The 56,212-nt window shown below is 63.4% G+C and carries 52 protein-coding genes and 1 tRNA gene (2 of these 53 only partly in view); 26 read left to right on the top strand and 27 right to left on the bottom strand.

Translation table 11 applies throughout. From position 1 onward, the window contains the following. The 11 genes from F0P96_RS10655 to F0P96_RS10695 form a co-directional block, all read left to right on the top strand. Positions 1–304: the end of a hypothetical protein gene (locus F0P96_RS10655; protein WP_151078842.1), read on the top strand. 377 nt of this gene lie to the left of the window's left edge; the window shows 304 of its 681 coding nt (coding positions 378–681); the start codon falls outside the window, past its left edge; its stop codon occupies positions 302–304. 3 nt (positions 305–307) lie between these two features. Next, the gene (locus tag F0P96_RS20970) at positions 308–454 is read left to right on the top strand and encodes a hypothetical protein (protein ID WP_160620204.1); all 147 of its coding nucleotides are present in this window, start codon (positions 308–310) and stop codon (positions 452–454) included. Next, a complete protein-coding gene (locus F0P96_RS10660; RefSeq protein ID WP_151078843.1) occupies positions 451–990 on the top strand; it encodes a TIGR02594 family protein in 540 nt (179 codons plus the stop codon). Before F0P96_RS20970 ends, F0P96_RS10660 begins: the two co-directional genes overlap by 4 nt. Before the next feature lie 27 nt (positions 991–1,017). Continuing rightward, entirely contained in the window at positions 1,018–1,236 is a 219-nt protein-coding gene (locus F0P96_RS10665; RefSeq protein WP_151078844.1) for a DUF4175 domain-containing protein, read from the top strand. 106 nt (positions 1,237–1,342) lie between these two features. Then, on the top strand, positions 1,343–1,873 hold the full coding sequence (locus tag F0P96_RS10670; protein ID WP_151078845.1) for a hypothetical protein: 531 nt from the start codon (positions 1,343–1,345) through the stop codon (positions 1,871–1,873). Between the two features lie 43 nt (positions 1,874–1,916). Next, entirely contained in the window at positions 1,917–2,183 is a 267-nt protein-coding gene (locus F0P96_RS10675) for a hypothetical protein (protein ID WP_151078846.1), read from the top strand. A gap of 167 nt (positions 2,184–2,350) precedes the next feature. After that, complete coding sequence (locus F0P96_RS10680) at positions 2,351–2,878, top strand: helix-turn-helix domain-containing protein (protein WP_151078847.1); 528 nt, start codon at positions 2,351–2,353, stop codon at positions 2,876–2,878. Positions 2,879–2,882: 4 nt separating this feature from the next. Then, a complete protein-coding gene (locus tag F0P96_RS10685) occupies positions 2,883–3,215 on the top strand; it encodes a hypothetical protein (protein WP_151078848.1) in 333 nt (110 codons plus the stop codon). Continuing rightward, the gene (locus F0P96_RS20975) at positions 3,212–3,367 is read left to right on the top strand and encodes a hypothetical protein (protein WP_160620202.1); all 156 of its coding nucleotides are present in this window, start codon (positions 3,212–3,214) and stop codon (positions 3,365–3,367) included. Before F0P96_RS10685 ends, F0P96_RS20975 begins: the two co-directional genes overlap by 4 nt. Positions 3,368–3,392: 25 nt before the next feature. Then, positions 3,393–3,758 carry a hypothetical protein gene (locus tag F0P96_RS10690; protein WP_151078849.1) on the top strand — a complete coding sequence of 122 codons (366 nt, stop codon included), beginning with the start codon at positions 3,393–3,395 and terminating at the stop codon, positions 3,756–3,758. A gap of 24 nt (positions 3,759–3,782) precedes the next feature. Beyond that, positions 3,783–3,980, top strand: coding sequence for a hypothetical protein (locus F0P96_RS10695; protein ID WP_151078850.1), 198 nt, complete (start codon positions 3,783–3,785; stop codon positions 3,978–3,980). A 231-nt stretch (positions 3,981–4,211) separates the two neighbouring features. On the opposite strand, the gene F0P96_RS20980 is transcribed toward F0P96_RS10695, so the two are convergent. The 4 genes from F0P96_RS20980 to F0P96_RS10710 form a co-directional block, all read right to left on the bottom strand. After that, positions 4,212–4,385, bottom strand: a complete 174-nt coding sequence (locus F0P96_RS20980) for a hypothetical protein (RefSeq protein WP_160620200.1) — start codon at positions 4,383–4,385, stop codon at positions 4,212–4,214. A 17-nt stretch (positions 4,386–4,402) separates the two neighbouring features. Continuing rightward, complete coding sequence (locus F0P96_RS10700; RefSeq protein ID WP_151078851.1) at positions 4,403–4,594, bottom strand: hypothetical protein; 192 nt, start codon at positions 4,592–4,594, stop codon at positions 4,403–4,405. A 124-nt stretch (positions 4,595–4,718) separates the two neighbouring features. Continuing rightward, the gene (locus F0P96_RS10705; RefSeq protein ID WP_160620198.1) at positions 4,719–6,206 is read right to left on the bottom strand and encodes a phage integrase SAM-like domain-containing protein; all 1,488 of its coding nucleotides are present in this window, start codon (positions 6,204–6,206) and stop codon (positions 4,719–4,721) included. 367 nt (positions 6,207–6,573) lie between these two features. After that, positions 6,574–6,645 (bottom strand) — tRNA-Arg (locus tag F0P96_RS10710). Positions 6,646–6,759: 114 nt separating this feature from the next. On the opposite strand from F0P96_RS10710, the gene F0P96_RS10715 reads away from it, so the two are divergent. Next, positions 6,760–7,941, top strand: a complete 1,182-nt coding sequence (locus tag F0P96_RS10715; RefSeq protein WP_151078853.1) for a DUF2652 domain-containing protein — start codon at positions 6,760–6,762, stop codon at positions 7,939–7,941. A 54-nt stretch (positions 7,942–7,995) separates the two neighbouring features. Here F0P96_RS10715 and F0P96_RS10720 read toward each other — a convergent pair whose 3' ends face one another. Further along, the gene (locus F0P96_RS10720) at positions 7,996–9,225 is read right to left on the bottom strand and encodes a Pycsar system effector family protein (protein WP_151078854.1); all 1,230 of its coding nucleotides are present in this window, start codon (positions 9,223–9,225) and stop codon (positions 7,996–7,998) included. A 235-nt stretch (positions 9,226–9,460) separates the two neighbouring features. Between F0P96_RS10720 and F0P96_RS10725 the strand changes: the two genes are divergently transcribed. Next, positions 9,461–13,384, top strand: coding sequence for a metallophosphoesterase (locus F0P96_RS10725; protein ID WP_151078855.1), 3,924 nt, complete (start codon positions 9,461–9,463; stop codon positions 13,382–13,384). Positions 13,385–13,473: 89 nt separating this feature from the next. Here the strand turns inward: F0P96_RS10725 and F0P96_RS10730 are convergent, their stop codons facing one another. Next, positions 13,474–14,184, bottom strand: a complete 711-nt coding sequence (locus F0P96_RS10730; RefSeq protein ID WP_151078856.1) for a hypothetical protein — start codon at positions 14,182–14,184, stop codon at positions 13,474–13,476. A 289-nt stretch (positions 14,185–14,473) separates the two neighbouring features. On the opposite strand from F0P96_RS10730, the gene F0P96_RS10735 reads away from it, so the two are divergent. Beyond that, on the top strand, positions 14,474–15,616 hold the full coding sequence (locus F0P96_RS10735; protein WP_151078857.1) for a DUF6268 family outer membrane beta-barrel protein: 1,143 nt from the start codon (positions 14,474–14,476) through the stop codon (positions 15,614–15,616). 77 nt (positions 15,617–15,693) lie between these two features. Here the strand turns inward: F0P96_RS10735 and ppk1 are convergent, their stop codons facing one another. The 6 genes from ppk1 to F0P96_RS10765 form a co-directional block, all read right to left on the bottom strand. Beyond that, positions 15,694–17,820 carry a polyphosphate kinase 1 gene (ppk1, locus tag F0P96_RS10740; protein ID WP_151078858.1) on the bottom strand — a complete coding sequence of 709 codons (2,127 nt, stop codon included), beginning with the start codon at positions 17,818–17,820 and terminating at the stop codon, positions 15,694–15,696. A 110-nt stretch (positions 17,821–17,930) separates the two neighbouring features. Then, positions 17,931–18,428, bottom strand: a complete 498-nt coding sequence (locus F0P96_RS10745; RefSeq protein ID WP_151078859.1) for a SixA phosphatase family protein — start codon at positions 18,426–18,428, stop codon at positions 17,931–17,933. Between the two features lie 187 nt (positions 18,429–18,615). Then, positions 18,616–20,205, bottom strand: a complete 1,590-nt coding sequence (locus tag F0P96_RS10750) for a GEVED domain-containing protein (RefSeq protein WP_201743841.1) — start codon at positions 20,203–20,205, stop codon at positions 18,616–18,618. A 340-nt stretch (positions 20,206–20,545) separates the two neighbouring features. Then, entirely contained in the window at positions 20,546–21,808 is a 1,263-nt protein-coding gene (locus tag F0P96_RS10755; RefSeq protein ID WP_151078861.1) for a M43 family zinc metalloprotease, read from the bottom strand. A gap of 235 nt (positions 21,809–22,043) precedes the next feature. Continuing rightward, entirely contained in the window at positions 22,044–23,429 is a 1,386-nt protein-coding gene (gene hflX / locus F0P96_RS10760) for a GTPase HflX (RefSeq protein WP_151078862.1), read from the bottom strand. Between the two features lie 128 nt (positions 23,430–23,557). Continuing rightward, positions 23,558–24,463: a GNAT family N-acetyltransferase gene (locus tag F0P96_RS10765; protein ID WP_151078863.1), complete on the bottom strand. Its 906-nt coding sequence runs from the start codon at positions 24,461–24,463 to the stop codon at positions 23,558–23,560. Positions 24,464–24,937: 474 nt separating this feature from the next. Between F0P96_RS10765 and F0P96_RS10770 the strand changes: the two genes are divergently transcribed. Further along, a complete protein-coding gene (locus F0P96_RS10770; RefSeq protein WP_151078864.1) occupies positions 24,938–26,080 on the top strand; it encodes a glycosyltransferase family 4 protein in 1,143 nt (380 codons plus the stop codon). Positions 26,081–26,138: 58 nt separating this feature from the next. Continuing rightward, positions 26,139–26,684, top strand: coding sequence for a dTDP-4-dehydrorhamnose 3,5-epimerase (gene rfbC / locus F0P96_RS10775; RefSeq protein ID WP_151078865.1), 546 nt, complete (start codon positions 26,139–26,141; stop codon positions 26,682–26,684). 83 nt (positions 26,685–26,767) lie between these two features. Here rfbC and F0P96_RS10780 read toward each other — a convergent pair whose 3' ends face one another. Beyond that, complete coding sequence (locus F0P96_RS10780) at positions 26,768–28,069, bottom strand: UDP-N-acetylmuramoyl-tripeptide--D-alanyl-D-alanine ligase (RefSeq protein WP_151078866.1); 1,302 nt, start codon at positions 28,067–28,069, stop codon at positions 26,768–26,770. 137 nt (positions 28,070–28,206) lie between these two features. Between F0P96_RS10780 and F0P96_RS10785 the strand changes: the two genes are divergently transcribed. Further along, positions 28,207–30,483: a T9SS type A sorting domain-containing protein gene (locus F0P96_RS10785; RefSeq protein WP_151078867.1), complete on the top strand. Its 2,277-nt coding sequence runs from the start codon at positions 28,207–28,209 to the stop codon at positions 30,481–30,483. Between the two features lie 53 nt (positions 30,484–30,536). On the opposite strand, the gene F0P96_RS10790 is transcribed toward F0P96_RS10785, so the two are convergent. From F0P96_RS10790 to F0P96_RS10800, 3 genes are all read right to left on the bottom strand, one after another. After that, complete coding sequence (locus tag F0P96_RS10790) at positions 30,537–31,340, bottom strand: amidohydrolase (RefSeq protein WP_151078868.1); 804 nt, start codon at positions 31,338–31,340, stop codon at positions 30,537–30,539. Between the two features lie 191 nt (positions 31,341–31,531). Continuing rightward, positions 31,532–32,677, bottom strand: a complete 1,146-nt coding sequence (locus tag F0P96_RS10795) for a methionine aminotransferase (RefSeq protein ID WP_151078869.1) — start codon at positions 32,675–32,677, stop codon at positions 31,532–31,534. A 30-nt stretch (positions 32,678–32,707) separates the two neighbouring features. Next, positions 32,708–36,577, bottom strand: coding sequence for a PAS domain-containing protein (locus F0P96_RS10800; protein WP_151078870.1), 3,870 nt, complete (start codon positions 36,575–36,577; stop codon positions 32,708–32,710). Positions 36,578–36,756: 179 nt separating this feature from the next. On the opposite strand from F0P96_RS10800, the gene F0P96_RS10805 reads away from it, so the two are divergent. The 3 genes from F0P96_RS10805 to F0P96_RS10815 all read left to right on the top strand — a co-directional run bounded on the left by F0P96_RS10805 (position 36,757) and on the right by F0P96_RS10815 (position 38,391). Continuing rightward, positions 36,757–37,197, top strand: coding sequence for a hypothetical protein (locus tag F0P96_RS10805; RefSeq protein ID WP_151078871.1), 441 nt, complete (start codon positions 36,757–36,759; stop codon positions 37,195–37,197). A 56-nt stretch (positions 37,198–37,253) separates the two neighbouring features. Beyond that, positions 37,254–37,649 carry a hypothetical protein gene (locus F0P96_RS10810; protein ID WP_151078872.1) on the top strand — a complete coding sequence of 132 codons (396 nt, stop codon included), beginning with the start codon at positions 37,254–37,256 and terminating at the stop codon, positions 37,647–37,649. Between the two features lie 142 nt (positions 37,650–37,791). Further along, the gene (locus F0P96_RS10815; protein WP_160620196.1) at positions 37,792–38,391 is read left to right on the top strand and encodes a DUF4136 domain-containing protein; all 600 of its coding nucleotides are present in this window, start codon (positions 37,792–37,794) and stop codon (positions 38,389–38,391) included. A gap of 487 nt (positions 38,392–38,878) precedes the next feature. On the opposite strand, the gene F0P96_RS10820 is transcribed toward F0P96_RS10815, so the two are convergent. Next, positions 38,879–40,207, bottom strand: coding sequence for an MFS transporter (locus tag F0P96_RS10820; RefSeq protein WP_151078874.1), 1,329 nt, complete (start codon positions 40,205–40,207; stop codon positions 38,879–38,881). A 207-nt stretch (positions 40,208–40,414) separates the two neighbouring features. On the opposite strand from F0P96_RS10820, the gene F0P96_RS10825 reads away from it, so the two are divergent. Next, positions 40,415–40,993, top strand: a complete 579-nt coding sequence (locus F0P96_RS10825) for a fasciclin domain-containing protein (RefSeq protein ID WP_151078875.1) — start codon at positions 40,415–40,417, stop codon at positions 40,991–40,993. Positions 40,994–41,285: 292 nt separating this feature from the next. Continuing rightward, on the top strand, positions 41,286–44,165 hold the full coding sequence (locus tag F0P96_RS10830; protein ID WP_151078876.1) for a TolB family protein: 2,880 nt from the start codon (positions 41,286–41,288) through the stop codon (positions 44,163–44,165). 105 nt (positions 44,166–44,270) lie between these two features. Here the strand turns inward: F0P96_RS10830 and msrA are convergent, their stop codons facing one another. The 4 genes from msrA to F0P96_RS10850 all read right to left on the bottom strand — a co-directional run bounded on the left by msrA (position 44,271) and on the right by F0P96_RS10850 (position 47,157). Further along, positions 44,271–44,951 carry a peptide-methionine (S)-S-oxide reductase MsrA gene (msrA, locus tag F0P96_RS10835; RefSeq protein ID WP_420840953.1) on the bottom strand — a complete coding sequence of 227 codons (681 nt, stop codon included), beginning with the start codon at positions 44,949–44,951 and terminating at the stop codon, positions 44,271–44,273. Between the two features lie 55 nt (positions 44,952–45,006). Beyond that, positions 45,007–46,086 carry a ferredoxin--NADP reductase gene (locus tag F0P96_RS10840; protein WP_151078877.1) on the bottom strand — a complete coding sequence of 360 codons (1,080 nt, stop codon included), beginning with the start codon at positions 46,084–46,086 and terminating at the stop codon, positions 45,007–45,009. A gap of 116 nt (positions 46,087–46,202) precedes the next feature. Further along, positions 46,203–46,616, bottom strand: a complete 414-nt coding sequence (locus F0P96_RS10845; protein ID WP_338074391.1) for an SDR family NAD(P)-dependent oxidoreductase — start codon at positions 46,614–46,616, stop codon at positions 46,203–46,205. 1 nt (position 46,617) lies between these two features. Further along, on the bottom strand, positions 46,618–47,157 hold the full coding sequence (locus F0P96_RS10850; protein WP_151078879.1) for a YdeI/OmpD-associated family protein: 540 nt from the start codon (positions 47,155–47,157) through the stop codon (positions 46,618–46,620). Between the two features lie 214 nt (positions 47,158–47,371). On the opposite strand from F0P96_RS10850, the gene F0P96_RS10855 reads away from it, so the two are divergent. Then, on the top strand, positions 47,372–48,076 hold the full coding sequence (locus tag F0P96_RS10855) for a DsbA family oxidoreductase (protein ID WP_151078880.1): 705 nt from the start codon (positions 47,372–47,374) through the stop codon (positions 48,074–48,076). 153 nt (positions 48,077–48,229) lie between these two features. Here the strand turns inward: F0P96_RS10855 and F0P96_RS10860 are convergent, their stop codons facing one another. From F0P96_RS10860 to F0P96_RS10870, 3 genes are all read right to left on the bottom strand, one after another. Beyond that, positions 48,230–48,808: a hypothetical protein gene (locus F0P96_RS10860; RefSeq protein WP_151078881.1), complete on the bottom strand. Its 579-nt coding sequence runs from the start codon at positions 48,806–48,808 to the stop codon at positions 48,230–48,232. A gap of 242 nt (positions 48,809–49,050) precedes the next feature. Beyond that, the gene (locus F0P96_RS10865) at positions 49,051–49,416 is read right to left on the bottom strand and encodes a hypothetical protein (RefSeq protein ID WP_151078882.1); all 366 of its coding nucleotides are present in this window, start codon (positions 49,414–49,416) and stop codon (positions 49,051–49,053) included. 159 nt (positions 49,417–49,575) lie between these two features. Further along, on the bottom strand, positions 49,576–50,280 hold the full coding sequence (locus tag F0P96_RS10870; protein WP_160620194.1) for an START domain-containing protein: 705 nt from the start codon (positions 50,278–50,280) through the stop codon (positions 49,576–49,578). Between the two features lie 265 nt (positions 50,281–50,545). On the opposite strand from F0P96_RS10870, the gene F0P96_RS10875 reads away from it, so the two are divergent. Continuing rightward, the gene (locus tag F0P96_RS10875; protein WP_235917447.1) at positions 50,546–51,751 is read left to right on the top strand and encodes an alpha/beta hydrolase family protein; all 1,206 of its coding nucleotides are present in this window, start codon (positions 50,546–50,548) and stop codon (positions 51,749–51,751) included. 318 nt (positions 51,752–52,069) lie between these two features. Here F0P96_RS10875 and F0P96_RS10880 read toward each other — a convergent pair whose 3' ends face one another. Continuing rightward, on the bottom strand, positions 52,070–52,483 hold the full coding sequence (locus tag F0P96_RS10880) for a DoxX family protein (RefSeq protein ID WP_160620192.1): 414 nt from the start codon (positions 52,481–52,483) through the stop codon (positions 52,070–52,072). A 130-nt stretch (positions 52,484–52,613) separates the two neighbouring features. On the opposite strand from F0P96_RS10880, the gene F0P96_RS10885 reads away from it, so the two are divergent. Next, positions 52,614–53,597: a GlxA family transcriptional regulator gene (locus F0P96_RS10885; RefSeq protein WP_151078886.1), complete on the top strand. Its 984-nt coding sequence runs from the start codon at positions 52,614–52,616 to the stop codon at positions 53,595–53,597. 11 nt (positions 53,598–53,608) lie between these two features. Here the strand turns inward: F0P96_RS10885 and F0P96_RS10890 are convergent, their stop codons facing one another. After that, positions 53,609–54,157, bottom strand: coding sequence for a GNAT family N-acetyltransferase (locus F0P96_RS10890; RefSeq protein ID WP_151078887.1), 549 nt, complete (start codon positions 54,155–54,157; stop codon positions 53,609–53,611). Positions 54,158–54,538: 381 nt separating this feature from the next. On the opposite strand from F0P96_RS10890, the gene F0P96_RS10895 reads away from it, so the two are divergent. Then, positions 54,539–54,994, top strand: a complete 456-nt coding sequence (locus F0P96_RS10895) for a nuclear transport factor 2 family protein (RefSeq protein ID WP_151078888.1) — start codon at positions 54,539–54,541, stop codon at positions 54,992–54,994. 204 nt (positions 54,995–55,198) lie between these two features. Here the strand turns inward: F0P96_RS10895 and F0P96_RS10900 are convergent, their stop codons facing one another. Next, positions 55,199–56,212, bottom strand: the 3' portion of a protein-coding gene (locus F0P96_RS10900; RefSeq protein WP_151078889.1) for a T9SS type A sorting domain-containing protein. The gene runs 711 nt beyond the window's last position; only the last 1,014 of its 1,725 coding nucleotides appear in the window; the start codon falls outside the window, past its right edge — the gene reads right to left on this strand; the stop codon is at positions 55,199–55,201.

The raw sequence follows: 56,212 nt of genomic DNA on the forward strand, positions 1-56,212 counted from the left end.
CGGCAAGAAAGCCACGGCCGCCACCGGCACCGGGGCCGCCGCCGCCGGAGCCGGCGCCCAGCAAGCCACCGACAGCGCCACCCTCACCTCGGCCCAGACCGGCAACGCCGCTACCCAACAAGGCGACGGCAACCAACTGGAGCAAAAAGCCACCGTCGAACAAGCCCCCGATTGGCGCGCCACCCTGGCCGCCAAGCTGAGCGGGCCGCTGGGCATGGTGCTCGGCCTGGCCGGTGGGGTGGGCATCCTGTACCTGATTTACGCGTGGCGCCGGAAGCGGGCCGCGCAAGACCTCATTGCCTGAGCCATGCCCGACATCCGCCGCCTCGACTCCGCCACGGGCCCGCGCGTGGTGGTGCTGCACATCACCGGCCTCGGGTACGCCCGCGTGAAGTCCATTGCGCGCGGCTTCACCTTCGAAACGACTGCTGACCGCTTACACCCCGACAAATGAACTTCCCGCACCCCTTCGAATACCTCGCCGCCGAACCCGGCCCGGTCATCCTGCGCGAAGCCCTGGCTCACTTCGCCCTGCACGAAATAGCCGGCCCGTCTTCGCACCCTACGATTATGGCGTGGGCCAAAGAGGTGGGCGCCAGCAGCTACTACCACAACGACGATACGCCGTGGTGTGCGCTCTTCATGGCCCATTGCGCGAAGGTGGCGGGTTTTGCCTTGCCGCCCGACCCATTGGCGGCCAAAAGCTGGTCGGTCTTCGGCCAACCGGCCCCCAAGGGTGTGGCCATGCTGGGCGACATCGTGGTGAAAAACCGCGCCGGGGGTGGCGGGCATGTGGGCCTCTACGTCGGGGAAACCAAGACCCATTACGCTGTGCTCGGGGGCAATCAGGCCAATCAGGTGTGCATTGCGTGGTTCCCCAAGAGCGTCTTCACGCATATCCGCCGCTGCAAGTGGAAGGTAAGCCAGCCCGCCAACGTGCGGCGCATCGTGCTGAATGCCCCCACGGCGGCTGGCGTCTCTGAATCCTAATCACCTCACCCTTTTCACCCCAACGCCATGAACAAACTGCCCATTCCTCCCTTCGGCATTCCCATTGCCCTGTGCTTCGTCATCGGCTGGGTGCTGGTGCTGCTGTTCCCGACCCGTTCCCTTCTCGGCCTCTCGCACCACGCATGGACGGGCGTGCTGTTCTTCGGCACGTTGGCCGCTGCCGTGTATTGGCTCTGGTGGGGCGTGCGCCGCGAGTCGCTGAACGACAAAGCCCGGAAGCGGTGAAACCCATCGACCGGGCCCACCTGCTGTACTGCCTCGGGTGGGGTGCCGTGGTAGCCGTGTGGCTGCTGGCGACGCTGTGGTTGATTGCCCCGTTGCTGCCTGCGAAATGATAGCCCTGCTTCTTGCCCACGTCGTCGCCTTGGCCCTGTTCGGGCTGCTGACGGAGTGGGAAATCGGCTACAACGCCCGGCGCATCCAACGCGACGGGGCGAAAGACAGCCTGCACGATACCTTCCACCGGCAACGCTTCACCCTGCGCGCCGCCGTGGCCGTGCTCGTGGCCAGCGGAGCCTCGCTGCCGGCGTGGGGGCACTGGCTCTCCTGTGGGCTGAGCGCGTGGGCGCTGCTGGTGGCGGGGGCCGTGTGGTTCGGCTACCGCTTCAACACCGGCCTGAACCGGGCGCGGGGCTTGCCGGCCTACTACGTGAGCTTTGCCACGTTTGCCAGCCGCTTCGACCGCTTCATTGCCGACAAGGTGCGGCGGGACTTCCCCATGAAGGGCGCGGACGCCGACACGCGCATGCGCTTTTGGTATTTGAAAGCCGACTGCGTGCTGCGCCGCTACCTGCGCCTCTCCCTGGGCATCGGGGCGGGGTTGTATCTGATTCACTTGGTTCTTGCCCTGGTATGGCTGTAAAGACGAAACGCCGCAAACACGCGGGCTGGTACCGCATCAAACAATGAACGAGCCCATCATCCTCACCACCGCCATGGTTGCGGGCGAAACGCCCGGCGTGATTGTCGGGTGCCTGTTGGAAATGGCCGGCGTGGTGGCCCAAGGCAGCACCGAAGACGAAGTATTCAGTGACTTGGTGGAGGCCACCGAGAGCATGCTGAAGTACCGTCTGCCAGGTAAAACCATGGCCGATGTACAGATCGTGCGGGGCGAGTTCTACACCGACTTCCGCGACATGGTACGCGCCACGCGGCTGCACCGCAAATACTAACACCCGGTCTTGGGCCACCGAGGCGGCAACCTCAGGAGCGGTGGCCCGGCAGAGCGTCCGTTGGAGCAGTCCGGCGGGCGCTTTTGTGTGGATAAAAAGGCGGTATATTGTGGATAAATACTTGACAAACAGATGATTATTGCGACAAATACTACGTATATTAGCATATGACTAACGAAGAGATAACCAACCTACTGCCTTCCGGCGCCCAGACGCGCATTGCCAAGCAAGTAGGGGTATCCAAGCAAGCGGTTAGCAAGGCGTTGCAGGGCAAGCTGAAAGGCGCGAAAGCCGACCGCATCCTGAAAGAAGCTACCGAGCAAGCCCAGCAAGAAGCCCGCCGTCAACGGGCCGCCGCCGAACGCGCACGGCTTGTGTCCATGACAGACGAAGAACTGCTTAGCCAGCTTGACAGCGAAACGGAGCGCGAGAAAGCTCTTTGCGCGGCTTTCTATGAGTTGTGGCTATGTTGTCAACCTAAGAACTCGGTTTTCGATTGGGGCACATGGGGTACCGAGCCAATGGCTTTTACCCTCAGCTATATCCGCAGCCTGCAAGAGCAGATAGCGGAGGGTGCTGCCTATTGCGAAGAATTGAGCCGGGCGAACCTTGTCAAGCAAGGGCGCATCTGCGAGCTGAACCGCGAAAACGAGATACTGCGTAACGGGCAGCCGGCCGGCTACCTTAACCTTTAATGCCATGAGCAACAACCTTGACCACTTTAGAGGCTGCTTAGCCTGCGAATCCGAGCGCCTTGCCCAGATTATGCCGCTAAACCGTGGTTGGCAGGGTAACATCGAAGAGGGGCCGCACACCTGCGCCAAAGCCGAAGACCGGCAGATTATCGATATGGTGTTAGAGGGCACGGCACAAGGCGCGGTGTTGAACGGGATGCGAACCGACAACGAAGCCGTGAAAGTCCTTCGCGCGGCCTTAACCGAAGCCGAGCACCTGAGCGGCTACGACGACCGGAAGGCGTTCAGCGTGTTGGCCGAAGCGGTAAGCGAATACTTAAGCACCAAATACGAATGAGCGACTTGGAACGCCTTGAATACTTCGACCTGTACGGCGAAATGCCGGTGTTTTCGCGGGCGGGCTTGCAGCAGTTTCGCTTTATCGAATACTCCTACACCGCCGCCCGCCTCGCCAAGTTCCACCGCGAACGCCCGTACCGGGCCCTGTAAGATGCTGAGCCTAGACACCGTTCTAATGACTGCGCCCGCCGGCGACGGGTACCGGTCTAATCTGATTGCCGAACCCAAGTACGCCGTGGTGCCGTCGGAATACTACAACAACCTAACGGGTTTCTACGGCTTCAAGGTGGGCATACCGATTCGCCTGTGGCGCGAATACGTGCTGCCGCATGTGGCTGACTTGATAGCCGGACCGGTAACGCTGTTCGGTCAGACCTTGCAAGCCACGGGATGGTCGGCTATGATTGCGCCCATGACGCCCATGCGCAGCACCGACCAACTGGTGTGGGTGTCATTTGAGTCGCCTGAACACGCGGCCTGTTCCAAATGCGCCAACAACCTGACGTGTGCCACCGGCGCGCGCGAAGTACTGGCATCTTAGCCCACCCCTCCCGTATCTTCCGGCATGAGCAAACGCCTGGGCCTCTCGCGCCTCTTTGAGCACGCCCCCGAGTGGGCGCACACCGCCACGTCCTGGTTCGTCGGCCTGCTGGTGCTGGCGTTTGCCTTCGCCCTGGTGCGCGGCTGTTCCGCTTCCGCCGAAGACGAAGAGCGGGCGGCGCTGCAGGCCGAACGGCAGCGGGTGGAAGCCATGAAGCGGTAGCTGGGAGCCCGCTTTTTGCGTATATTTGGTTTCTTCAAAGGCTGACGCGTATGTTCCCTGGCAATGCGGAGGGAGCCCAATACAACCGGTTTAAGTACCGGGCAGCCGATGTTAGCCAGCAATTCCGCAAGGAAGACCCCCGGGAAAGCCGGGCAACTAAGGGAGCGGCCCACGCGGACGCCACGCTGCACTTCTAAACGCCTCGCCTCTTCGGAAGCGGGGCGTTTTGCGTTACGCCCGCCCGCTCTTCTCCCGCCACGGCTCCGACACGCACCCGCGCACGAACACGGCCACGGTGCCATCGGCCAGTTTCACTTCCTTGTGAATGCCGCGGCTGAAGTTGTAGGTGTGCAAACTCTGCAGCGCGTCGGTCACGGTAGCGGGTACGGGGCGGGTGTAGCTCATAGGGGCAAAGGTAGAGCTCAGCCGTAAATGCTTAGGTCTGCCGCGTTGGGTTTGATTTCGCCCGACTTGATACGCTCGGCAATCGAGCACATAAGCCGGCGGTGCTCCCCGCGGGACGCAAAGTAGCCGCTGGTGAACAAGTAGGGGTCTACGTAATGGCGCCGAAGCGAGGCGCGTTCCTGCATGCGGTGGCTACGAGCGGTCTTCATAACGACATTCGAAGGACTGGTGCCCCTCTATATAAAGGAAAACCCAGCGCTGGGGCTGGGCATCGGTCCGCGGCAACGGTGGCGTAGTAGTAATCGGCGCAGCTTACAGGTGTGTTCGGGGGCGTTAGGCGGTCGGGGTGGTGCCGGTTGCTTTGAGGGCCGGCTGTTTGGCTAAGGTAAATTCCTGGTTGGGGGCCGGGCCGGTGAAGCGGTGCACCACGCCGTTGTGATCCGGCATCGGCGGCAGAGCGTCGGGGCTGATCAGCGGTTTGCTGGCCACAATGCCCGTCTGCTTGAGTTGTTCGCGCAACCGCTCGGCATTGGCCAACGCTTCTTGGTATTGCTCCTCGATGGACTTGGCCGGGGGCGCCAGCTTTTCGACCGCCAGGGCAATGCTTTCCTCCCGCTTGCGCGAGTAGTGGCGGTTCATCATCTTGACGCTGTGCCCGCAGATGTCGGCCACCGTCTCGTCGGGCAGGCCGTGCACGTTGCGCATGCGGTGCGAGGCCGTGTGGCGGGCCAGGCCCACGGTCAAGGGCTTGCTCAGCTCCAGAATGGCCGACACCTGCTTGAGCGTTTCGTTGAAGTACTTGTTGCTGAACTTGCGCAGCTGGTACTTGTTGCGCTCCAGCAAAGCCAGCAGTTCCGGAAACGCATAGAGCGGAATGGACACCGGCTCGTTGTAGTACCACCGCTTTTTTTGGCGCACGATGCGCAGCCAGCGCCGCCCCTGCAGGTCGGTGTGCAGGTGCTCGGCGGGGTCGAAGCGGTAGTACTCAATATAGGAGAGGCCCGAGTAGCAGCAGAAGAGCCACGCATCGACCACTTCGTTGAGGGTGCGGGTGGCCAGTTCCGCTTGCTGGAGCTTGGCCACGTCGGCTTCGGGCAGGAAGTCCGGATCGGCGGGCTCCTTGCAGTACTGGAAGTCGTAGTCGGTGATGGGCGAGGCCGGGTAGTGGCCTTCGTGGGCGCCGTGGCTCATCACCTGCTGGAGCGTGTTGACGTGCTTGCGGGCCGTGCTCGGGTCGTGCTTGAGGCTGTTGACGCACCACTCTTCGTACTTGCGCACCCACGGCAGCGTGACTTCGGTGGCCAGCAGCTTCGGGCGGCGCAGGTAGAGCAGGTAGGTTTCGAGCTTGCCGAGGCGGGCGCGGTAGCCCTGCAGGGTTTTGGCCGCCATGCGCAGCTCGGGTTTCTCCTGCTGGGCAATGAAGGCGCGGTAGAGGTCGAGCAGTTCCAACCGGCTCGAGAGCTTGGGTGAGAGCAGCAGCTTGATGGTTTGCGCCGTCAGGGGCCGCTTCAGCTCGGGCGGCGTGTCGGGGCTGTCGTTGAGGGCCTTTTGGGTCAGGTAGGCGCTGTTGGCGCGGTTCACCCAATCCTTGAGGCCCGCGTTGTCGAGCTTCACCGCGTCGGACTTGCCGCGCAGCTCGTGGGCGTCCACGTTCCACTCGGCTTCGGTGGCCCACACGCCCGTCGCCAGGTTGGCGCGGCCCGCCAGGGTGATGCGTAGGTAGATGGGGGCTTTACCGGCCGGGCTTTGCTCGGGGTCGCGTGGGTCTTGGCCCGGCAACCAGGCGCCTTTGCCAGCTACTCGCCAGAGCAGCGTGTTCATGAGGAAGGAATGGGGGGCGTGCATAGCAAGGTGTGGGCATGATGAAGGGTATGTTACCCCCAACTAACGCACACGCCGCCGGATAATAGTATTAGCACATTGCTAAAAATCTTAGTATTGCCCGTTTGGTCTACCAACGCGGCAAGGAATCGACCAACCCCCGGTAATAGTAGACCAATAGTTCGACATGGTTGCAATACGCATATATAATAGGATATTACCTATATATACCGCGTAAGCCCCCGAGGTGACCGCCACCGGAAACGGTGACCGAAACGGCGACCGGGCCGGCGGGCCCGAAAAGGGCCTATACAGCGCGCCCGGCCCACTCAAGCGGGCCGGGCGTCTTGCTGGAAACGAAGGACAGTAGCCGCGACGGGAATCGAACCCATATCAAGCGTTTAGGAAACGCCTATTCTATCCGTTGAACTACGCAGCCCGAAAAAGCATAACCCAAAGGTAAGCCGAAACCCCACCGGCCCCAAACCCCACTTGGCATCCGGCGCGTATAGGCGGCAGGCCGCCGCTTGGTTGCCTTGGTTTTCCCTACCGCATGGGCTTGCTCGATGATTTGCGCGCTTCCCGCCGCCGTGCCGGCCGCCGTTGGCTGCCCACGGCCGCCGAGGCGCTGCCCGACGACACCGAACCGGCCCTGCTGTTTATTCCCGACATCAGCGGGTTTACGCGCTTTATCGAAGCCTCGGGGCATCCGCAGGCGCCGCACCTGGTGGCCGACTTGCTGGAAATTCTGGTGGAGGCCAACATCAGCGACCTGCGTGTGGCCGAAATTCAGGGCGACGCGGTGTTGTTTTACCGGCTCGGGCCGCCGCCTTCGGCGCAACAACTGGTGGAACAGTGCCGCCGCATTTTCCTCGATTTTCAGAACTACCTGCGCCTCGTGGCCCGCGACGGAGGCTCGGAGCTCAGCACGGCCCTGCTGGACTCGGGCGGACTAACGCTGAAAATAGTGGCGCACTACGGCCGGGTGAGCGTGGCCCAAATCCGGGAGTTTACCCGCTTGCTGGGCCGCGACGTGATTGTGGCGCACCGCCTGCTCAAAAACCAGGTGCCGGGCTCCGAATACGTGCTGCTGACTGAGGGCTACCTGGCTACCCAAGACCCGGCGGAGCTAACCCGCTGCTTTTCGTGGACGCGCCTGCAGGACGGCGCCGATGAGTACGAATACATCGGGCAGGTGCGCTACCGCTACGCCTACCTCACGCCCCTGCGCCTGCTGCTCGACGAGGCTTTTCCGGCCATTGCGCCCGAAGCCCTGGCCCGCCGCTGCGCCCTGAAAGCCCGCCGTGCCCTGCCGGTGCCGGCCGCCTACGCGCTTCGGCTGCTGAGCAACTACCGCTTGCGCCCGCGCTGGATGGCGGGCGTCACGGCCGTGCATTACGACGTGACCAAGGCCGCCCGCCCCGGCACCAGCTACAAGCTCGACCTCTACAGCGGGCAAATCGACCTGCAAGCGGTGCAAAGCATCGAGGCCGAAGACCACCTCGAATACGTGGAGAAAGTGTCGCACTTTCGGCTGTTTCCCAACGCGCTGCTGTTTTTCTACATCGAAGAGGTAGATGCCCGCAATTGCCTGGTAACGGCCGAGTTTCGCTACGGCCACATTGCCAGCGCCAGCCGCCTCATTCGGCGCGGCCAGCTGCGGCGCGTGCGCCGCTGGCTGGGCAGTTCCCTGCAACAGCTGGCGGCTTTGTCGGTGGTAGCGCAACCTTCCTAAATGCCGCACCGGTTCTGCAGCGGTGCGGACGGGCGCGGCGTAAACGAGCCAGGGCTACGCTTTGTAGAGCAGCACGATGGCGAAGGAAATGGCCGTCAGAATCAGGCCCACCATGAAAATAGTGTAGCTGGTGCGCAGCAAGCGGTATTTGCGGGCCAGCACTTCGCCCAGGTAGTAAATGTCGGTGACCATGTTCGTGTAGAGCATATCCTTGTTGCGCATCAGCTCCGTCATGCCTTCCTGAAAGTGGTCGAGGCTGAGCTTGGTGAAGTTGCCGAAGAAGAGCAGGTTCACGCGGCGGTTGGTAGCAATCTGGGGCGAGCGGCGCAGCCACTTGAAGCTCGTCACGTCGGGCTGGGCCGAGAGAATGGCCGTCACCACCGAGCCCAGCGACGTGGCCACGAGCAGGCCCATGGGCACGGCCAGCACGGGGTTGCGGGTGAAGGCCGGGCCCAGCGTGGAGGTTTTGGCGCCCAGATACGTGATGATGATGGAGAGCAGCACCGCGTTCAGGCTGATCATCATGTTGGCCTTTTGGTCGGCCATGCCCGAGAGCTGAATGTGTTGGCTGTAGGTAGCCCGGAACATCGTTTCCACCCCGCGTTTGCCCTCGGCGAAGGTTTCGTCCTTCTCGTTTTCGCGCTTCTTTTTCTTCTTCTCCAGCTTCTTGAGCAGCTTGCGCTGATCCTTGATGTTTTCCTTGAGCTGCTCTTTGTAGCGCTCCTGGGCCACGTCGGAGCAGAACTTGTGAGTAAGCAGAAAGTCGAGTTGGTATTCGGCCCATTCCACGTTCGAAAACACCCGCCCGGCGGTGGTTTCCCATTCGGCCCGCAGCAGCTCGGCGTTGGCAAAGAACTCCTCTTTGCCCAGGCTGCTCATGTCGGCGTCCACCAGAATCTTTTCCAGCTCGGTTTCGCGCTTGGCGTCGCGGTGCGTGGCTTCGATGAGCTGCTTGACCAGCGCAATGCGGTCGGCGGGGTAGTGGCGTTCCTGTAGCCACTGCTCGGCCAGCTCGGTGCTGCGAAACTCGTGGCCGTCGGTTTTTTCGGTGAAGCCCGCATCGTGAAACCACGCGGCCAGCAACAGCGCCTCCTGGTCGGCGGGGTCGAGGCGGGCGGCTTCGGCCAGGGCCGCGGTTTCTTTGGCCACGCCCGCTGTGTGCTTGAAGCTGTGGTACACCAGCTGCTTGGGCAGGTGCGCCTCAAACAGCTGCTCGATATGGGCTTTGGCCTGCTTGACGATTTCGGCTTTGGAGGCCTTGGGGAGGGTAGTGGTCGGTTCCATTGAACGTGAAATGCGGCGAGTGACGGTGCGAAGGCAACACGTCCCAATCGGCTTAACAACGCAAGCGCGGCGGCGGGGTTATGGGCAAGTTAACCGCCGCCGCCGGAGTTGCGTAGGGCAAGGCAGTAAACGCCCGGGGCACCTGCGCCGTATCCGGCACATAAGTCCGCAACTTTTCCTAATCCTGCCCTCGGTGGCAGTCTTCATGGCGCACGCTCTCCGCACCTCCCTTTTTATGAACATTCGTACTCTGACCCGCTGGCTACTGGTGCTGGCGGGCAGTTTGGCATGGCACGCCGCTGCCGCTCAGGGCGAAGCCTCGCAAACCGCGCACCCCACCCGCCCCAACTACCGGGGCGCGGGCAAAGACTGGGAAAAAACCACCCCGCCTGACTCGACTAAGCTGCGCTATTCCGTGTTTCTGATTGGCGACGTGGGCAAGCCCGCTCCGCGCGAGTCGGGCGGCGAACCGTCGCTCAACTTCCTGCGCCGCGAAATTCTGCGCATGAACGAGCGCAGCACCACCGTCTACCTCGGCGACAACATCTACGAGTACGGTCTGCCGCCCGTGGGCGCCCTCGACCGCAAAGTGTCGGAGCAGCGCCTCATCGACCAGATTGAGGTGCTGCGCGGCTACAAGGGCGAGAAGTACATGATTCCGGGTAACCACGACTGGAAACAGGGCCTGAAAGGTTCGGTGGAGCAGGTCATTCGGGCCCAGACGTTCATCGAGGACTACATGGCCAAGGACTCGGCCAGCTTCAACCGCACGGGCGCCTTCTACGTGCCCGCCAACGCCTGCCCCGGCCCCTACGAGATTCTGGTGCAGGACGACCTGGCCGTCATTGCCATCAACTCGCAGTGGTTTCTGCAAACCGCCGAGCGCCCCTACGGCGCCGTGAGCGGCTGCGGCGTGGCCAACGAGGCCGATTTCTTCGTGCAGCTCGAAGACCTGATGGCCAAGCACCGCAACAAGAACGTGATTGTGGTGGCCCACCACCCGCTGTTTTCCGACGGCATCCACGGCGGCTACTTCACCCTGGCCGACCACTTCTTTCCGCTCAGCATCGTCTACAAATACGCGTTTCTGCCGCTGCCCATCATCGGCTCCATCTACCCCTTCGCCCGCAAGTACGGCGGCGTGAGCCAAGACATTCCGCACCCCTTGTACCAGCAGTACAAGAAGGGCCTGATGGAAATCTTTGCCAAGTACCCGAACACGATTTACGCCGCCGGCCACGAGCACAACCTGCAGTACTTCAAGGAAGGCGACCTGCACCACATCGTGTCGGGCTCGGGCTGCAAAACCCAGCACGTGAAGCCCGGCTCGGGTGGCGACGCCCTGTTTTCGGACAAGGAGAAAGGCTGGGCCCGCGTGAACTACTACCAGAACGGCGAAGTGTGGGTGGAATACTGGATTCCGAATGAAACCGGGCAGAGCGGCCGCATGGTGTTCCGCCAGCCGCTGTACGCCAAAGCCGCCGTGGCCGGCGACGCGCCCACGGCCCCTATGCTGGGCGCCAATATTCCCGGTCGGCCCAACTTCAAGGACAGCACCGTAACGGTGGCCATCAACACGCGCTACGCCAAGCGCGGCGGGCTGCACCGCGCTTTCTTTGGCAACCACTACCGGCAGGAGTGGGCCACGCCGGTGCAGTTTCCGGTGCTCGATATGGCCCGCGAAAAAGGCGGCCTGGAACCCTACAAAATCGGCGGCGGCAAGCAAACGGCGTCGCTGAAAGTGCGCAACGAGGCCGGCCAGAACTTCACCCTGCGCGGCCTCGACAAAGACCCCGCCGCCGTGCTGCCCGAGGCCCTGCGCGAAACCGCCGCCCGCGACATTCTGCAGGACCAGATTTCGGCCCAGCACCCCTACGCCGCGTTTGCGGTGGCGCCGCTGGCCGAAGCCGCCAAAATTCTGCACACCAACCCCGAGCGCCGCTTCATTCCGCGCGACCCGCTGCTGGGCCAGTACCTGGCCCGCTTTGCCGACACGCCCGCCATGATTGAGGAGGACGCCAAGGACGACCAAAGCAACGTGGCTTCGCTGGGCAACGCCAAAAACCTGGTGGGCACCGAGAAAGTGCTGGAGCGCCTGCGCCAAGACAACGACAACAAGATCAAAGCCAAGAGCTTCGCCCGCTCGCGCCTGTTCGATATGTGGATTGGCGACTGGGACCGGCACGAAGACCAGTGGCGCTGGGCCGAGTTCAAGGACGAGGAAGGCGACCGGACCTTTGAGGCCGTGCCCGAAGACCGCGACATTGCCTTCTTCAAGGGCGACGGGTTTTTCCCCTGGATTGCCTCGCGCAAGTGGGCCATCCGCAACTTCCAGAATTTCGGGCCCGATTACGCCGACTGGAAAGGCCTGAACCTAACGGCGCTGAGCAACGACCGGGTGTTTCTGGGCGAGGTGTCGAAGGAAGATTGGGTGAAGGCCGCCGAAGAAATGAAGGCCCGCCTCACCGACGCCGTTATCGACAAAGCCCTGCACGCCTGGCCCGATAACATCTACCAGCTGCACGGCCCCGAAATAGCCGCCAAGCTTAAGAGCCGCCGCGACCTGCTGCCCAAGCTGGCCGCCGACTACTACGAGGTGCTCAACCAGAAAGTGGAAGTGAAGGGCAGCGAGAAAGACGAGCGGTTCTTCGTGGAGCGCCTGCCCGACGACAAAACCCGGGTGACGGTGAAGAAAGTGAACAAGGAGGGCCAAACCACCAAAACCCTCTGGGAGCAAACCTACGACGGCAAAGTAACCCGCGAAATCCGCCTCTACGGCCTGGCCGGTCACGACAGCTACCGCGTGACCGGCGACGTGAGCAAGGGCACGCGCGTGCGCATCATCGGCGGCATCGACACCGACTCCATCACCGACCTCTCGCGGGTGCGCGGCAGCCTGTTCCGCCACTACACGCAAGTATACGACGCCGATTCGGGCAACGTCATTCGGCCGGGCGACGAAACGCGCCTGCGCCTGGAGCCCGGCACCGAGGTGAGCCGCTACGACTATCCTACCCGCACCGACAAGAAAGACTACAAGCTGCCCTACTTCGGGCCGGCCGCCTACTTCGGCTACAACATCGACGACGGCGTGTTCATCGGCGGTGGCTTCACCGTGCGCACGTATGGTTTCCGGCGGGAGCCGTTTGCCACCCAGCAGACGCTGGTGGCCAACTACGCCATCAACCGGCAGGCCTACAACGTGCGCTACACCGGGGCCTTCACCGATGTGTTTGGCAAGTACGATCTGAGCATCACCTCGCAGCTCTACGGGCCGCAGCTGCTCTACAACTACTTTGGCAAGGGCAACAACACCGAAAACGTGACCCTGAGCCGCGAAGACGACGGCCGCGTCACCAACCGCATCATCAACGACACCTACCGGATCCGCTTCTCGCGCTTTTCGTTTGCGCCCGCGCTGGAAACCGACGTGTTCAGCTTCCTCAAGTTCGGTATCGGGCCTCAGTACGACCAATGGCGCATCAGCACCGAAGACCTGGGCAGCGAAATCGTGAAGGGGCTTGATACCAACGGCAACGGCGTGAGCGGTGCCGCCCTGGGCATCCGCGCCTCCGATTTCGGCCTAAACCGCTACGTGGGCGGCCGCGCCTACCTGAACCTCGATGCCAGCTCGTCGCCGGTAAACCCGCGCATTGGTTTGCGCTGGGCCAACTCGGTGGAGTACAACCGCCAGATCAACGGCGAGGAGCTGCAGTACGGCCGCCTGGCCTCCGAAGTGCGCTTTTACCTCTCGCCCAACTTCCCGTTCCAGCTCACCTGGGCCGGCCGCATCGGGGCCGCCCGCAACCTGGGCGACTACCGCTTTTACCAGGCCAACACGCTGGGCGGCACCACCAACCTGCGCGGCTACCGCCGCACGCGCTACGCCGGCCGCAGCACCGTGTACGCCAACGCCGAAGCCCGCCTGCAGCTCTTCACCTTCAACGCCTACCTCGTGCCCGGCAAGTTCGGTATCCTGGGCCTGGCCGATGCGGCCCGCGTGTACAGCAGCCAGGACCGCCGCACTGGTCTTGCGGCCTTCCACAGCGGGTTCGGCGGTGGCGTGTGGGTCGATATTCTGAAGCAGGCCGTCATCAACGCCACGTATTCGGTGGGCGAAGAACGGCTGGTGAACATAGGGTTCGACTTCCTATTTTAGCCCCGCCGAAAGCCACCAACAACCAACCGCGCCGCCGTGCTTCGCCTCAGTGGCAAGCCCGGTGGCGCGGTTTTTTGGGCTGTAGCGGGCTACGCTTGCGGCGTTGCCGGCACGCGGTCTGCATCGCGCACCACCACGGTGAGCGTGGTGGCCACGTAGTGATTTTGCTGCTCGTGCGCGGTTTTGCCCACGGCGTCGAAGTCGCCGTTGAGGTCGGTGAAACTCGCCACCTGCGTAAACAGCGTGCGGTCCTCCACATCCGTGAGCAGCGAGCCGACGGTGGTGCCCAACTGCAGAATCAGGTTGACGGCCTGGGTAGGGGCCGTGGCAATGGCGCCGGCCACTTGCGACACCAGGTTTTGATAAGGCGCACTGGTTTTGGCCGCGGCCAGCACCTGGGCGGTGTTCCGCAGTTGTTTCTTGCTTTTGAGCAGCGACACTAACACATGAATCTGCGACGGCGGCCGGCTGCTGTCGTCTTTCTTCCAGTAGTACACGGTGCGGTCTACTAGCAGCGCGTCGTCGTCGTTCACGCCCTGAAAGCCTTCCAGGCTCAAGGTTTGCGGCTCCTGCATCAGGTCATCGAAAATGACGACCAGCAGGTACACATCGGCGCGGCCGGGAAAGGGGCCCACGCGCGGCGTGTGGTTGTCTTTCACCAGCACCCGCGAGAGGCGAATTTCAATGCCGCTCACGTGGGCCGAGTCGGGTACGGCGCTGCGCCCAATGGGCCACGGGGCGGTTTGGTCGGTGGTAGCCGTGGTGGAAAGAATAGCGTCGGTTTGCAGGTTGATGGCCATGAGCGTAGGAAAATGCGGCGCGCGTACCAGGGCCAGCGGGCAAATACAAGGGAACTGGCAAGGCCCAGTCGGCGCAGCAGCAAAGGACTAGTGCAGTAGTAATATAGTCGGTTTTGTATGCACTTGCGGCGAAGGGTCTGGAGCCAAGGCACTTGCTGCGGCATGGCGCCACACCAAGCCGAGGCTACGGACTTCGACGACAGGCCGGCAGCGGCAGCCATTTCTTGTTGCTGCACGTAACAGGCTAACGACTTTCATTTCCTCTCCACTAGCTTTTGCCGCAGGCTGTATGACTGCTTTCACGTTTACTTGCCGTTTCTCGTATCTGGCATTTGCCGGTCTGCTGGCTGCCAGCGCCGCGCGGGCCCAAGACACGCCGGTGCGCCGCACGCCCGTGTACCCGCCGCCGGCCCCGCTGGCCACCGACACCACCAGCGCCGACCAAGTGGGCCGCAGCCAGGAGTTTGCGGTGCCTTCGGTGCTGGGCATGGGCCCAAGCAAAGGCCTGGTGCTGCACTACGAGCGGCTGGCCGACTACAGCATCAAGACCACCGAGTTTCGCAACAGCCCCGACGTCAATACCAACCACAACACCACCGTCACCAAGAATGCCCGGGCATTTGTGAAGGCCTACGCGCCGCTCATCAACCACCCGCACCTGAAAGTGGTGCTGGGCGTGAACTACGATCGGGAGGAGTTCAACTTCAAAGACCCCGCGGCCTCGTCGCTCTACCGCAACCTGGAGGAAAAAGGCCTGAAAGTGCTCGGGGCGCAGCTGGCCGTCATTCGGCCCGTCGACGAAGTGCACTGGTACATTGCGCGGGTGAAGGGGGAGCTGAACGGCGACTACACCTCCGGGGAGCTGACGGTGCCGGACTATCTGAAAATGTCGGCCGAGTTCATCTACGGCTGGAAACGCACGCCCAACTTTGCCTGGGGCGTGGGCGCGCAGCTAGGCTACACGTTTGGGCGGCAGAGCATCTACCCGGTCATTCTCTACAACCGCACCTGGAATTCCCATTGGGGCGTCGAGTCGCTGTTTCCGGCCCGCGTGTCGTTTCGCTACAACCTCACCCGCAGCACCCTGCTCTACGCGGGCTACACCGTCGACGGCTACAACTACAACATCAAGCTGCGCGAGCAGCTCGACAACGGCCTGCAAACGCTCATCGTGCGGCAAAACGAGATTAAACCGCGCCTGCGGCTAGAGCGCGAGATATACGATTTCCTGTGGTTCGGACTGGAAGGCGGCTACCGCTACAACGCCTCGTTCAACGCCCTCGACGAAACCAATAACAAAGGCTTCAGCCTGTTTCGCGGCTCGGCCCGCAACCTGGCCGTCGACAACACCTTGGGCGGCGCGCCCTACGCCAGCCTAGAGCTGTTTATCGTGCCGCCGCGCAAGTTCCTGAACAAGACGGCCAGTAAATAGCCGCTTTAGCCCATACTGAAAAAGCCCGTGCTGGTGGTCAACACGGGCTTTTTCAGTATGGACTCGGTCGAAAGAGGTTACCCAGCCGCCTTGCTGCTGCGCGGGCGCTTTTTGCTCTGCTTCTGCAGGTAATCGTAGGTAGCGGCCTGTGCGTGCACCGCCGCGTCGCCTTCGGCCCCCGTGAGTAGGTGGTTCTGCCAGTCGCGCGACTTCACGTTGTCCTGGCGCTGCAAGTCGAGCAGCAGGCGCACTTCGGCGCGCACCGCGTCGTCGTAGAGCGGGAAGGCCACTTCCACGCGGCGGTCGAGGTTGCGCGCCATCCAGTCGGCCGAGGCGATGTAGACCTTTTCTTCGCCACCGTTGGCAAACACGTACACCCGCGCGTGCTCCAGGTAGCGGTCCACAATGCCGCGCTGCGAGATGGTGTCGCTCTGGCCTACCACACCCGGCACCAGGCACGAAATACCCCGAATGAGCAGCTCCACGCGCACGCCGGCCCGGCTGGCCTCGTAGAGCTTGTGAATCATGCCGTCGTCCTGCAGGGCATTTAGCTTGAGCAGAATGTACGCCTCGCGGCCGTTCACGGCATTGTCGATTTCGGCATCGACAAGGGCCGTGAGGCGCTGGCGCAGCTCAAACGGCGCTACCAGCAGGTGCTCGAACGGCTCGGGCTGCTTGCCGTCCTGAAAAAACCGGAAAATGCGGGCCATTTCGCCCGTCAGCCGCTCGTCGGCGGTAAACAGGCCGTGGTCGGCATACACGCCGGCCGTCGATTCGTTGAAGTTGCCGGTGCTCAGGTAGGCGTAGCGGCGCACGGCTTCGTCGGCTCCTTCGCGGCGGGTTACCAGCAGCAGCTTGGCGTGCACTTTCAGCTCGGGCACGCCGTAAATGACGGTGGCTCCGGCCTCTTCCAGCTTTTCGGCCCACCGAATGTTGCTTTCTTCGTCGAAGCGGGCTTTCAGCTCCACCACCACGGTCACGTGCTTGCCGTGTTTGGCGGCTTTGAGCAGGGCTTTGGCCACTTCGCTCTTGCTGCCCACGCGGTACAGCGTAATGTGAATGTCGGTGACGAGCGGGTCTTTGCCGGCTTCCTTAATCAACCGCGTCACGTAGTCGAACGACTGGTAGGGGTAGTGAATGAGGTGGTCCCGTTGGCCGATGGCGGCCAGCAGGCTGTCGGCTTTGGTGCGAGGCAGCGTGGGGTGGGGCAGCGCCGGCTGCGGCTCGTACTCCAGCTCCTTCAGGCCAAAGCTCGGGAAGCCGAAAAAGTCGCGGAAGTTGTGGTAGCGGCTGCCTTCCACCAGCTCGTCCTGCCCAATGCCGGTTTTTTGCATTACGGCCCGCAGCACGGCCTTGGGCATGGTGGGGTCGAAGAGCAGGCGGGCGGGGTAGCCGGTTTCGCGCTTCTGCAGGCTGCTTTTGATTTTGGCCAGCAGGTTGCCCGACACTTCTTCCTGAATGTCCAGCTCCGCGTCGCGCGACATCTTGATGCTGTGCACCTCCACCGACTTGTACTTCGGAAACAACTCGGCCGCGCAGCAACGAATCACGTCGTCCAGAAACATCACGTAGTGCTGGCCGTCCTCGTCGGGCGGGAGCTGCACAAAGCGGCCGCCGTGGCGCTTGGTGGGCAATTCCAGCACCAGCACCCGCTCATCGTCCTCGTGCTTTTTGGCCTTCACCGGGTCGGTCAGCAGCACCGTCAGGTACACGGTCTGGTCTTTCAGAAACAGGTGGTGCAGGTTGTCGTCGAGCACAATGGGCGACAACAAGTCCTGCACGCGCTGGCGGAAGTACTGCTGCACCCACTCGCGCTGCGAATCGGTCAGGTCGCGGTCGGCAATAAGGTGAATGCCCCGCTGCCGCAATTCGGGCAGCAATTGCTCCCGAAACGTTTCCCCAAAGGCTTCCTGCTGGCGTTTTACCTCCGTCAGTATTTGTTCCAGTTGCTGGCTGGGGTCGTCGTTGCCCAGCTTGGCGCGGGTTTTCTTTTTGAGGTTGCGCAGGCGCCGCAGCGTGGCCACCCGCACCTTGAAATACTCGTCTAGGTTCGAGGAGAAGATGGCCAGAAACTTCAGCCGTTCCAGCAGCGGTACAGTCGGCGTTTGGGCCTCCTGCAGCACGCGGGCATTAAAAGTCAACCAGCTCAGCTCACGGTTGTGAAGCAAAGGTGCTTGCGGAGTACTTGCGGCGGTATCGGGCATGGGCACAGCAGGGGAAGAAAAGCAGCGGGAATCGTGAACGTGGGCCTGCCGAACGGCGTGTGGAACCTGGCAAGGCAGTTATTCGGAGCCGCGAGCGGGCCACAACGGGCTTAGGCTTCGTTGTTTTTGGGCGTGTCGAAGAAGTAGAATTCGGCGTTGGTGCGGTGTACCTGCGCCCAGCTGTCGGTGTGAAAGTGCAGGCACACCACGGCCGCCGTGGGCATTTCGTTCAGCGGCGACGGCGACAAGGCATTGGCCGTGTCGGTAATGGTGTTGTTGTGGCCCACCAGCAGCACCGATTCGGCCTGGTCGGGCAATTGCTGAATGATGTGCAACAGCCCATCCACATCGGCCCCGTAAATATCATCGACCACCTGAATCTGGTCGCTCGGGTACTCTAGCTCTTTGGCTACCAGCGCCGCCGTGCTCAGGGCCCGTACGGCCCCGCTGCTCACCAGCAAACCGGGCCGAATGTTGCGCTTGGCCAGGGCCTGGCCCATCACCGGCGCGTCGCAGCGGCCGCGGTCGTTCAGGGGGCGTTCTTTGTCAGACAGGTCGTTGAAGCTCCAGCTCGATTTGGCGTGGCGCATCAGGTACAGGGTTTTCATCGGCAACGTGGAGAGAGGGGAAACGGGCTTCTTTACTCCGCCCGTCGAAAATAGTTATTGGCGGGTACCCACAGCCAAAAGCCCGCCCCGCCGGATGGCGAGACGGGCTTTGGTTTCAAAGAGCAATGGTGAACGGTGGTCAGCCGCCGGCTTGGGCACCGGCGGCCGTTGGAAGCGAGGGTGCGGGTTATTGCTTGATGAAACGCTGGTGTACTACTTCGCCGCCGTCGGTTACGCGCAGCGTGTACACGCCGGCGCGCAGGCCCGAAACGTTCAGCATGCCCGAGCCGTCGTAGCGCACCTGCTTCAGCTCGGCGCCACGTACGTCAAACACCTGCACTTGCACGGCGCTGTGGTCGCGGCCTACCGGCAGCACCAGGTTCAGCACGTCGGAGGTCGGGTTCGGGAATACTTTGTAGTCGGCCAGGGCGGCCTTCTCGGTTTCCGAGGTACGCAGGCCACCGGTTACGTTCACGGTGTAGTCTTCGGTTTCGCCGTAGCTGAAGGTGCCGCAGCTCGTGGTGGCCGAGTTGTCGCTCATTACCACTCGCATGCGATGGGCGCCGTTTTTGGCCGTGGAGGGTACCGTGAATACGCTGCTTTGCGTAGTGGCGGCCGTGCCCGAGCGGCTGGCTACCAATTCGCCGGCGTCGGTGAAGTCGCCGTCAGCATTCCAGTCGATGTAAATCTTGAAGTACTCGGTGTAAGCCGTCGAGGTGAAAGCAGCCGAGTAGTAGATGGTCTGCGACGAGCCAGCTGCTACCGTGGTGCTGGTAGCCGTGCCGTTGTAGTAGCCGCCGGCTTCTTTGGCCGAAGAGCGGTTGATGGAGCCCAGTTGCACGAGGTCAATCCACTCGTAGCCCTGGTTCGAGCCGTTGGAAGCGCAGTACGATACCGGCGTGGTGCCACCCCCGCCGCCGGGAGCCGTGCCGCCCACCGAGGTCAGCAGGCCGGCGCGGGCACCGCCCGTGGCAAACAGCGCGTTCATGCGCGACGACTGACCCGTCGAGAACATGTACATGGCGGCGTCGTCCACGTAGTCCATGTAGTTCATGAACATGTCGCTGGTGTTCGAGCACGAGGACTGCGGGTACGAAGGCGTGCCGTAGTTCTCGTCGGCTTGGTTGGGCGTATCCGAGACGTTGTCGGTGCCGGTGCAAGCCGTTCCGTCATCACCCCAAATGTGGTTCAGGTTCAGCCAGTGGCCTACTTCGTGGGTGCCCGTGCGGCCCAGGTTGAACGGCGCCGACGCCGAGCCGCCCTTGCCGAAAGCCGAGGTCAGGATAACCACGCCGTCGGTAGCAGCGGCGCCGCCGGGGAACTGGGCGTAGCCCAGCACGCCGCCCGACAGGTTGCACACCCACAGGTTCAGGTATTTGCTGGAGTTCCACGCGTCGAGGCCGCCGGTGCTAGCGCGTTTCATGGCGTCGTCGGTACCCCACGAGGTCTTGGTGGTTTGCTTCCGCTCGATGCCGGTGGTGGCAGCGCCGGTGGGCGTTTGCTTGGCCAGCACGAACTGTACGCCTACGTCGGCTACCAAGCCGGCGAAGGCTGCCGGCGTTTTGGTGTAGTCGGCGTTAAGCTTGTGGTAGTCCTCGTTCAGCACCGCAATCTGCGACTGAATCTGGGCGTCGCTGATGTTTTGGGCAGCCGTATTGTAGAGCACGTGCACCACTACCGGAATGGTAACGGTAATGGCCGTGCCACGCTGAGCAGTTTCGGGATTGGCCTGGTAAGCAGCCGTCTGGGCTTCGATGGCGGCGCGACGAGCAGCCATACTCGGGTCGGCAGCCAGTTGAGCAGCCAAGTTGTCGACGGCGGCACAGCTCCGCTTTTGGGCGGAGGCCGATGTCGTTGCCAGTAGGCCTAAGCCCGCGAGGGCAACAGCGTAAAAGGTTTGCTTCATGAAAGTGAACGGTGAGTTGGTGGTGGAAAAGGGGAATGAGCGCCCAATTATTGAAAACAAGTCGACAAAAACAACATTACATTGAAATATTTTCAATGTATGTACATGTTACTTGGCAATAATTGGTTTTTTGCCGGATTGGGATTCTTCAGTGAAGGCAGGAAAAAAGCCTGGCCCATTGCTGGGCCAGGCTTTTAGCGCGTAGCAAAAGCTACTCTTTCATGAAGCTCTGCTGGGTCACCTGCTCACCGTTGTTGATGGTGATGCGGTAGATGCCTTTGTCGAGGCTACGCACGTCGAGCTGGCCGGTAGCGGCATCGAAGCGTACGTTCTTCAGCTCTTTGCCACGCAGGTCGTATACGGCTACGCTCACGTTGGCTTTAGTAGCCGCGCCGGTGCGCAGGTTCAGCACGTCGGTAGCGGGGTTGGGGTAGAGCGAGTACACCGGAGCCGAGGCCGTGGCCACACGCGGAGCGGTACCGCCGTTGGAAGCCAACAGGGCAGCGCGGGCACCACCAGCAGCAAACAGGGCATCCATGCGGGCCGACTGGCCGGCGGTGAACATGTACATGCAGTTGTCATAGGTGTAGTCCATGTAGTTCATGAACATGTCACCCGAGGGGCCGTTGGAGCAGGTTACGTGCGGGAAAGCCGGGCAGCCGCCGTTCGAGGTTTGCTGGGTGGGCGTGTCGCTCACCAGGTCGTTGCCGCAGGAAGCATCACCCCAGATGTGGCGCAGGTTCAGCCAGTGGCCAATTTCGTGGGTAGCCGTGCGGCCTTTGTTGTAGTTGGTGGCCGCGCCGCCAGGCGTCGAGGAGTAGAGGCACACCACGCCATCGGTAGCGGCAGCACCGCCGGGGAACTGGGCGTAGCCCAGCAAGCCTTGGCCCAGGTTGCAGAGCCACAGGTTCAGGTACTTGTCGCGGGGCCAGGCGTCGCTGCCGCCTTTGCTCGAGTACTTCACGAAGTCGTTGCTGCTGAACGAGCGGGTTTTGGTCGACTTGCGGACAACGCCCGTCGTGGCCAGGCCGTTGGGGTCGCGCTGGGCCAGCACGAAGCGCACGTTGGTGGCAGCGGCGGCACCGGCAAAGGCGGAAGGCACGCGGCTGGCATCGGCGTTCATTTTGGCGAAGTCCTCGTTGAGCACCCGGATCTGGGCATCAATCTGCGACTGGGGTACGTTTTGGGCGGCGGTGTTGTACACCACGTGCACTACTACCGGAATGGTAACGGTAGCCGTGGTGCCACGCAGGGCGGCCGGGGTCGATACGAATGCCTGGGTGTGGGCTTCGATAGCGGCCAGGCGCTTACCCATGGCAGGGTCGGCGGCTATCTGGGCTTCCAATACCTCCATGGCGGCGCACTGGCGGCCATTCAGGGTAGCTTTTTCGAGGGAAACCGCGCGGTTTTGGGCGGCAGCGGGAAGGGCAAGGCCCAGCGCGGCCAGAGCGAGAACGTAAATGTTTTTCTTCATAAAGAAGGAAGCGGTGGTTTGGTGGTGGAAAAGGGGAACGTTGTGAAATGTACTACAAAAGCCTGATATTCTTGCGGCTTTGACAAACTTTTGCCTGCTACGTATGCAGGGATTCAAAATGTTTGGGCTTTTTGAAAAATATTTTTTCTGGCAAAAAGCCGCAAAAAAAATGCGCCTCCGACCTCGCTGATGGCAAATCAGTTAGGCCGAAGGCGCACCGAATAGCGCTATGTTGCTATGCTTCGGTTGGCGCGTCGTTTGTGGCGTAGGCGTTTGGGTCGGCGTAGCCGGCGTGGCCGGGGTACTGCTGCGCGTAGAGGGCGCGCACCCGGCGGGCCAGCATGTCGCGCAGCTCGTCGATGTTCTGCCGCTCCTGAGCCGAAATAAAGATGACCGGGTCGTGCAGGCGGGCCATGTAGCTGGCCTGCAATTGCTCCAGCGTGGGCCGAATTACCACTTCGTCGGTGTGAATGATGTCCTCTTCGCGGTCGGGCTCCACGTCGTGCAGGTGCGCGGCGGGGTCGACGTCGGTCTGGTACTGGTCGATTTTGTTGAAGACGAGGATAACCGGCTTGTCGGCGGCGCCAATGTCCTTGAGCGTGTCGTTGACGACCTGAATCTGATCCTCAAACGAGGGGTGCGAGATGTCGACGACGTGCAGCAGCAAATCGGCCTCCCGGATTTCGTCGAGGGTGCTCTTGAAGCTCTCGATAAGGCGCGTGGGCAGTTTGCGAATGAACCCGACGGTGTCGGACAGCAGGAAGGGCACGGTGTCGAGCACCACCTTGCGCACCGTAGAGTCGACGGTGGCGAAAAGCTTGTTTTCGGCAAACACGTCGGCGCGGCTCAGCAGGTTCATGAGCGTGCTTTTGCCCACGTTGGTGTAGCCCACCAGGGCCAGGCGCACCATGCCGGTGCGGGCCTTGCGCTGGGTGGCGTTCTGCTTGTCGAAATCCTTGAGCTGCTCCTTGAGCAAGGCTATCCGGTCGCGCACCACGCGGCGGTCGGTTTCAATTTCCCGCTCGCCGGGGCCGCGCATGCCCACGCCGCCGCGCTGCTTGTCTAAGTGAGTCCAGAGGCCGGTGAGGCGGGGCAGCAGGTACTGGTACTGGGCCAGCTCTACCTGCGTGCGGGCCGTGGCCGACTTGGCGCGCAGGGCGAAGATGTCGATGATGAGCAGGGTGCGGTCGAGGATTTTCACCTGCAGCTCTTTCTCCAGGTTGCGCAGCTGCGAGGGCGAGAGGTCGTCGTCGAAAATAACCGAGCTGACGTTGTGGTGCTGCACCCAGGCGCGAATTTCCTCCAGCTTGCCCGAGCCCACGTAGGTGCGGATGTCGGGCTTTTCGAGCTTCTGGATAAAGCGCTTGATGGGCAGGGTGCCGGCCGTTTCGGTCAGGAAAGCCAGCTCGTCGAGGTATTCGGTGGTGAGGGCGTCGTCCTGGCGTTTGTCGGGCACGGCCACCAGCACGGCGGTTTCCTGCTCGGGCGCGGTTTCGTAGGCGCCGTCGCGGGCGGCGCGGGTGAGAATGCGCCCCACCCGGCCCTTCACGCCGTCGACGGCGCCGGGGTGGCGGGTGCTGTTGGTTTGGGGACGGCCTTTGGAGGCGGGTTTTTTGGCCATGAGAGAAGAAGGGCGGGGAAGTAAGAAATCAACGGGCTAAACGGTGAAACGGCCGAACGGGGCCATCGGGGCAGCGGTTTTTTCTTGCTCCGGCGGCTTATTTAGCCCGCTTCAGCGCGCCCAGCGGGCTATTTCAACGTGAGCGAGTAGGCCACCACCTGCTCGATTTGCTCGGGCGTGAGCTGGTCTTTGAAGGCGGGCATCTTGCCCAGGCCGTTGGTCACCATATACGTGCGGCCCATCTGGTTGAGGTTGCTTTTGGTCAGGTCGTGTGCGCCATTGACGCCGAGCTTGCCGTTGGCTCCGTGGCAGAGGGCGCAGTTCTCCAGAAACAGCGCCTTGCCCGGCAGCTCGGTGGCCGCGGCCCCCGGCGCAGCGGCGCGGTCGTTTTCAGCGTTGTCGGCGCTGCCGCAGCTGCCAAGCACGGTAGCCGCCGTCAGCAGCAGGGCCGCGCTCAGCAAGCTGGCGGGCGGCGCGGGGCTGGCTGGGCGGGGCAGCTCCCAGCGCCACACTTCGCCGTCGTCGGGGTCGATGACCGCGCCCCGGTGCAGCAGGCCGAGCTTCTGCAGAATGCGGCCCGAGGCGTTGTGCTCGGGCAGGGTGTGGGCCTGCACCAGCTGCACCTCGGGGTGGCGGAAGGCAAAATCGACGAGGGCCTGCGCGGCTTCGGTGGCCAGGCCCTGCCCCCGGAAGGCTGGCGCCAGGCTGTAGCCAATTTCGACTACGCCCGCCGCCGTGGGCGCGCCTTTGAAGCCGCCCAAGCCGATGAGCTGCTGGCTGGCCTTGTGAATAAGCAGGTACATCCACCAGCCTTGGGCGGCGGGGTTGGCGCGCAAATAGGCGCGGCTGGGTGCCAGCACTTCGGTGGCTTCGGGGCTGCCGGGCCAGTCGGCGGCGGCGGCCACGCCCAGCAGCGCGGCCAAGGTATGGTGGTGGTGCAGCGCGGCCTCAAAGTGGGCGTCGGTGCAGGGAATGAGCAGCAGCCGGGCGCTTTCGAGCTGCGGGGTGGGGGAGGCGGGCGCGTCGGAGGTCATAGCGGGGCGAAGGTACACAACGGGGCCGGCGCGCGGGCGGCCCGGCGTCGTGCTTTGGCCGGCCCAACCCGCACTGCGCGGGCCCAACCGGGCGTTGCCGGGCCCAACCGGTGCGTCGGCGGGCATGCGCGCCGCATTGCAGGCCGAACCTGACGCTTCACCTGGCCTGGCGGGAGCTTCGCAAGGCGTGCCCACCGCTTCACCGTGCTCGACTGGGGTGTTGTCGGCCATGGGCGCGGCGTTGCCATGCCTAACCGACGCTTCGTCGGCCGTGCGCGAGGCTTCGCCATGCTTAGCCGCGCCTTGCAGTGCCCAACCGGGGCTTGCTATGCCCAACTGAGCTTTGCAGTGCTCAACCGACCTTCGGGAGCCCAACCGCGCGTCGCGTACCCAAACCGAAAAAGAGCCCAACCCCGGCCGCGTTTCGGCGTTACCTTTGCCGGCCGGCGCTGCCTCTCCCGCGCCGTTTTTTTTATGCGCGTCGCCATCGTCATCAACACCAGCTGGAACATCTGGAATTTCCGCCGCAACCTCGTGCGCGCCCTGCAAGGTGCCGGCCACGAGGTGTTGGCCATTGCCCCGCCCGATGCCTACTCGCAACGCCTCGAAACCGAGCTGGGCTGCCGCTACGTGCCCATTGAGATGGAAAACAAGGGCACCAACCCCGTGAAGGACGCCCTGCTCACCAAGCGTTTCTACGACATCTTCCGCCGTGAGCGACCCGATGTGGTGCTGCAATACACCATAAAGCCGAATATCTACGGCACGCTGGCCGCCAAGCTGGCCGGGGTACCCACCGTCAACAACGTGTCGGGTCTGGGCACGGCCTTCATCGTGCAGAACCTCGTGAGCCGGGTGGTGCTGGGCCTCTACCGCCTAGCCTTCCGCTTCCCGTACCGCGTGTTTTTCCAGAACGACGACGACCGGCAGCTGTTTCTGCAGCACGGCCTCGTGCGCGAGGCCATAACCGCCCTCGTGCCTGGCTCCGGCATCGACACCACCACCTTCCGCCCCGACCCCGCCGCGCCCGTGCGCCACACGCCCTTCGTGTTTCTCATGATTGCCCGCGTGCTCTACGAAAAAGGCGTGCAGGAATACTTTGAGGCCGCCAAACAAGTGCGCGCCCAGGTGCCCGGCACCCGCTTTCAGCTGCTCGGCGGCATCGACGAATCGGGCGGGGTGGGCGTGAAGCGCGCCGTGTTCGACGAGTGGCTGCGCGAAGGAAACGTGGAATACCTCGGCACCTCCGACGACGTGCCGGCCCACATTCGCGCCGTCGACGCGGTGGTGCTGCCCTCGTACCGCGAAGGCACGCCCAAAACCCTGCTCGAAGCCGCCGCCCTCGGCAAACCGCTGGTGACGACCGACGTGCCCGGCTGCCGCGAAACCGTGCAGAATGGTCAGAATGGCTACCTATGCCAGGTGCGCTCCGCCGACGACCTCGCCGCCAAGCTGCTGCAACTGGTGCGCCTCTCCGACGACGAGCTGCGCCGTATGGGCCAGGCCTCGCGCCAGTTGGCGGTAGAAAAATTCGACGAGCAACTGGTGCTGCAGAAATACCTGCGCACAGTCGCCGAAATTGGCCAGCAGCGGTCGGCAACGCGCCAAACCGCCTAACTTGCTGCTCTTCGAAGCCGTACCCTCGCCTTACCTCCGAGTCTCAACCTACTCCCTCATGGAAGTTAAAAAACATGCCCTTGCCGGTGTGGTCGAAGTGTTTCCGCGGATATTCTCCGATGCCCGCGGCGCATTTTTCGAGCCTTTCAATGCCCAGCGCTTCGTAGAAGAAGCCGGCATCGACGAAAACTGGATTCAGGACAACCACTCCATTTCGAGCAAAGGCGTGTTGCGCGGCCTGCACTTCCAGCGGCCACCCTACGCCCAGGCCAAGCTGGTGCGCGTGGCCAACGGCCGCTCCCTCGACGTGATTGTGGACATCCGGCGCAACTCGCCCACCTACGGGCAGCACCTCAAGGTCATTCTCGACGCCGAGCGGTTCAACTTGCTCTACGTGCCCGTAGGGTTTGCCCACGGTTTTCTGGCCCTCGAAGACAACAACGTGTTTCTCTACAAGTGCAGCAACTACTACCACCCCGCCTCCGAGGGCGGCCTGCACTGGAACGACCCCGCCCTGGGCATCGATTGGGGCATCACGGCCCCGAACGTGTCGGCCAAGGATGATATCCTGCCCCGGCTGGCCGATTTAGACTCGCCGTTTTAATTAATGTGCTAATGTGGGGGAATGTGCTGATGTGCTAATGGGACGTTCTCATCAGCACATTCCCCCACATTAGCACATTGGTCTTAAAGCAGCTCCATCAGCGTTTCGAGGCTCATGCCGCGGGAGCCTTTCACCAGCACTTGCTGGTCGCGCAGCGGATGCTCGCGCAGCCACGCCGCCGCCTGGGCCTTGGTGGCGAAATGGTGAAAACCGGGCCGCTGGGCGCGCTGCATTTCGGGGCCGATGAGCAGCACCGTGCCGAAGTGCTGGCGGGCAAGCAGGTCGCCGAGGGCGTGGTGTTCGGCGGTGCTTTCGTTGCCCAGCTCAAACATATCGGCAAGCAGCACGGCTTTCCGGGCGTTGTCGCCGGGGCGGGCGGCGAGGCTGGCAATGGCCGCCGCCATCGACGACGGATTGGCGTTGTAAGCATCGAGCACCACTTCGTTGTGGGCCGTGCGCACCAGCTGTGAGCGGTTGTTGACGGGGTCGTAGCCAGCTAGGCCCGCTGCAATATCTTCCGCGGGCACCTCGAAATGCGCGCCCACGGCGGCGGCGGCGGCGAGGTTCAGGAAGTTGTAGGCGCCGGTGATGCGCGCCTGCACCGGCGTGCCGTCGAATAGCTCCAGGCTCACGTGGGGCGTGGCGGCCAGCAGCGTGGCGGGGTAGGTGTCGCCGGGGTTGGGGTAGCTGATGCGCTGCGCCACCGCTGCGGCCAGGGCCGGAATGCGGGTGTCGGCGGTATTCACAAAGGCAGTGCCGCCACTGGCGGCCAAGTACTGCAGCATTTCGCCCTTGCCTTTGGCTACGCCTTCCACCCCGCCAAAGCCTTCGAGGTGGGCCTTGCCGATGTTAGTGATGAGGCCGTGGGTGGGCTCGGCCAACCGGCACAGCAACGCAATTTCGCCTTGGTGGTTGGCGCCCATTTCCACCACCGCTAGGTCGTGCTGTGCGCTGTCGATGGAGAGCAGCGTGAGCGGCACGCCGATGTGGTTGTTGAGGTTGCCGCGGGTGTACTGCACGCGGTAGCGGCGGCCGAGTACGGCGTGCACCAACTCCTTGGTGGTGGTTTTGCCGTTGGAGCCCGTAATGGCCACTACGGGCATCGTCAGCTGGCGACGGTGGTAGAGGGCCAGCTGCTGCAGCGCCTCCAGGGTATCGGGCACCAGCACGTAACGGGCGGGGTCCTGGGCTGCCACGGCAGCATCGTCGACGACGGCGAACCGGGCGCCCTGGGCCAGGGCCTGCGGGGCGAAGGCCGCGCCGCGGAACGAGGGGCCGTTGAGCGCCACGAAGAGCGTGTCCTGCTGGGGCTGGCGCGAATCGGTGCTCACGGCGCCGCACTGCCGGAATCGGGCGTAGAGTTCGGGGAGGTAGGGCAACGACATACGGCGGGTTTGACGTAACTTGGGAAAGCAAATTCGGCCGTGCTCAGCGCGTGGCCGGGGCGCAAATTCGGGCTTTTTCGGCCACCGCAAAACAGTCCGCCTTCTATACCACCCACGTGCTTACCCACCCGTTGCACATGTTTAGACGTTTTCTGTTACTGCTGGGCCTGGCTGTGCCCGTGGCGGCTTCGGCCCAAAACCGGTTCAGTTTCGAACCCAAGCCCAATGCCATTCCGGTGCTAGTGGGCACCGATACCCTGCGGCAGGCCTGGGCCGGCGGTCAGAACAGCCCCTCGTATTCCAACCTCGATCTGAACGGCGACGGGCAGCAGGACCTCGTGGGGTTCGACCGCACCACCAGCCGCATAACCACGTACCTGAACGCGCCGGCGCCCGGCGGGGGGCGCCGCTGGCTCTACTCGCCAAGCTACGAAAGCCTGTTTCCGACCGGCGCCGTGGGCTGGATGCTGCTGCGCGACTACGACTGCGACGGTCGCCCCGATCTGTTTACCCGCACCAGTACCGGCGACGTGCGCGTGTTTCGCAACATCAGCACCAGCGGGCCGCCCGCGTTTCAAACCGCGCCCACTCAGCCCCGCTACCGTCTTACGCCCACCGTTATCAGCACGGTACACCTGAACGTGTACGACGTGCCCGCGGTGCAGGACGTGGACGGCGACGGGCAGCTGGACATTGTGTCGTTTGAGTTTTCAGCTGGCCTCAGGATCGAATACTACCGCAACATCAGCGCCAGCTGCGGCGGGCTGGAGTTTGAGCTAGCCACTACCAACTGGGCCGATATTACCTCGTGCATTTCCGCCTGCGGTTCCTACGCCGTGGGCGGCGACCAGTGCCGCAACGGCGTGCCGCGCCCCAACCACACCGGCGGCTATGCCATGCTGCTGCAGGACCTCGACGGCGACCAAGACCTGGATTTGCTGCTCGGCCGCGACGGCTGCACCGAATTTGTGGCTTTCCGCAACACCGGCACGCGGCAGCTGGCTGCTACTACGCCCACTAGCTTGCTGCGCAATATTCCGGCCGGGCTGGGCACCATCACGATGCCCAATTTTCCCGGGGCTTCTTCCGTCGATACCAACTTCGACGGCAAGAACGACATTGTGGTGGCCCCGGCGCTGATCAACAACCTCGACATGGCGCAACTGCGCAACAACAGCCTGCTGTTTACGGCGACCGGCACGGCGGCGGCTCCCGCCTTCACGGCCAGCCCCAGCGGCTTTCTGCAGCAGCAAATGATTGACCTGGGCGAAGGAGCCTTTCCTGCCTTTATCGACGTGAACGGCGACGGGCGGCTGGACATGCTGGTGGGTAATTACGCCGAGCAAACTACCACCGTCGGCGCTTACCAAACCTACCGGGCCGCTCTGGCTTACTACCAAAACATTGGCACGGCCACGCGGCCCGCGTTTCGCCTGGTAAACAGCGACTACCTCGGCCTGGCCGCCCGCAGCTACCACAACCTGCACCCGGTAGTTACCGACCTCAACCGCGACGGCGTGCTGGACTTAGCCTACACCGCCGACAAGGACCAGGCCACCAACCTCTACTACCACCTGAACACGGCCGCCGCCGGGGCCCCAGTCAATTTCAATACCGCCCAATTCAACTACATCGACCTGCAATACAACTGGTCGGGGCGCGACGATGTGCCGTGCTTTGTGGATGTGGACGGCGACGGGTACGTGGATTTGCTGATGGGCACCGAAGACCCCAACCCCGGCGGATCGTTGCGCTACTACCGCCGCTTGCCGGGCCAGCAGCTGGAAACGTCGTTTCAGCTGGCCAACAACGACTACGGCCTGCTCCGGCGTAGCAACAACACCCTACCCAGCAAGCTGGCCCCGGCCGTGGCCGATGTGGACGGCGACGGGCAATTGGACCTGATGACCATCGACGACGTGGGGACGGTGCAGCTCTTCAGCAACTTTCGGGCGCAAACCGGCCCCTTCCTGGTACGCACCGACGTGTTCTATAACCCCATTACAGGGCAAGAAGAAAATTCCCGGTTGGCCAACAATTACGGACTCATTCACGGCCTGACCCTGGCCGACGTGAACGGCGACGGCGCCCCGGAAATGTTCGTGGGCCTGCAAACGGGCGGCATGAACGTGTTCGGTACCCGCAACCGGGTACTGTCGACCAAGGCCGCGGCCAATGCTACGTGGGCCCTGCAAGTATACCCGAACCCGGCCCGTGCCACCGCCACCGTGGAAACCGGTGTACCCACTCGCCTCACGGTGCTGGACCTCACCGGCCGCCGCGTGCGCGAAACCACCACGGCCCAACGCCGCCACCAACTCGACCTGAGCGGCCTGTCGGCCGGCGTGTACGTGGTGCGCGTCACCAGCGCCACCGACGGCAGCATTGGCATGCAACGCCTGGTGGTAGAATAGAAAAAGCGGGGACGGAAAGCCACGGCCTTCCGTCCCCGCTTTTATTGCTTGCTTCAGCTCAACAGCTCACCTACTCCTTCGCCCAATTCAAACGCGTCGGCGTCTTGCAGGGCCGGGAAACGGCTGCGGTAGGCCACCAGGTCGGCGCGGCGCAGGGTGCGCGTGATGCTGGTTTCCTGGTTGCCCACCTCCACCAGATACTCGCCCTTCATGTCGAGCAGGGCCGAGTCGCCTTCGTACATCTGGCTGCTGGCATCGATGCCCACGCAGTTGACGCCCATGGTGTAGGCCAGGTTTTCCATGGCACGGGCCCGCAGCAGCGTCATCCAGGCGGTGCGGCGCACGGCGGGCCAGTTGGCTACGTACAGCAACAGGTCGTAGGGCGCGTGCATGTCGTTGCGGCTCCACACGGGGAAGCGCAGGTCGTAACAGATAAGCGGGCAGATGCGCCAACCGCGCCATTCTTCGATGAGGCGGCGCTGCCCCGGCGTGTATACCTCGTGTTCCCCGGCCATGCGGAACAGGTGGCGCTTGTCGTAGTGGCTGTACGAGCCATTGGGGCGCACCCACAGCAGGCGGTTGTAGAAATGGCCGTCTTCGTGTACCATGGCACTGCCGGTAATCACGGCGTCGCGCTTGGCGGCTAGGTCACGCATCCAGGCCAGGGTTGGGCCGTCGGCCGGTTCGGCATGCTCGGCGGCCTGCATGCTGAAGCCGGTAGGAAACATTTCGGGCAGTACCACCAAATCGGTGGGAATGGAAATTTCGCTGACGAAACGGGCCAATTCCGCACGGTTGGCATCGGGCTCATGCCACTGCAAAGCAGCCTGCACAAACGAAACAGTGAGGTCGGACACGGTAAAAAAGGGAAAAAGCAGATTGGCAAGAAAGAAAGTTTTTCCTGAATAAACCCAATTGCTTTAGAAAAGTCAAGTGCCTGAAGTTCCTTCTGCTCCATTACAGGGAGCAGCACTACCGGCTAGCTTGGGGCCCAGGTGCGGGCTTGTGGGCACTGGGAAGCAGCAGATGAAGCGACGCGGACGCAGGGTTATACCTGAAGCAAGCGTTCGGCCGCCGCACGCAGGGTAGCATCCTGCTTGGCAAAGCAGAAGCGAATCAGGCCGTGGTCGGTGTGGTCGTGGTAGAACGCCGACACGGGCACCACGGCCACGCCGGTTTCGGTGGTGAGGCGGCGGGCAAAGGCCGCGTCATCGAGGCCGGGCGCAATGCGGTGGTAGCGGGCCAGCTGAAAATAGGAGCCGGCGGTGGGCAGCAGCTCGAAGCGCGAACCGCGCAACAACTCGCCAAACAGGTCGCGCTTGGCTTGCATGAAAGCCGGCAGCTCCTCGTAGTGCGCGGCTTCGTCGATAACGTCGGCAATGGCCAGCTGGGCCAGGGTGCTCACGCTGAAGGTTACAAATTGGTGCACACGGCGCACTTCGGCGCTCAAGGCCGGCGGGGCCACGCAGTAGCCCACTTTCCAGCCCGTGGCGTGGTACGTTTTGCCGAACGATGACAGCACAAACGCCCGCTCGCGCAACTGTGGGTACTGCAGCGCCGAGCGGTGCGGCTGCCCGTCAAACGTCATGTGCTCGTACACTTCGTCGGAGAGCAGCAGGGCGTGCGTGGGCGCCAGAATAGCGGCCAGCTGCTGCCAGTCGTCGTCGGAAAAAACGGCGCCGCTGGGGTTGTGCGGCGTATTCACCATCACCAGCCGGGTGCGCGGCGTGATGGCCGCCGCTATCCGCTGCCAGTCGGGTTGAAACGAAGGAGCCGTGAGCGGAACGTACACCGGCCGGCCGCCCTGCAGCCGAATGGCCGGGCCGTAGAGGTCGTAGGCGGGCTCCAGCACCAGCACTTCGTCGCCGGGCTGCACCACGGCGGCCAGCACGGCATACAGCGCTTCGGTAGCGCCGCTGGTAATGGTAATGTCGGTAACCGGGTCGGGCGCGGGCACGCCGTAGACGCGGGCGGTTTTGGCGGCTATTCGCTCGCGCAGTTGCGGCAGGCCGGGCATGGGCGCGTACTGATGCTGCGGGCCGTGCGCGTGGTGGGCCAGGGCCTCGGTAAGGGCCGTGGGTGGGTTGAAATCGGGGAAGCCCTGGGCTAGGTTAATGGCGCCGTGCTCGGTCGCCAGCTGCGTCATGACGGAGAAAATGCTGGTGCCCACGTCGGGCAGCTTGGAGGTCAGCATTGGCGAGAAATGATGAGGAGAAGCGGGAAGTTAAAACAGCAAATGATGCGCCGACGCGGCCGCAAACCGGATGCGGAACGTGGTGCCTTCGCCCACGCGGCTGTGCACCTCCAGGTGCCCGCCGTGGCTTTGCACGATGCGGTGCACCAAATACAGCCCCATGCCCGAGCCTTCCACGTGGGGGTGGAAGCGGCGGAACATCTGAAACAGCTGCGGACCAAAGCGCTCCAAGTCGATGCCCAGGCCGTTGTCTTGCACGCTCAGGATGGTATGGCCGTCGAGGTGCTCGGTCCAGAGGCGGATGCGGGGCGGGCGCTGCGGATCGGCGTAGCGCACGGCGTTGCTGAGCAGGTTGAAAAGCACGCTCTGCAGGTTGGGCCGCACAAACTGCACCGTCGGCGCGGCGCTGAAATCGGCGGACACTTCGGCGCCGGCAGCCGTCAGCTGTTCCCGAATGCTGTCGAGCACTTCGGCCACGAGCTGCGGCAAGTCCACGGCTTCGGGCGGTACCTGCTGCCGCGCTTTCTGCACCTGCACCAGTTCCGTGAGGTCGTTGATGGTGCCGTGAATCTGCTGCAGGGCGCGCTCAAACATGGCCGTGAGCTTGGTGGCGTCGGGGTCGCGGAACTGGGCCGAGCGGGTCAGCTCGTGGAAGATGCCTGCCATGTTGTTGATGGGCTGCTTAAGGTCGTGCGAAGCCGTGTACACAAAGCCGTCGAGGTCTTGGTTGATGCGGCGCAGCTCGGTATTCTGCTCGGCCAGGGCGGTGGCCAGTTCCTTTTGCTCGTGAATGTCGGTGCAGGTGCCGAACCACTGTACCACCGCACCCTGCGCGTTGTGCAGCGGTACCGCCTGCCCAATAAACCAGCGGTAGAGGCCAGTGCTCCGCTCGCGCAGGCGGTACTCCACGCGGCAGGTGGTGCCGGCCAGCATGGCTTCGCGAAACAGCTCCAGGCAGGGCATCAGGTCGTCGGGGTGCACGATCAGGCTGTAGTCCATTTCGTGGCGGAAGTCTCCCAGCCCGTAGCCGATGTAGTCGAGCCAGCGCTGGTTGAAGTAGCTGGGGCGCGATTCGGCGTCGATAACCCACACCAACTGCGGAATGCTTTCGGCCAGCAGGCGAAATTCGGCCTCGCGGCGCTGCAGCTGTTCCTGTAGCTCCCGTTGCTCGTGAATGTCCACGGTCACGCCGTACCAGCGGTGCACTTCCCCATTGGGCTCGAAAGCCGGCACCGCCCGCGACAGGTGCCAGCGGTATTCGCCGTCGTGGCGGCGCAGGCGTACCTCGCCTTGCCAGGGCACCCGCTGGCGCTGGGCTTCCTGAAATGCGGCGCGGCTGCTTGGCAGGTCGTCGGGGTGGAGAATATCGGTGCGCTCCTGCGCCGGCATCACGTCGGCGGGCTGGCCGATGTACTCGTACCACTGCGGCGAGCGGTACTCGGGCCGCCCGTCGGGGTGGGTGATGAACACGATGTAGGGCGAGGCTTCCACCATGGTGCGGAACTGCTCGTCGCGCCGGTATACCTCGGTTTCCAAGCTTTCGGCCTGCTGGCGGGCACGCACTTTGTCGGTTACATCCACGGCAAACACCAGCAGCCCCTGCACCTGCTGCCGCTCGTCGCGCAGGGCCTGCAGCGTGAAGTTGAGGTAGTGCCGGGCAGTGGTGCCAGCCGGGGTAAGCACATCGAGGGGATATTCTTCGCGCAGGGCCGTTTGGCCGGTGCGAAACACTTCGTTCAGCAACTCCAGCACGCCTTGCTGCCGCAACTCGGTTACGGTTTCGGCAATGGGCCAGCCTACCCGCAGGCGGCCGCCAAACAAATCGAGCAAGCCGGGGGTGGCAAAGCCGCAAATGTGCTCGGGGCCGAGCAGCGTGCACAAGTGCGCCGGCACCTGCCCCAGAATCTGCTGTAGCTCCCGGTCTTTCTGCACCAGGCGCTGCTGGGTGCGCTTAGAGTCGTCGATGTCGGTGTCGGTAGCAAACCACTTAACCACTTGCCCGCCCGCGTCGCGCAGTGGCAGGGCCTGGCCCAGAAACCAGCGGTAGGCTCCGTGGCGCGAGCGAAGCCGGTATTCGAGGGTGAAATACTCGCCGGTGGCCAACGACCGGCTCCAGCGCTGCTCCCAGCGCGGCCAGTCGTCGGGGTGCACCACGTGGTGCCATATGTCGGCAGCCGGGTGCGGCTCGGGCTGGTAGCCGGTGTAGTCGGTCCAGCGCTGGTTGAAATAGTCGGGCTGACCGGCGGCATCGGCCGTCCACACCAGCTGGGGAATAAACTCGGTGAGAAACCGGAATTGCTCCTGCTGGCGCTGGGTTTCGGCCACGGCGGCCACGGCCGTGCGTTGGTTCAGCAGCTGGTCGGTTACGTCGAGCCCCGACATCAGCACGCCGGTAATTACCCCGTCGGCGTCGCGCAGGGGGTGGAGCGACAGGTCGAGTTGGCGCGGCGCGGCATCGGGAGCGGCGTGAAGAGGCCGGGCGCGTATTCCTTCGAGGTGGCGCGGCTGGCCGGTGCGGTACACCTCGCCGAACAGCGCCAGCAGGTGGGGGCCGGGGCTGGGGTGGGCCTGGCGGGCGGGCTGGCCCAGCGAGTCGTCGGTGAGGAACTGCCGGGCCAGCGCTGAGGCGTATTCCACCACGTGTTCGGGGCCGTGCAGCACCACCAAGTGCAGGGGCAGCTGGTCGAGCTGCCGCAGCAGGCGGCGGTCCTGCTCGCGCTGCTGGTCGCGCTGGGTCTGCTGGTCGTGGATGTCGGTGATAGAGCCCACCCACCGCACTATCTGGCCCTGCTCGTTGCGCTGGGCGGTGGCGCGCACCATGCACCAGCGGTACTCTTGGCTGGCGGCGTGGTAGAGGCGGTAAATGAACTCGGGGTTTTCGCCCGTGAGCTGGCACTGCGCCCAGCGCGCCAGGGTAGAAGTGTGGTCGTCGGGGTGCACGGCGTTCAGCCAGCCTATGCCGAAGCTGTCGGCTTCGCTGCGGCCGGTGAAGTGCCGCCAGCCCGCGTTGGTGTAATCGACAGCACCGGTTTCGTCGGCCGTCCAAATCATTTGGGGCACGCGCTCGGTGAGCAGTCGGAAGCTGGTTTCGCTCTGGCGCAGGGCCCGCTCGGCGGTGCGCTGGGCCGTTACGTCCTGCATAGCCCCCAGCAGGCGCAGCGGCTGGCCCTCGTCGTCGCGCACAATGTAGGCGCGGTTGTTTACCTCGGCCCACGAGCCGTCGGCGCGGCGCAGGCGGTACTCGAGGCGCATCACCTCGGCCGTACCGTGCATCGCCTCGTCGAAATGGGCCTGCACCTGCGCGGCATCGTCGGGGTGCAGCTGCTGGCGCCAGAAGTCGAGCGTGTCGGTGTCGTTGGGGGCCGCGAAGCCGAACTGCTGTTCAAAGGTGTCGTTGTACCACACGCGCCCGGTCGCCACGTCCAGCTCCCACACCACGTCGTGGGTGGCGCGGGCCAGCAGTTGAAACGATTCGCGGTTGAGCGCGCCCTGTTGCTCGGTCTGCACGAGGCGCGTCACGTCTTCGGCCCGCACCAGCAGGTGGCGCAGGTCGCCGGCGGGCGTAAACAGCGGCCGCACGAGGCCCTTCCAGTAACGCACGCCGTAGCGGCCGTCGGGGCGCTGCACATCGTAGCGCTGCGGCGCCACCGTTTGGGGGCGCCGCTGGCGCACGGCTTCCTCGATGCTGCGCTGCCACGGGGCCACGCGCAGGCCGTCGGGGTTGGGCGGAAATGCTTCCTCCAGCGGCTGGCCGATCCACTCGGCGGCGGGGCGGCCCATGGTTTCGCAAAACGCGTCGTTTACGGCCTCGATTACCAACGCCGGGCTGAGCACGACGTGGGGCACCACGAGGGCGTTGAAGACGAGCTCAAAGTCGGGATTGGGAAACGAAGCGGGCATGAACGCAAGCAGCCGGGGCGTATCCGGCGGGCACCCACCAAAGGTAACCAGCCGGGGCCTGGCATTTGAGTTGCCAGGCAGAAACCAAGCGGCACGCAGGAAATATATGGTAACTATTTAAGACGATGGCAGTATATGGCAGGTGCAGGGCTTGTACCGCGCCTGCTACTGCTTCGCTTATGTTGGATTTCGTACGTCCCGATGGTTCGGTTTTTCTGAGCGTGGAGCGCGACCGGGAACGGCAGTGGGTGTATGCCCGCTGGCAAGGCCTGCAAACCCTGGAAACCGTTCAGCAGGGCGGCTTGGCGTATGTGCAGATGCTGCACGACGAACCTTGTCCGCGCCTGCTCAACGACCACACCGACTTGATTGGCTCGTTTTCCGAGGCCAACGAGTGGATTGCTCAGGAGTGGACGCCGCAGATACTGGGCGCGGGCCTGCGCTATTTTGCCCAGGTATTGTCGCCGGGCATTTTCGCGCAGGTGTCGTTGGCCGACCTGCACCAACGCATTGGCGACCAGTTTGAACTGCGCTTGTTTCCCGACGTGGAAACGGCCAGCGAATGGCTGCTGAGCACACCTTTGGCTGTGCCGCCGACTGCCCAGCCGGCCGGGGTATAACCTTTTGGCCGCGCCGGCCGTTCAGAGCTGATTCGTTTCTGCCTATTGCCCCTCTCATGGCCCTTCGCCTGTTGCACGAAGACCACACGCTCACTATTTCCTACGATTACCTCAACGATTGGCTGTACGTCGATTGGCAGGCGCATCAGGATTTGCTGTCGGTGCAGGCCGGGTGCTTAAAAATGCTTGAACTGCTGAAGGTTGAGCGGTGCCGCAAGGTGCTCAACGACAACCGCCGGGTGCAAACCATCTGGTCGGAAGCGGCGGAGTGGGGCGGCCGGGTCTGGTTTCCGGCCATGGCCGAGGGCGGCTTGGAGTACTTCGCGTGGGTGTATTCGCCCAACATCTACAGCCGCCTCAGCACCGACCTCACCCTGCAACACACCCTTAAGCCCGTGGTGGTGGCCTTCGACAACATCGACACCGCAACGTCCTGGCTGAAGCAAATGTAGGCGGGCACCCACAGCGGAGTGAGCAGCTGGCAACCATTGATTGCGGGCCCAAACCGCCAAGGGGAAAGCACTGCGCGGGCAACTTCTGGAGGCTGGGCGAGTATGACGTAGGATGAAATTTCATCCTAACCATCTGCTACCTATGAAATTGCGCCTCACTTCCCTTTGGGCTTTCTGCCTCGCGGTTCTGCTGGGTAGTTGCTCGCCGGCCGTCAACGTGGAGCAACGCAGCGGCGTCGACTTCAGTCAGTACCGCACGTTTGCCATAGCCGAAACCGAGGTGAAAACCCAGGGCACCACCCGCCCGGTTCTCACCAGTTCCATCACCGACGCCACCATTGCCCAAGCCATCGAGAGCGAAATGGCCAAGCGCGGCATCACCCGCACCGAAGGCCAGCCCGACTTTTTTGTCTCGACGCACCTGTACGTGGAAGATGCCGAGCGCGTGGTGGCCAACCCCACTGGGCCGTCGCAACTGGTTACCTACCCGTACCTGGTGCGCTACCGCGGCGCCCTCATTCCGGTAAACTACAGCTACTGGTACACGCCCGCCTACAGCGGCTCGCACACCGAAACCTACCAGGAAGGCACGATGGTGCTCGACATCATCGACGCCAAAACCAACAACCTCGTGTGGCGCGGCACCATCATCGACCCCCTCAACGACCCCTCGCGCCTGGGCAAGCAGTTTGCCGAAGCCGCCCGCGACATCCTCGATAAGTTTCCGGTGGAGAAAAAATAAGCCGGCCCGAAGCTGCTGCGTGGGCTGGATTGCCGGTATTTTTTAGGGGAGACAACCACCCTGCCCCCGCTGCTGGCGGGGCGCTACGGGCACTGCGCAGGGCAAATGGCTACTTGCGGCAGTAGTACCATCCGCGGGCCAAACGGCCTACGAAGCGGCTGAAACGCATGAACAACCGGTTTGGGAAAGGCAATCCTCACCGGTAAGCAACGCATTTGCGGGCAACAAGGCAAGGCCTTGGCGCTGAGCTTGACGCAGCCAGAACACAACCAGCCGAGTGCGTAGGGTTGCACTCTGGATGGGGTAAATGGGTAATGGTTTGATAATCTGATGGCTAAAGGCTGATTTTGGAAATCGAACGGCACTATTTTTCCAGCGCAAAAGTTTGCTATGCCGAAGGCCGAGAGGTCTTTAGTTTGAAATAGCGCAGAAAGCCGCTGCCCCGTGGGCCGCGGCTTTTTTCGTTGTCGCGGGTCTTCCCAACAGGCTAGTCGGTTTCGATGCGCGAGGTGCGCTGGGTGTCGGGCATGCGCCAGTACACCAGCAGCGAAAAAGCCGCGCAGGCCGTTACGTACCAGTAAAACCACGCCTCTACGCCCCAGTCTTTGAGCTGCAGCGCCGCGTATTCGGCCGAACCGCCGAAAATAGCGACGGTGAGGGCGTAGGGCAGGCCCACGCCCAGGGCGCGGATTTCGGCAGGAAACAGCTCGGCCTTTACTACGGCGTTGATGGCGGTATAGCCGCTCATGATGAACAGCGCCACTACCAGCAGGCTAAAAGCGGCCAATGCACTGTGCGCCTGGCCCAGCAAGGTCATCAGCGGCACGGTGCCCAGGGTGGCGCCCACGCCGAAAAACAGCAGCACCGGCCGCCGGCCCACGCGGTCGGAGAGGGCGCCCATGAGGGGCTGCATGAGCAGGGCCATGGCCAGCGCCCCGAAGGAAATCAGCGTTGCCTGGTCTTTACTGAATCCGGCGGTATTGACGAGGAATTTCTGGGCGTAGGTGGTGAAGGTGTAGAACACCAGCGTGCCGCCGAGCGTGAGGCCCACCACAGTGAGTACCTCGCGCGGGTGTTGCCAGAGCAGTTGCAGCTTGCTGGGGGTAGGCACGGCTTCGGCGGGCGCAGCATCAATGGGGCCCGCCGATTGCTGCTGCACGAAGGCATCGGTTTCGTCCATGCTGCGGCGCAAGTACAGCGCCGACAGCGCCGCCGCCGCCCCAATAACAAAGGGCACACGCCAGCCCCAGTCGTACAGCTCGGCCTCGGTGAGGCGGTTTTGCAGGCCCAGCTGCACCAGCAAAGCCAGCAGTTGTCCGGCCAGCAGCGTCACGTACTGAAAGCTGGAAAAGAAGCCCCGGTTGCGCTGGTCGGCCATTTCGCTCAGGTAGGTGGCCGAGGTACCGTACTCGCCGCCCACGCTCAGGCCTTGCAGCAGCCGCGCCAGCACCAGCAGGGCTGGCGCCGCCGCGCCAATGGTGGCGTAGCCGGGCGTGAGGGCAATGAGCAAAGAGCCCGCGCACATCAGCAGTACCGATACCAACAGCGCGGCTTTGCGACCGTGGCGGTCGGCGTACACGCCCATCAGCCAGCCACCGAGCGGGCGCATCAGAAAGCCCACCGCAAACACGGCGGCCGAGTTGAGCAACTGAAGCGTGAGGTTGCCTTTCGGGAAAAACGCCGGCGCGAAATACAAGGCAAACGCCGAGTATACGTACCAGTCGTACCACTCCACGAGGTTGCCGATGGAGCCGCTGACGATGGAGCGGATGCGCGAGGACATGGTGCGCGACACGGTGGCGGGGCTGGTGGGCATGGAGAAGCGAAAATGGCGCCGCAAGATGGGCCTTCGGAAAGAAACAGCCGGCCGCTTAACCGACGGCGCCGGGCGCTGGGCGGCCCGAAAAAAATCTACCTACGGTAGGGGCCGGGCCGAGGGCAAATACCGACGCCACGCAATCCGGCTAGCTCAACCGTGCCGTAGATGCCGCCAACTCTCCAACATCCTCACCATTTCCCTACCATGAAAAAGCATCTGCTTTCCCTCGCTTTCGTTGCCCTGCTCGGCGCCGCTTCCGCTACCTCAACTTCGGCTCAAGCCAAAATGACCCCGGCCGGCACCGTTATGGTGGGCGGCGAGGCGATGTACGCCAACAAAAACATTGTGGCCAACGCGGTGAATTCGAAAGACCACACCACGCTGGTAGCCGCCGTGAAGGCCGCTGGCCTCGTGGAGACGCTGCAGGGCAAGGGCCCCTTCACGGTTTTCGCCCCGACCAACAACGCTTTTGCTGCCCTGCCCGCTGGCACCGTGGAAACGTTGGTACGGCCCGAAAACAAGGCCACGCTCACCAAAATCCTGACTTACCACGTGGTAGCCGGCAACATGACGGCCGATAAAATCCTGGCCGCCATCAAAGCCGGTAAAGGCACGGCCGCGCTGAAAACCGTGAGCGGCGGCACGCTGACGGCCACCATGAACGGCCCAAAAAACGTGGTGCTGACCGACGAGAAAGGCAACGTGTCGTGCATCTCGACCTACGACGTAATCCAGAGCAACGGTGTGATTCACGTCATCGACAAAGTGCTGATGCCCAACTAATATCAGCGCCGGTCTGAAAGCCGGAACCGCCCGCCGATTTCTGGATTCAGGAATCGGCGGGCGGTTTTTATTGCCTGAAAACCCAGTTCGTTATGCGGAGTGTGAGCGAAGTATCTCGCGGGCTGACACTGGGGAGGAACTAGGATTGAAGTAAACACGCAAGCTGCTTCGGCGGCGCCGCGGTATGACGGTTGTGTATATCCTTCCTAGCATCCCCGGCGCCAGCCTCTTCCGCTGCGCCGCAGGGCCGCCCGGTTGCAAATGCCGCCGCTGCGGGGCAGCTTTACGGGTAATGCTCCGCTTCACGCTTTCCCTTGCGGGAGCCGCCACGCTGCTGGCCGCTTCTGCCGCGGCCCAGTCGCTGCCCGTGCTCGACCAAAACCGGCCCGCGCTGCGCTGGCAGCAAATCCGCACGCCGCACTTCCGCGTCATCTACCCCGAGGGGTTTGCGGCGCCCGCCCAGCGCACGGCCCGGCGGCTGGAGCAGGTGCACGACGCCGGTGGCGCGTCGTTGGGTGTGTTGACGCACCGGCTGCCGGTGGTGCTCCAAACGCAGACCACCGTTGGCAACGCCTTCGTGACGTTTCTGCCCTGGCACGCCGAGTTTTTCACCACGCCGCCGCAGCAGCTCTCGGTCGGCACCGTCGACTGGCTCGACGGGTTGGTGGCGCACGAGTTTCGGCACGCGGCGCAGTTCAGCAAAGCCCGGCAGGGGCTGGGGCGCGTGCTCTACCCGCTGTTCGGCGACGGCGCGCTGGGCGTCATGTCGGTGGGCATGCCGCAGTGGTTTTTCGAGGGCGACGCCGTGGGCAACGAAACTGCCCTCACGCGCAGCGGCCGGGGCCGCATGCCCGATTTCGGCGCGGGCCTGCGCAGCAACCTGCTGGCCGGCCGCCGCTACGACTACCAGAAGGCCGCGTGCGGCTCGTTTCGCGACCAAGTGCCGAACTGGTACGAGCTGGGCTACTTCCTGACCTCGTACCTGAAAACCCACTACGGTCCCGCGGTGTGGGACGCGGCCCTCGACCACTACTACAAATTTCCGTTTTACCCGTTCTCGTTTTCGGCCGGCATCCGGCACGCCACCGGCCTGCGCGTGGAAGACGTGTACGCCCGCAGCATGGCCGAGCTGGACTCCACCTGGCGCGTGCAGCAGCAAGGCCTGCAACTCACCGATGCGCACGATTTCGGCGGGCAGGCCGGCACCAAAATCTTCACCAACTACCAGTATCCGCAGTACCTGACCGACAGCTCGGTGCTGGCCGTGAAAAGCGGGCTGGGCGACATCGCGCAGTTTGTGCTGCTGAGCCGCAACGGGAAGCAGGAGCGGAAAGTGTTCGTGCCCGGCCTCGTTAATTTTCCCGAAATGCTGTCGGTGGCGGCTGGCAAGGCCGTGTGGCCGGAGTTTCGCAACCACCCGCGCTGGGGCCAGCAAGTGTATTCCGAGCTGCGCATTCTGGACGTAGCCAGCGGCCAGCTCACACGCCTCACCACGCGCACCCGCTACACCGGCGCGGCCCTCTCGCCCGACGGCCTGCGCCTCGTGGCCACCACCACCGACTCGGCCTACCACCACCGTCTCGTGCTGCTCGATGCCCGCACCGGCGCCGTGCAGCAAACCCTGCCGAACCCCGAAAACGACTTTTACCTGCAACCGCGCTGGACGCCCGACGGCCGGCAACTGGTTGCCGTCACGCTCCGGCGCGGCGGCAAAACCATCGAAGTCCTCGACCCCGCCACCGGTGTGGCCCGCGCCCTGCTGCCGGTGGCCAACGTGAACCTTTCGAACCCGCAGCCCTGGGGCGAGTACGTGCTGTACAACTCGCCGCAGTCGGGTATCGACAATGTGTATGCCGTGCACACCGGCACCGGCCAGACGTACCAGGTAACCAGCCGCGCCATTGGCGCCTACCACGCCGCCGTAGCGCCCGGCGGCCGCCACCTCGCTTTCCACGACCAACGTGCCCAGGGCAGCCGCGTCGTGGAAATGCCACTGGAGCCGGCCACCTGGCAGCCCGTTGCGCCGCCCGCCGCCGATGCCCCGCAGCCCTACGTGCAAACCCTAGCAGCCCGTGACCCCGGCACTAAGCAAGTGGGCGAGCTGCTGCCACCCGCCGATTCGGCGCAAACCGCTGCTGCATTTCCCGCGACGCCGTATTCGCCGCTGCGCCACGCGTTCAACGTGTTCAGCTACGGGCTGGTGCAGAGCCCGGCCGGCAACGGGCTGAGCGTGGGCGTTCGGTCGCAGGACTTGCTGAACACCACGCAGGCCATTGCGGGCGTGAGCTACGACCAGACCGAGCGCACGGCCGCACTCTTTACCGGCGTGAGCTACCAGGGCCGCTTTCCCATTTTCGACGTGGACCTGACGCACGGCGGACGCAACGCGGGCATCGTTTATCAAGGGCAGATTTACCGGGACCAGTGGCGTAGCACGCAGCTCACGGCCGGCCTGCGGCTGCCGCTCACCCTCACGCGCTCCAAGTATTTGCAGGCCCTGAGCCTGGGTGTGTACTACCTGCACGAAGAAGTGAACGGCTACGAGCTGCCGGCCCGCTTCCTCTCCGACGTCGGCCCCAATAACCCGCTGAACGCCGTGCAAACCACCTTCACCTACGCCCGGCAGCTCAAGCAAAGTGCCCGCGACGTGGGGCCGCGCTGGGGCGAAAGCGTGCTGCTGACGTGGCGCACCACGCCCTTTGGGCAGGGCCTCGATGCCACGCAGCTCGCGGCCCTGGGCAGCGTGTACTTGCCCGGCCTGGGCAAGCACCATAGCATTCGGCTGCGCGGTGGCTACCAGCGGCAGCGGCAGCGCGAGTACCAGTTTGCGGCGGCCGTGTCGTTTCCGCGCGGCAACGGCTACGTGAGCTTCGACCGCCTGGCCACCGCCAGCCTCGACTACCGCCTGCCCCTGGCCGACACGCACTGGAGCCTGGGCCGCTGGCTGTACGTGCAGCGCTTTAAGGCCGTGGGTTTCGCCGATGTAGCGCAGGGCCGCAACGTGGACCGGTTTGTGGGCCGCTACAACTACCGCACGGTGGGCGTAAGCGGCTCGGTGGTGTTCAACTTTCTGCGCCTGCGCACCCCGCTCGAAACCGGCCTGCGCGCTACCTACGACACCTACCGCAAGACCTGGCAAATCGACCCGCTGGTGCTCGATATCGGAATTTAGAGCTACGTGAAAAGCACGGGCCAAAACCGAATTCGGTCAAAGCATCAATGCCCCGTTTGGCGTTACCGGACGGGGCATTGGTGCGAAACGGCGTAGGGTGTGCGGCTAGGCGCCCGGCTTCAGCAGCTGCGGAAATTCCTTGGCGAATTTGTTGAAGCGCGGCGTCGAGACGTTGCGCACGTAGGGGTCGTTGGGGTTGTTATGGAAGTAGTCTTGGTGGTAGCGCTCGGCCGGGTAAAAAACCTTGAACGGCACTACCTGTGTCACGACCGGGTTGGGGTAGCGGTGCGAGGCATTTACCCGCTTGATTTCGGCTTCAATCTGCTGCTTTTCCTGCGGGGTGCGGTAGAAGGCAATCGAGCGGTATTCGTCGCCGGCATCGGGGCCCTGGCGGTTGAGCGTAGTAGGGTCGTGCTGCACGAAGAACACCCGCAACAGCGTGGCGTAGCTGATGACTTTGGGGTCATAGTACACCTGCACGGCCTCGGCGTGGCCGGTGCCGCCGCCGTACACCTGCTCGTAGGTGGGGCTGACGGTGGTGCCGCCCGCGTGGCCCGAAATAACCGTGCGCACGCCCTTCAGGCTTTCGTACACGTGCTCGGTGCACCAGAAGCAGCCGCTGGCAAAGGTGGCCACAGCCTCGCCGGGCTGTTGTTTGGGCAGCGTGGCAAAGCTATGGTCGCGGCCGTCGGCCTGGGCCAGGGCAGCAGTTACGGGGTTGCCCGAGCCGGCGTCGCAGCTGGCAGCGCCCATGGCCGTCAGCAGCAGAATAAACAAGCGTTTCATCATGATAGGAAAACGTACGAGCCGCGTATTTGATTCGGTTCGCGCTACATCCCCTTCAGGTGCCAATTTCCAGTTGCACGTCGCCGCCCACGGGGTAGCCGGTGCAGGTAAGGACCAGGCCGCGGCTTAGGTCGCGCTCGGTCAGCACTTCATTGACGCTCATCCAAACTTGGCCGGCGGTGCAGCGGGCCACGCAGTTGCCGCAGCGGCCGGCCTCGCAGCTGTAGGGCAATACCAAACCCTGGGCGCGGGCGGCCTGCAAAATGGTGCGCGGGTACTCCGCCTCGAACGTGTGCGCCTGCCCGCGCAGCTGCACCGTTACGCGGTGCGCGGCGGTGTCGGGCGGCACGGTGTGGGGCACGGTGGCGGCTTCGGTGTTGAACAACTCGCGCCGCAGATTGTCGCGCGGCAGACCCAACTCGCGCAGGCCGTAGGTGCCCATGCGCATGTAGTTCAGTGGGCCGCAGAGGTAGGCCAGCGTGGCAGCCAGCGGCGCCGATACATGCTGGCGCACGAGGGTTTTCAGCAGCTCCTTGTGCAGGTGGGCGCGGTTCAGGTCGGGGTCGTTGCTGAACAGCCACTCGATGTGCAGCCGCGCGGGAAACTGCCGGCCCAGCTGGTGCAAGGCATCGTGGAAGATGGCATCGGCGGGCGTGCGGTTGCTGTAGACGAGCAGCACGCGCAACTGCTGGTGGCCGTGCAGGGCGGTTTTGAGCAGCGCAAACAAGGGCGTGATGCCGCTGCCGGCCGCCAGCAGTATCAGCTGTTGGTAGTCGGCCGCGTTGGCGGGCAGGGTGAAGAAACCGCCCACGCCGCTGCTCACCAGCAGGTCGCCGGGCTGGGCACGGTCGACGAGCAGGCGCGAGAACAGGCCGTTGGGCACGCGCTTGACGGTAATGGCCAGCGGCTCGTTGAGCACCGGCGCCGAGCTGATGGAATAGGAGCGGCGCACGGCGTGGGGGGCCTCGGGGGCGGGGCGCACCAGCGTGAGGTACTGGCCGGCCTGGTAGGGCAGCGGCAGGCCGTCGGTGGGCTCGAGGAAGAAGGTTTTGGCGTCGGGCGCTTCGGAGCGAATTGCGCTGATGCGCAGCGTGCGGGAGGGGGAGTGGGGAATGGTGGCGGCTTCGGCGGGCATGTTGCAACATACGGCACGCCGCGCACGGGAGCGAAAGCCGCCCCAGCAGCGGCCCACAAAAAGCCCCGATCAACGGGCGTTGAAAGGGGCGGTTGCTCTGGCGGAAATCCGGTGGCTTACTGCTGGGCATCGTTGACGGGCTTGCCCTGCGCATGCAGGTTAGCGGCCACCAGTTTGTCGGGAACCACGTTGCTGACGGCCACTTGCACCTTGTTCATGAAGCTCGACACTACTTTGGCCTTGCCAGCCAGCAGGGCTTCGTGGCTGTCCTTGGCCACGTCGGCTGGGTTGGCCTTGCTGCCCTCTGCCACCAGCTTGGAGCGTTCCATGTCGGCCTTGCGGAAGAAGTCGGTATCCGTCACCCCTGGCAGCAGCGCCGGGATGGTGACGCCCGAGTCCTTGGTTTCCTCCCAAATGGCCTCGGTAAACGACGTGACGAAGGACTTGGTGCCGTGGTACATCGACTGCAGCGGCCCCGGCAGCATTTTGCCGATGCTCGATACCTGCAGAATGTTGCCGCTACCCCAAATGCTACATGTCTTTGTGCAGCGGGCGGATGGGGTTGCGGCCGGCCACTAGTTGGTGCAGGGCGTTGAGCACGCGCTGGGTGCGGGTTTCGGGCCGCTTGGCACTGTTGATGTGCTGCACCAATGCCCGCTTGACGCCGGGCGGCAGCCGTTCGTAGCCGGCGTTGGCTTCGGGCCAAGCGGCCAACCCTTCCTCCAATTCTTCGGGCACTTCCACAAAGTCGGGGTCGGGGTCAGGTACCAGCCGAAGGTGCACGCGCTGGCCGAGTTGCACCCGCGCCGCGCGGCACAGGTCTTTGTTGATCATCAGGTACCGCTCGCCGCCCTGCATGGGCATCAGCGTCAGGCGCACCGGATAATCGTTGAGCGTGCCCATCACACGCTTGGTGACCTTGCCGCCGAGAGCCTCAAAGGCCTCCAGCGGCACCATCACAATCTGGGTGGGCATAAAGCTGGGGCCGCCCGGCTCCAGCACGGCTTCGAAATACACGTCGGAAGCGGAAGCGGAGCGGGGCGGATTGGGGGAGGCAGCGGAGCGCGGCATGAGTGGGTGTTCGGGCAAAATAGAAGCCTAATGGAACGGCCGGAAACCGGGTGCAAAATAGTATCTGTGGAGTCTCCAAGTCGCAGCCGGAACCTGGCGAACTATGGCGGCACAAGTAGTGTTTTACCCCAATGCTATTCGCCGGCGAACAGGGTAGCTGCACTGCCGCAAACTTTTCGGCGGCCAACCGGCTTATGCCCCAAATTCTGAGAAAATGAAAGTAGAAATCTGGTCCGATATCGTTTGCCCGTTTTGCTACATCGGCAAGCGCAAGTTTGAAAATGCCCTGGCCCAATTTGCCCACCGCGACGATGTGGAAATCGTGTGGCGCAGCTTCGAGCTCGATCCCGAAGCTAAAACCCAGGCCGCCGGTAACCTCAACGAGCGACTGGCCGCCAAATACGGCCGCTCGGTGAAATGGGCCAAGCAAATGAGCGACAACATGACCCAAACGGCCGCCGAAGTAGGTCTGCATTTCGACTTCGACAAAGCCATTCCGGCCAACACGTTCCGGGCCCACCGCTTGGTGCATCTGGCCGCCCAACACGGCCTGCAGGACGCCGCCAAGGAACGCCTCTTCAAAGCCTACATGGAAGACGGGCTGAACGTGGACGACGTGCCCACGCTCCAGCGCCTCGGCACCGAGCTGGGCCTGCCCGCCGAGGGCGTAACCCGCGTGCTTACCTCCGACGAGTTTGCCCAGGATGTGCGCCACGACGAGTACCAGGCCCGGCAGATTGGGGTGCGCGGCGTGCCCTATTTCGTCTTCGCCGACAAGTACGCCGTGTCGGGCGCGCAACCCACGGAGCTGTTCCAGGAAGTGCTGGAAAAGGTGTGGGACGAATTCAATCCCAAGCCGGCCCTGCAGGAAATCAGCCCCGCCGGCGGCTCCTGCACCGTGGATGGCGTGTGCGACTAACGCCGAGTTTCAGCAGTTGGCTGCTGCCCGTTTTGTGGTGAGAGAACCACGTAGCGAACTTGCGCATACAGCGGTGCAACAACAGCGAAGCCCGCCCCAATTGGGGCGGGCTTCGCTGTTGTCGGGCCTGTGCCGGTAGCGCGAAGCGGCGCTCTACTTTTTGCCAACCGGGGCGGCTTCAAGTTGAATGTTAGCGGGCATCGGAATTTCGCGGGCTGTCTGAAATTCCTTGGGCTTGTCGGCGGTTTCGTCGGTGCGGCGCTGCAAAATTTGGAGGCGGCCGCCGGTGCCTTGCATCACGGCCAGGTCGTCGCCGGTGCCGCTGTTGGGGTCGTAGCTGCGGAAACCGAGCAACATGCTGCCGGGAAATTCGGCGCGCTTGGCTTTTTCAGCGTCCACCAAGTCGGGTTTGCCAATGAAGCGGCCCAGTTCGATTTCCTTGGTTTCCTTGCCCTTCATCACCAAGAAAGCCGTGGTTTTGGGCATCATCGGGTCGACGTCGGCCACGGGCTTGAAGCGGAACGAAAGCTGCACGGTTTCGGGCGCGGCGGGGGCAGTATCAGCGGCGTCGGCCGGCGTAGTGCTAGTGGCCCCGCTGGCAGTAGTATCTGCCGACTGGCCCGCTGCCTGTTCGGTAGGCTGGCCGGCCGGCTGCTCTCCGCCGGGCGCCGATTGGTTGCAGCTAGTGGCCAGCAGCGTGGCTGCCAGCAGAGAAAGGGAAACGTATTTCATGCGTGGGGAGGTTGAGCAAGTAGAAAAGCAGATTCGGCCGATAAGAATAAGCATAAATGTCGGCTACAGTACCACATCATCCGCTGCGTCGTTGCCAGAAAGCGGCGGACAGCCCGATGAGCTAGGCTGCAACGCCGTGCTACCGGCCGGTCTTGTAAAAGCGCCTCCCCGGCCGCTGCCTCGCCCTACAGGCGAAGCAAGCAACCGGGGAGCGGGGCCGGCCAGATTCGGGTGCAGCCCGATCAGGCCGTGGCGTGGGAGAGACGCTGGGTGCAGGCAAAATGAAACAGCGGCGTGAGCAGCATCTTGTTGAGCTGCTCTTGCGCCGCGCGGTCGGCTGCCGTGAGCTGCTGTTGCAGATGTTCCCGGCAGGCCCGTTGCACCGCGTTGTACACCGCTGCGGCCGGATACTGGGCCAGCAGGTCGCGCAGATCAGCAATGTCGGCCGTGGTGAAATGGGCATTGAGCGACAAAAAGCCCAAGAGTTCTTCGCGGGCGGCCGGCGAGGCGAGAAACGCCTTTTTGGGTTGGTGCCGCAAGTTGGTGCGGGCAGGCAGGCGCAGCGTGGCAGCACTGGGCCAAGCGGGCTGAGTAGCAGTGGAAAGCATAGGTGGAGAGGTTGGTGGTTGTATAAGCATAGGTAAATAAATTAATAGAATAATCAAATAATTTCATAGAAAATTATTGTGCCATGCGCATACAAAAGCAGCCGGGCAGCTACAAAAAGCCAGCCGATTGCGGTAAAAACAGTAAGGCAAGGAAGTGTGCTACCGTTGCGACGTGGTAGCGGCGGGGCCACTCAGGAATGCAAACGAGCGGCCCTGGTAGCGCGGGAGCTGCAACGCGCGGCGCAGCTGCACAAACGAGCGGTACGGCGCCACCGGGGCTACCATGTTCACGAGCCACGTAGGCAGCTCGCCGCCTGGGTCCACGCGAAAAGTGTAGTCAACCTGCAGGCGGTTGGGCGTGAGCGGCCGCACCGTCCAGAGGCCCGACCAATAGGGCACACGCACCCGGCCGGGCTGCGGCGGCACCAAGCCCGCGGCGTGGGTAGTGCTGATGAGCAGCTGCTGGGAGGCCGCATCGTAGGAAAACTGCAGGCGCATGGCCACGTCGCGGTTGGCCACGGGCGTGGGCATCTGGGTTTCGAGGTAGTAAAACAGCTCGGTTTCGCTCACGCGGCGCAGCAGCCGGGCCGATTTGGTGTTGCTGATGACGTAGGGGTACTGGTCGACATCGGAGTACATGGCCACCAGTTGCGAGAGCGTGCCGGGCATTTCGCAGTGCACCTTGATTTCCTTGAACCGGCTGTCGTCAGACACCCTTGAATACACCTTGATGCCTTCTTTGTCGGTTTCGAGGCGCCAGTGGGTTTTCGTTTCAGCACGTGGCGCACGCTCGGCTGCTACCCCGCTGGCAGCGGGGCAAAGTACGGTGAGCAGCAGGGCGAAGCACGCACTGGAGAGACGCATCGAAATGGGCAATTGGGGAAAGGCTGACAATGTCAGTTGGTAAAAATACAAAGACAGATGGCAATAGCGCAACCCCAAAAATGGGGTGTCCATTCCACCCGCCGCCCGAAAGCCGGCTGACTGCGCTTGAGAAAGGGCGCTGACCTACGGAAAATGGCTGCTGCCGTGCGCCGGCGGCAACACGAGGCCCCATGTGCCGAAACGAAATTTTTTGCGCCGCCGGGTGTTGTAAGGCCATACGCTTCACCTGTCCATCTTCTCCGCCGTGTTGGTTCCGTTTTTCTCCTCTCGTCTTGCCCGCTTTGCGTTTCTTGTGTGGGCCGGTTTCAGTTCGGCCTCGGGCATTAGCTGCACCAAAGAGGCCGCCGCGCCGCAGGAAACCACCGCTCCCGAAACCCGCCTGGTCGGCAGCACCCTCATTGGTGAGTACAGCCCGGCCACCCTGGCGGGGCGCGTGGCAAGCATTCCGCTGGCCGGGGCGCTGGTGAAATACCCGGTACGGGCGTACCGGCTTACCTACAGCACCCGCAACACCGACGGTAGGAACGTTACCGCGTCGGGCGCGCTGCTGGTGCCGGTGGCCCCCCAGGCGCTGCCGCTGCTTAGCTACCAGCACGGCACCATTCAGCCCGACGAAGAAAACCACGCGCCGTCGTACTACAGTTCGAGCAGCGAAATCTGGTCGGCGGTGTCGGTACTGGCCTCCACGGGCTACGTGGTGTCGGCACCCGACTATATTGGCTACGGCGCCTCCAAAGCGCTGCCGCACCCTTACGAGCAGGCCGCCTCCCTAGCTTCGGCCTCGGCCGATATGCTGCGGGCCGCCCGCGAGTTTTGCCAGCAGGAGCAATTCGCCCTCAACAAGAAGCTGTTTTTGATGGGCTACTCCGAGGGCGGTTTCGCAACCATGTCGTTGCACAAGCTGTTGGAAGAGCAGTACGCCGGCGAGTTTAGCGTGACGGCCAGCGCGCCGGGCGCGGGTGCCTACCACAAAACGGCCTTCGCCCGGCACATCATGAACACCACCGAGCCGCTGCCTTTCCTGAGTTCCTACGTGTGGGTGCTCGACACCTACAACCGCGTGTACGGCCTCAACCGGCCGTGGTCGTACTACCTGAATGCGCCCTGGGCCGCGCAGCTGCAGGCCAACCCCTTCGGCCCGGTGCCGCAGCAGGCGCAGGAGCTGTTTTCGCCCGGCTTCCGGCAGGCCGTCATCAGCGGCTCCGATGCGCCGCTGGCCGCCGCTTTCCGCGACAACGACGTGTACGACTGGAAGCCGAAAGCCCCGCTGGCCCTGTTTCACGGTACCGCCGACAACTACGTCCCCTACTTCAACTCCGAAGACGCTTACCGCGCCATGCGGGCCCGCGGCGCCACGCAGGTCGAGTTGCACCCCATTCAGGGCGGCAACCACTTCACCTCGGCCCCCAGCTACGTCTTGGAGTCGTTTGCTTTCATTTCGCAGTTCTAGCGCTGCCGAAACGCTGGACTGCTGCCTCGTGTGATGCAAGTCTGAGGCGTAGTGCCGACCGCTTCGCTTCCGGACGATGCAGACAACTGGGATTGTAACTTGGCCAGCACTTGGGTGCCGTTGGTAAGCCGGGCGTGCCATACGCCTTACTGGGCTTCGGCCGGCATACTCTCAGTCGTGCGCGTACCGGCGAAGGACTGAATGCGCAACTCGCCGCCGAGGCCAGCTTGGTCACTGCGGCAGTTGCCGGCAAAAGCGCGGCAAGGGCAAGCGTTTTATGGGCGGAAAAACGACGCATGAGAAGGCACAGACGATGCGCTAAGCGGCCACCGCCAGCGGCAGGGTGGGGCTGCGTTCGGCTGCTGGCCGCGCTACCTTTTTCCACAGGGCGTAGGTGAAGGCCATGAATGCCAGAAACAGCAGCGGTGAAACGATGAGCACGATGCCGTCGTGGGCGGCATAGCGGGCGGCGCAGGCCCCCAGCAGGTTGAAGGTGAAACCGGCATAAGCCCATTCTTTCAGGGTGCGAAACCGGGTTTGGAGCATGGCTAGGGCACCCAGAATCTTGCCCAAGCCAATGACGCGCATCACGTGCAGCGGGTAGCCCAGGTGCCGCATGATTTCCTGGCCTTCCTGGTTTTGGAGAAACTCGGCAATGCCCGCCAGCAGCATAAAAGCGGCGAAAATCAGGGTAAGGGTCCAGTACAGGGCAGTGGTGCGTTGTGGTTTCATGGTTGGTTTGGCTAATGGGTTTGACATGCTTGAACTACATACCAAAAATATTAGCAAATTGCCCGGCGAAAGGGGCTGAATGCGACCTTTTGCGGGTTGATTACGACACCTAAAAGCGTACCTTAGAACCATGAAGCATATTTCGATTCTGGTGCCCCAGGGTGCTATTTTGGGCAGTATCGAAGGGCCGCGGCTGCTGTTCACGGAGGTCAATGCGTTTCTGCAGCGTATGGGCAAGCCCGCGCTGTTTCAGGTGCAGCTTGTGGGCCTGCAGACCGACACTCCCGTGTGCGGCGGCATGTACCAGGTGCACACCAACCACCTGCTGGCCGACGTGCAGCAAACCGACTTGGTGGTCATTCCGGCCGTCGACGGCGACCTGAGTGCGGCGCTGGAAGCCAACCGCGCTTTTCTGCCCTGGATTGTGCAGAAGTACCAGCGCGGCGCCGAGGTAGCCAGCCTGTGCGTGGGCGCGTTCCTGCTGGCCGCCACCGGCCTGATTGACGGGCGGCAGTGCACCACGCACTGGGCCGCCGCGCACTACTTCCGGGCGATGTTCCCGCAGGTAGAGCTGGTGGAAGACAAGCTCATTACCGACGAGCACGGCATCTACTCCAGTGGCGGCGCGTTCAGCTACCTCAATCTGGTGCTCTACCTCATCGAGAAATACGCGGGCCGCGACATGGCCGTTACCTGCGCCAAGGTCTTTCAAATCGACATCGAGCGGGTGAGTCAGTCGGCTTTCGTCATCTTCAACGGGCAGAAAGAGCACGGCGACGAGCCCATCAAGCGCGCCCAGACCTACATCGAAGACAACTACCAGGAAAAGCTGACCGTGGACCAGCTGGCCGACATGCTGGCGCTCGGCCGCCGCAACCTAGAACGGCGCTTCAAGAAAGCTACCGCCAATTCAGTAGTCGAGTACATTCAGCGGGTGAAGATTGAGGCGGCCAAAAACAGCCTCGAATCGTCGCGCGAGAACGTGAACGAGGTGATGTACCAGGTAGGCTACACCGACCCGAAAGCGTTTCGGGTGGCGTTTAAGCGCATTACCGGGCTGTCGCCGAAGCAGTACCGCGAGAAGTACAACCGCGAGCGGGCGGTGCTGGCGTGAGGTAGTCCCGGCTACTCAATCACCCGCACCAACGACTTGTCATACAACTGTTCCCAGTCGCGGCGTAGGATGGCGTAGAGCAGTTCGTCCTCGAATTCGCCCGCGTCGTTCACGCCCGATTCGCGCATGCGGCCTTCGTACTGAAAGCCTGCCGTTTTCTCGATGGAACGGCGCGAGGCGTGGTTCGACACCCGAAAGCCGGTAGCCACGCGGTTCAGGCCCAGCAGCTCGAAGGCGAGGTAGAACAAATGCGGCTTGCTGCGCGGCGTAACGCCCCGGCCGCGCATGTGCGCAAACACGTCGGCACCGGTGGAGCCGGCGCGCTCTTCCCAGCTGTCGACGGTGAGCAGCGTCATGCCGGCCAGCTCGCCGTCGAGCAGGGAGTAAAAGCCGAAGTTGGTGCGCCGGCCCCGCTCGTAGCGCGGCAGGTAGTTTTGCATCAACTCCGCCAGCATCGGTTTCGAGTCGGGGAAGCCCTGGAACAAGGCGAAGATGTCGGCGAGGTTGTCGTCGTTGATCAGGTGCAGGGTAATGGAATCGGAGTAGAGGGCCGTGAACATGCTGGGAAGATATAGCCGCTGAGGCATTTGGCAGCGAGCGTTATAACCGCCTACTCGCAACGGTTAAGCAAACCACAATTCATTTCAGGGTACCTGGGTGTTGCTTGCAGCCGCGCTGGGCTTCAGCGCTCCTGCACCAGCAGCGTGCACATGGATGGCGGGCGGTAGCGGCGGGCAGGCGAGGTGAGTATATGAAACGAACGATATAATGCGTATCTTCTGCTGAAGAAGCAGCGGGAGCCCCGGCAGTAGGGCGGCAATGGTGGGTAGCGGCGGCATAATGCCGCGTATCGAAGGCTCTGATATCAATTCGTGTGGCCGCGGGCCAGCGGTTTACGCTCTCCGCGCGGGCTGGCCACTCACGCTTACTTCTCGTTTTCCATGAAATACCTCATAACGTTCCTGAAACTGTTGCTGGCCACCACGCTGGGCTTCGGGCAGGCGCACACGGCCGACGAAACCGCCCTGCGCGCGATGCTGCCCAACCTGGCAACAGTGATTAAGAAGCAGGATGTGAAGGCCCTCGACCGGTACTACACCCCCGACTACCTATTCGTCGACCAATTTGGCGTGCGCATGAACAAGGCCCAGCGCATGGCCTACATCAAGTCGGTCAAGCCGTTTGATATGTTCGTCTACGAAGACGTGAAGGTGCGCTTCTACGGACCCGCAACGGCTATCATCAACAGCACGGTGCGCAACCGCGTGGCGGGGCAGGCAGAGCGCAAATCCTCGGCCACGCTGGTCATGATTAAGAACGCGGGCGTCTGGCAGGTAGCTTCGGCCCAGGCGACGCCCATTGTGCCGGCGGCACCGGCCGTGGCGGCGAAACGCTGACGACCTGGGCCTGCTGAATTTTGGGTGCTGACGCCTGCCGCCGCTGCCGGCACGAACAGCGGCGGCAGGCAAGGCGCGGCGTGTTTACAGCAGGCTGCGTATGCGCCCGGAAACGACAGCGCCCCGACGCATTTTGTCGGGGCGTTGTCGTTTGCAGTAGCCTGACGGCGAGAAGCGGCTTTTAGCGCTGCCAAACGCCGCGCTTTATTCCACGGCCAGCGTGCGGCGCACCGACTGCGCGCCCGTCTGCACGTGCAGGTAATAAACACCCGCGGCCAAGTGACCGAGGGGCACGGTGTGGGTGGAGTGGGCCGCCGACGGCGGGGCGGTGTGCTGCCAAAGGGTACGGCCCAGGGCATCGGTGAGGGCTAGGACGGCGGAAGTAGGCAAGGCTGGCAGCTGCACGGTGGCGCGGTGGCGGGCCGGGTTGGGGTATACGGCCAAGGCGTTTGCCCAGTCTGTGGAAGCCGTGCTCAGAATGGCCGCATCGGTGAAGGTGGCGATGAAGCCGGTGGGCGCGCCGGTGGAGGAAGGCGGCAGTGTGTGCGCGCCAAACTGCGCTGCGCTGCCCGCCGAGCCGCCCACGTACACGCGCGGTCCGCCAATACTCAGGCCGATGCCGTAATCGTCGCCGGCGGCACCGGCGCTGAGAGCATAGGTGAAGCTGGCCGAGGCACCCGCGTCGGTGAGGCGGGCGAGGTACACATCGGTGAGGGTGTTGGTATTGGTGAGAATGGTCCCGCCGAAGCTGACGGTGGAGCTGGTGAAGCCGCCCGTCAAAAACACGTGGGAACCGGCCACGGCCACGCTGCTGCTCGACTCACCGCCGGGGCCGCCGGCGTTGTAGGCCCAGGCAAAGCTGGCGCTGCCGCCGGCATCTACCAGTTTGGTCACCAGCACATCGAACCCGCCGTTGTTGCCCAAGGTGAAGGGGCCGGCGCTGAGGGTAGCGCTGTTGTAGTTGCCGACCGCATACACAGTAGAGCCACGCACGGCCAGGGCCCGCACCAAATCGTCGGCCGGGCCGCTCACGCGCTGGGCCCAAGCGAAGTTGCCGGCCGCGCCGGTGTCGGTGAGTTTGGTTACGAAGCCGTCGATGGTGCTGAGGCTGCTGTTAGGCAGGGGAATGCCGCCGAACTCGGCCGAGGCGCTGCTGTAGTAGCCGCCCACGTACACGTTGGGGCCGCTGAGGGCAATGGCCTGGGCGAGGTCGGGACC

It is taken from the genome of Hymenobacter busanensis (assembly GCF_008727865.1).
Classification (GTDB): Bacteria; Bacteroidota; Bacteroidia; order Cytophagales; family Hymenobacteraceae; genus Solirubrum; species Solirubrum busanense.

Coding starts and splice junctions, on each gene's coding strand:
- F0P96_RS20970 (WP_160620204.1), top strand. CDS start 308: ATGCCCGACATCCGCCGCCTCGACTCCGCCACGGGCCCGCGCGTGGTG.
- F0P96_RS10660 (WP_151078843.1), top strand. CDS start 451: ATGAACTTCCCGCACCCCTTCGAATACCTCGCCGCCGAACCCGGCCCG.
- F0P96_RS10665 (WP_151078844.1), top strand. CDS start 1,018: ATGAACAAACTGCCCATTCCTCCCTTCGGCATTCCCATTGCCCTGTGC.
- F0P96_RS10670 (WP_151078845.1), top strand. CDS start 1,343: ATGATAGCCCTGCTTCTTGCCCACGTCGTCGCCTTGGCCCTGTTCGGG.
- F0P96_RS10675 (WP_151078846.1), top strand. CDS start 1,917: ATGAACGAGCCCATCATCCTCACCACCGCCATGGTTGCGGGCGAAACG.
- F0P96_RS10680 (WP_151078847.1), top strand. CDS start 2,351: ATGACTAACGAAGAGATAACCAACCTACTGCCTTCCGGCGCCCAGACG.
- F0P96_RS10685 (WP_151078848.1), top strand. CDS start 2,883: ATGAGCAACAACCTTGACCACTTTAGAGGCTGCTTAGCCTGCGAATCC.
- F0P96_RS20975 (WP_160620202.1), top strand. CDS start 3,212: ATGAGCGACTTGGAACGCCTTGAATACTTCGACCTGTACGGCGAAATG.
- F0P96_RS10690 (WP_151078849.1), top strand. CDS start 3,393: ATGACTGCGCCCGCCGGCGACGGGTACCGGTCTAATCTGATTGCCGAA.
- F0P96_RS10695 (WP_151078850.1), top strand. CDS start 3,783: ATGAGCAAACGCCTGGGCCTCTCGCGCCTCTTTGAGCACGCCCCCGAG.
- F0P96_RS20980 (WP_160620200.1), bottom strand. CDS start 4,385: ATGAGCTACACCCGCCCCGTACCCGCTACCGTGACCGACGCGCTGCAG.
- F0P96_RS10700 (WP_151078851.1), bottom strand. CDS start 4,594: ATGAAGACCGCTCGTAGCCACCGCATGCAGGAACGCGCCTCGCTTCGG.
- F0P96_RS10705 (WP_160620198.1), bottom strand. CDS start 6,206: ATGAACACGCTGCTCTGGCGAGTAGCTGGCAAAGGCGCCTGGTTGCCG.
- F0P96_RS10715 (WP_151078853.1), top strand. CDS start 6,760: ATGGGCTTGCTCGATGATTTGCGCGCTTCCCGCCGCCGTGCCGGCCGC.
- F0P96_RS10720 (WP_151078854.1), bottom strand. CDS start 9,225: ATGGAACCGACCACTACCCTCCCCAAGGCCTCCAAAGCCGAAATCGTC.
- F0P96_RS10725 (WP_151078855.1), top strand. CDS start 9,461: ATGAACATTCGTACTCTGACCCGCTGGCTACTGGTGCTGGCGGGCAGT.
- F0P96_RS10730 (WP_151078856.1), bottom strand. CDS start 14,184: ATGGCCATCAACCTGCAAACCGACGCTATTCTTTCCACCACGGCTACC.
- F0P96_RS10735 (WP_151078857.1), top strand. CDS start 14,474: ATGACTGCTTTCACGTTTACTTGCCGTTTCTCGTATCTGGCATTTGCC.
- ppk1 (WP_151078858.1), bottom strand. CDS start 17,820: ATGCCCGATACCGCCGCAAGTACTCCGCAAGCACCTTTGCTTCACAAC.
- F0P96_RS10745 (WP_151078859.1), bottom strand. CDS start 18,428: ATGAAAACCCTGTACCTGATGCGCCACGCCAAATCGAGCTGGAGCTTC.
- F0P96_RS10750 (WP_201743841.1), bottom strand. CDS start 20,205: ATGGCTGCTCGTCGCGCCGCCATCGAAGCCCAGACGGCTGCTTACCAG.
- F0P96_RS10755 (WP_151078861.1), bottom strand. CDS start 21,808: ATGAAGAAAAACATTTACGTTCTCGCTCTGGCCGCGCTGGGCCTTGCC.
- hflX (WP_151078862.1), bottom strand. CDS start 23,429: ATGGCCAAAAAACCCGCCTCCAAAGGCCGTCCCCAAACCAACAGCACC.
- F0P96_RS10765 (WP_151078863.1), bottom strand. CDS start 24,463: ATGACCTCCGACGCGCCCGCCTCCCCCACCCCGCAGCTCGAAAGCGCC.
- F0P96_RS10770 (WP_151078864.1), top strand. CDS start 24,938: ATGCGCGTCGCCATCGTCATCAACACCAGCTGGAACATCTGGAATTTC.
- rfbC (WP_151078865.1), top strand. CDS start 26,139: ATGGAAGTTAAAAAACATGCCCTTGCCGGTGTGGTCGAAGTGTTTCCG.
- F0P96_RS10780 (WP_151078866.1), bottom strand. CDS start 28,069: ATGTCGTTGCCCTACCTCCCCGAACTCTACGCCCGATTCCGGCAGTGC.
- F0P96_RS10785 (WP_151078867.1), top strand. CDS start 28,207: ATGTTTAGACGTTTTCTGTTACTGCTGGGCCTGGCTGTGCCCGTGGCG.
- F0P96_RS10795 (WP_151078869.1), bottom strand. CDS start 32,677: ATGCTGACCTCCAAGCTGCCCGACGTGGGCACCAGCATTTTCTCCGTC.
- F0P96_RS10800 (WP_151078870.1), bottom strand. CDS start 36,577: ATGCCCGCTTCGTTTCCCAATCCCGACTTTGAGCTCGTCTTCAACGCC.
- F0P96_RS10805 (WP_151078871.1), top strand. CDS start 36,757: ATGTTGGATTTCGTACGTCCCGATGGTTCGGTTTTTCTGAGCGTGGAG.
- F0P96_RS10810 (WP_151078872.1), top strand. CDS start 37,254: ATGGCCCTTCGCCTGTTGCACGAAGACCACACGCTCACTATTTCCTAC.
- F0P96_RS10815 (WP_160620196.1), top strand. CDS start 37,792: ATGAAATTGCGCCTCACTTCCCTTTGGGCTTTCTGCCTCGCGGTTCTG.
- F0P96_RS10820 (WP_151078874.1), bottom strand. CDS start 40,207: ATGCCCACCAGCCCCGCCACCGTGTCGCGCACCATGTCCTCGCGCATC.
- F0P96_RS10825 (WP_151078875.1), top strand. CDS start 40,415: ATGAAAAAGCATCTGCTTTCCCTCGCTTTCGTTGCCCTGCTCGGCGCC.
- F0P96_RS10830 (WP_151078876.1), top strand. CDS start 41,286: ATGCTCCGCTTCACGCTTTCCCTTGCGGGAGCCGCCACGCTGCTGGCC.
- msrA (WP_420840953.1), bottom strand. CDS start 44,951: ATGAAACGCTTGTTTATTCTGCTGCTGACGGCCATGGGCGCTGCCAGC.
- F0P96_RS10840 (WP_151078877.1), bottom strand. CDS start 46,086: ATGCCCGCCGAAGCCGCCACCATTCCCCACTCCCCCTCCCGCACGCTG.
- F0P96_RS10850 (WP_151078879.1), bottom strand. CDS start 47,157: ATGCCGCGCTCCGCTGCCTCCCCCAATCCGCCCCGCTCCGCTTCCGCT.
- F0P96_RS10855 (WP_151078880.1), top strand. CDS start 47,372: ATGAAAGTAGAAATCTGGTCCGATATCGTTTGCCCGTTTTGCTACATC.
- F0P96_RS10860 (WP_151078881.1), bottom strand. CDS start 48,808: ATGAAATACGTTTCCCTTTCTCTGCTGGCAGCCACGCTGCTGGCCACT.
- F0P96_RS10865 (WP_151078882.1), bottom strand. CDS start 49,416: ATGCTTTCCACTGCTACTCAGCCCGCTTGGCCCAGTGCTGCCACGCTG.
- F0P96_RS10870 (WP_160620194.1), bottom strand. CDS start 50,280: ATGCGTCTCTCCAGTGCGTGCTTCGCCCTGCTGCTCACCGTACTTTGC.
- F0P96_RS10880 (WP_160620192.1), bottom strand. CDS start 52,483: ATGAAACCACAACGCACCACTGCCCTGTACTGGACCCTTACCCTGATT.
- F0P96_RS10885 (WP_151078886.1), top strand. CDS start 52,614: ATGAAGCATATTTCGATTCTGGTGCCCCAGGGTGCTATTTTGGGCAGT.
- F0P96_RS10890 (WP_151078887.1), bottom strand. CDS start 54,157: ATGTTCACGGCCCTCTACTCCGATTCCATTACCCTGCACCTGATCAAC.
- F0P96_RS10895 (WP_151078888.1), top strand. CDS start 54,539: ATGAAATACCTCATAACGTTCCTGAAACTGTTGCTGGCCACCACGCTG.